At 59.7% G+C, this 57289-nt stretch carries 48 protein-coding genes and 4 pseudogenes (2 of these 52 cut by a window edge); 21 read left to right on the top strand and 31 right to left on the bottom strand.

Features of this window, described 5'->3' with window-relative positions; all coding sequences use genetic code 11:
• The 7 genes from ACZ9H3_RS03385 to ACZ9H3_RS03355 form a co-directional block, all read right to left on the bottom strand.
• A protein-coding gene (locus ACZ9H3_RS03385) for an OsmC domain/YcaO domain-containing protein (RefSeq protein WP_476219577.1) crosses the window boundary here: on the bottom strand, positions 1 to 1132 show its 5' portion. 1073 nt of this gene lie to the left of the window's left edge; the window shows 1132 of its 2205 coding nt (coding positions 1–1132); its start codon is at positions 1130 to 1132; the stop codon falls past the left edge of the window.
• Between the two features lie 366 nt (positions 1133 to 1498).
• Positions 1499 to 1843, bottom strand: coding sequence for a cupin domain-containing protein (locus ACZ9H3_RS03380; protein ID WP_065761607.1), 345 nt, complete (start codon positions 1841 to 1843; stop codon positions 1499 to 1501).
• Between the two features lie 99 nt (positions 1844 to 1942).
• Positions 1943 to 2770, bottom strand: a complete 828-nt coding sequence (locus tag ACZ9H3_RS03375; RefSeq protein WP_476219575.1) for an alpha/beta fold hydrolase — start codon at positions 2768 to 2770, stop codon at positions 1943 to 1945.
• 118 nt (positions 2771 to 2888) lie between these two features.
• A complete protein-coding gene (locus ACZ9H3_RS03370; RefSeq protein WP_476222681.1) occupies positions 2889 to 3776 on the bottom strand; it encodes a DUF2950 domain-containing protein in 888 nt (295 codons plus the stop codon).
• 26 nt (positions 3777 to 3802) lie between these two features.
• Positions 3803 to 5266, bottom strand: a complete 1464-nt coding sequence (locus ACZ9H3_RS03365) for a DUF3300 domain-containing protein (RefSeq protein ID WP_476219574.1) — start codon at positions 5264 to 5266, stop codon at positions 3803 to 3805.
• A gap of 165 nt (positions 5267 to 5431) precedes the next feature.
• Positions 5432 to 5590, bottom strand: a complete 159-nt coding sequence (locus tag ACZ9H3_RS03360) for a DUF2986 domain-containing protein (protein ID WP_099776657.1) — start codon at positions 5588 to 5590, stop codon at positions 5432 to 5434.
• A 143-nt stretch (positions 5591 to 5733) separates the two neighbouring features.
• Positions 5734 to 6414, bottom strand: a complete 681-nt coding sequence (locus ACZ9H3_RS03355; RefSeq protein WP_099774586.1) for a TetR/AcrR family transcriptional regulator — start codon at positions 6412 to 6414, stop codon at positions 5734 to 5736.
• Positions 6415 to 6627: 213 nt separating this feature from the next.
• Here ACZ9H3_RS03355 and ACZ9H3_RS03350 point away from each other — a divergent pair, with 213 nt between their 5' ends.
• Positions 6628 to 7467, top strand: a complete 840-nt coding sequence (locus tag ACZ9H3_RS03350) for a TauD/TfdA dioxygenase family protein (protein ID WP_099774584.1) — start codon at positions 6628 to 6630, stop codon at positions 7465 to 7467.
• Between the two features lie 17 nt (positions 7468 to 7484).
• Positions 7485 to 8255 carry a class II aldolase/adducin family protein gene (locus tag ACZ9H3_RS03345; RefSeq protein WP_102053117.1) on the top strand — a complete coding sequence of 257 codons (771 nt, stop codon included), beginning with the start codon at positions 7485 to 7487 and terminating at the stop codon, positions 8253 to 8255.
• 247 nt (positions 8256 to 8502) lie between these two features.
• Here the strand turns inward: ACZ9H3_RS03345 and ACZ9H3_RS03340 are convergent, their stop codons facing one another.
• Positions 8503 to 9210: a hypothetical protein gene (locus tag ACZ9H3_RS03340; protein ID WP_218195300.1), complete on the bottom strand. Its 708-nt coding sequence runs from the start codon at positions 9208 to 9210 to the stop codon at positions 8503 to 8505.
• A 125-nt stretch (positions 9211 to 9335) separates the two neighbouring features.
• On the opposite strand from ACZ9H3_RS03340, the gene ACZ9H3_RS03335 reads away from it, so the two are divergent.
• Entirely contained in the window at positions 9336 to 9653 is a 318-nt protein-coding gene (locus ACZ9H3_RS03335; protein WP_099774580.1) for a DUF3077 domain-containing protein, read from the top strand.
• A 56-nt stretch (positions 9654 to 9709) separates the two neighbouring features.
• Here the strand turns inward: ACZ9H3_RS03335 and ACZ9H3_RS03330 are convergent, their stop codons facing one another.
• From ACZ9H3_RS03330 to ACZ9H3_RS03320, 3 genes are read right to left on the bottom strand one after another with little or no spacing between them, the layout of a single operon-like run.
• Complete coding sequence (locus tag ACZ9H3_RS03330) at positions 9710 to 10195, bottom strand: MaoC family dehydratase (RefSeq protein WP_099774578.1); 486 nt, start codon at positions 10193 to 10195, stop codon at positions 9710 to 9712.
• A 31-nt stretch (positions 10196 to 10226) separates the two neighbouring features.
• Positions 10227 to 11069 (bottom strand): 3-methyl-2-oxobutanoate hydroxymethyltransferase, encoded by an 843-nt coding sequence (panB, locus tag ACZ9H3_RS03325; protein WP_099774576.1) that lies wholly within the window; start codon positions 11067 to 11069, stop codon positions 10227 to 10229.
• Between the two features lie 25 nt (positions 11070 to 11094).
• Entirely contained in the window at positions 11095 to 11712 is a 618-nt protein-coding gene (locus tag ACZ9H3_RS03320) for a LysE family translocator (protein WP_099774574.1), read from the bottom strand.
• A gap of 188 nt (positions 11713 to 11900) precedes the next feature.
• Here ACZ9H3_RS03320 and ACZ9H3_RS03315 point away from each other — a divergent pair, with 188 nt between their 5' ends.
• Together ACZ9H3_RS03315 and ACZ9H3_RS03310 are read left to right on the top strand one after the other, a co-directional pair.
• Positions 11901 to 12353, top strand: a complete 453-nt coding sequence (locus ACZ9H3_RS03315; protein ID WP_065761496.1) for an Lrp/AsnC family transcriptional regulator — start codon at positions 11901 to 11903, stop codon at positions 12351 to 12353.
• A 189-nt stretch (positions 12354 to 12542) separates the two neighbouring features.
• Complete coding sequence (locus tag ACZ9H3_RS03310) at positions 12543 to 13895, top strand: D-serine ammonia-lyase (RefSeq protein ID WP_476219567.1); 1353 nt, start codon at positions 12543 to 12545, stop codon at positions 13893 to 13895.
• Positions 13896 to 14020: 125 nt separating this feature from the next.
• On the opposite strand, the pseudogene ACZ9H3_RS03305 reads toward ACZ9H3_RS03310, so the two are convergent.
• Positions 14021 to 14300: pseudogene (locus ACZ9H3_RS03305) on the bottom strand (DUF7693 family protein).
• A 178-nt stretch (positions 14301 to 14478) separates the two neighbouring features.
• On the opposite strand from ACZ9H3_RS03305, the gene ACZ9H3_RS03300 reads away from it, so the two are divergent.
• On the top strand, positions 14479 to 15030 hold the full coding sequence (locus tag ACZ9H3_RS03300; protein WP_102053124.1) for a GNAT family N-acetyltransferase: 552 nt from the start codon (positions 14479 to 14481) through the stop codon (positions 15028 to 15030).
• A gap of 63 nt (positions 15031 to 15093) precedes the next feature.
• On the opposite strand, the gene ACZ9H3_RS03295 is transcribed toward ACZ9H3_RS03300, so the two are convergent.
• Positions 15094 to 15858 carry a methyl-accepting chemotaxis protein gene (locus ACZ9H3_RS03295; protein ID WP_371917239.1) on the bottom strand — a complete coding sequence of 255 codons (765 nt, stop codon included), beginning with the start codon at positions 15856 to 15858 and terminating at the stop codon, positions 15094 to 15096.
• A 90-nt stretch (positions 15859 to 15948) separates the two neighbouring features.
• A pseudogene (locus tag ACZ9H3_RS03290) lies at positions 15949 to 16911 on the bottom strand (HAMP domain-containing protein); the annotation flags it as partial.
• Between the two features lie 954 nt (positions 16912 to 17865).
• On the opposite strand from ACZ9H3_RS03290, the gene ACZ9H3_RS03285 reads away from it, so the two are divergent.
• Complete coding sequence (locus ACZ9H3_RS03285; RefSeq protein WP_476219564.1) at positions 17866 to 18546, top strand: cupin domain-containing protein; 681 nt, start codon at positions 17866 to 17868, stop codon at positions 18544 to 18546.
• Positions 18547 to 18560: 14 nt separating this feature from the next.
• On the opposite strand, the gene ACZ9H3_RS03280 is transcribed toward ACZ9H3_RS03285, so the two are convergent.
• Positions 18561 to 19805: an SfnB family sulfur acquisition oxidoreductase gene (locus ACZ9H3_RS03280; protein WP_476219562.1), complete on the bottom strand. Its 1245-nt coding sequence runs from the start codon at positions 19803 to 19805 to the stop codon at positions 18561 to 18563.
• 12 nt (positions 19806 to 19817) lie between these two features.
• Positions 19818 to 20423, bottom strand: a complete 606-nt coding sequence (locus ACZ9H3_RS03275; RefSeq protein ID WP_476219560.1) for an OmpW/AlkL family protein — start codon at positions 20421 to 20423, stop codon at positions 19818 to 19820.
• Between the two features lie 363 nt (positions 20424 to 20786).
• On the opposite strand from ACZ9H3_RS03275, the gene ACZ9H3_RS03270 reads away from it, so the two are divergent.
• Positions 20787 to 21818, top strand: a complete 1032-nt coding sequence (locus ACZ9H3_RS03270; RefSeq protein ID WP_476219558.1) for a hypothetical protein — start codon at positions 20787 to 20789, stop codon at positions 21816 to 21818.
• 60 nt (positions 21819 to 21878) lie between these two features.
• Here the strand turns inward: ACZ9H3_RS03270 and ACZ9H3_RS03265 are convergent, their stop codons facing one another.
• Positions 21879 to 22901, bottom strand: coding sequence for a zinc-dependent alcohol dehydrogenase family protein (locus ACZ9H3_RS03265; RefSeq protein ID WP_099774558.1), 1023 nt, complete (start codon positions 22899 to 22901; stop codon positions 21879 to 21881).
• Positions 22902 to 23094: 193 nt separating this feature from the next.
• Between ACZ9H3_RS03265 and ACZ9H3_RS03260 the strand changes: the two genes are divergently transcribed.
• Both ACZ9H3_RS03260 and ACZ9H3_RS03255 read left to right on the top strand, forming a co-directional pair.
• Entirely contained in the window at positions 23095 to 24009 is a 915-nt protein-coding gene (locus tag ACZ9H3_RS03260; protein WP_099774556.1) for a LysR family transcriptional regulator, read from the top strand.
• A gap of 245 nt (positions 24010 to 24254) precedes the next feature.
• Positions 24255 to 24446: a PNPOx family protein gene (locus ACZ9H3_RS03255; RefSeq protein WP_177442403.1), complete on the top strand. Its 192-nt coding sequence runs from the start codon at positions 24255 to 24257 to the stop codon at positions 24444 to 24446.
• 30 nt (positions 24447 to 24476) lie between these two features.
• Here ACZ9H3_RS03255 and ACZ9H3_RS03250 read toward each other — a convergent pair whose 3' ends face one another.
• The 6 genes from ACZ9H3_RS03250 to ACZ9H3_RS03225 all read right to left on the bottom strand — a co-directional run bounded on the left by ACZ9H3_RS03250 (position 24477) and on the right by ACZ9H3_RS03225 (position 31652).
• Positions 24477 to 24836, bottom strand: coding sequence for an ArsR/SmtB family transcription factor (locus tag ACZ9H3_RS03250; protein WP_065758978.1), 360 nt, complete (start codon positions 24834 to 24836; stop codon positions 24477 to 24479).
• Positions 24837 to 25221: 385 nt separating this feature from the next.
• Positions 25222 to 26661, bottom strand: a complete 1440-nt coding sequence (locus tag ACZ9H3_RS03245) for an efflux transporter outer membrane subunit (RefSeq protein ID WP_454241400.1) — start codon at positions 26659 to 26661, stop codon at positions 25222 to 25224.
• A 4-nt stretch (positions 26662 to 26665) separates the two neighbouring features.
• Positions 26666 to 29752: a MexW/MexI family multidrug efflux RND transporter permease subunit gene (locus tag ACZ9H3_RS03240; protein WP_476219554.1), complete on the bottom strand. Its 3087-nt coding sequence runs from the start codon at positions 29750 to 29752 to the stop codon at positions 26666 to 26668.
• 9 nt (positions 29753 to 29761) lie between these two features.
• A complete protein-coding gene (locus ACZ9H3_RS03235) occupies positions 29762 to 30847 on the bottom strand; it encodes an efflux RND transporter periplasmic adaptor subunit (protein WP_065758975.1) in 1086 nt (361 codons plus the stop codon).
• 3 nt (positions 30848 to 30850) lie between these two features.
• A complete protein-coding gene (locus tag ACZ9H3_RS03230; RefSeq protein WP_476219551.1) occupies positions 30851 to 31336 on the bottom strand; it encodes a hypothetical protein in 486 nt (161 codons plus the stop codon).
• Positions 31337 to 31469: 133 nt separating this feature from the next.
• The gene (locus ACZ9H3_RS03225) at positions 31470 to 31652 is read right to left on the bottom strand and encodes a tautomerase family protein (protein WP_476219549.1); all 183 of its coding nucleotides are present in this window, start codon (positions 31650 to 31652) and stop codon (positions 31470 to 31472) included.
• Between ACZ9H3_RS03225 and ACZ9H3_RS03220 the strand changes: the two genes are divergently transcribed.
• Both ACZ9H3_RS03220 and ACZ9H3_RS03215 read left to right on the top strand, forming a co-directional pair.
• Complete coding sequence (locus tag ACZ9H3_RS03220; RefSeq protein ID WP_476219547.1) at positions 31639 to 32247, top strand: LLM class flavin-dependent oxidoreductase; 609 nt, start codon at positions 31639 to 31641, stop codon at positions 32245 to 32247. The two genes, ACZ9H3_RS03225 and ACZ9H3_RS03220, sit on opposite strands and share 14 nt — an antisense overlap.
• Positions 32248 to 32532: 285 nt before the next feature.
• Positions 32533 to 33217 (top strand): annotated as a pseudogene (locus ACZ9H3_RS03215) (Fic family protein); the annotation flags it as partial.
• 62 nt (positions 33218 to 33279) lie between these two features.
• Here the strand turns inward: ACZ9H3_RS03215 and ACZ9H3_RS03210 are convergent.
• From ACZ9H3_RS03210 to feaR, 4 genes are all read right to left on the bottom strand, one after another.
• Positions 33280 to 35301 carry a TonB-dependent receptor family protein gene (locus tag ACZ9H3_RS03210; protein ID WP_476219545.1) on the bottom strand — a complete coding sequence of 674 codons (2022 nt, stop codon included), beginning with the start codon at positions 35299 to 35301 and terminating at the stop codon, positions 33280 to 33282.
• A gap of 204 nt (positions 35302 to 35505) precedes the next feature.
• On the bottom strand, positions 35506 to 36366 hold the full coding sequence (locus ACZ9H3_RS03205) for a transporter (RefSeq protein ID WP_065758969.1): 861 nt from the start codon (positions 36364 to 36366) through the stop codon (positions 35506 to 35508).
• Between the two features lie 94 nt (positions 36367 to 36460).
• A complete protein-coding gene (locus ACZ9H3_RS03200; protein WP_330522695.1) occupies positions 36461 to 38572 on the bottom strand; it encodes a PQQ-dependent dehydrogenase, methanol/ethanol family in 2112 nt (703 codons plus the stop codon).
• A 178-nt stretch (positions 38573 to 38750) separates the two neighbouring features.
• A complete protein-coding gene (gene feaR / locus ACZ9H3_RS03195) occupies positions 38751 to 39683 on the bottom strand; it encodes a transcriptional regulator FeaR (protein ID WP_330522696.1) in 933 nt (310 codons plus the stop codon).
• 436 nt (positions 39684 to 40119) lie between these two features.
• On the opposite strand from feaR, the gene ACZ9H3_RS03190 reads away from it, so the two are divergent.
• Positions 40120 to 42543 carry a glucose/quinate/shikimate family membrane-bound PQQ-dependent dehydrogenase gene (locus ACZ9H3_RS03190; RefSeq protein ID WP_330522697.1) on the top strand — a complete coding sequence of 808 codons (2424 nt, stop codon included), beginning with the start codon at positions 40120 to 40122 and terminating at the stop codon, positions 42541 to 42543.
• A 158-nt stretch (positions 42544 to 42701) separates the two neighbouring features.
• Here ACZ9H3_RS03190 and ACZ9H3_RS03185 read toward each other — a convergent pair whose 3' ends face one another.
• The gene (locus ACZ9H3_RS03185) at positions 42702 to 43517 is read right to left on the bottom strand and encodes a LysR family transcriptional regulator (RefSeq protein WP_476219541.1); all 816 of its coding nucleotides are present in this window, start codon (positions 43515 to 43517) and stop codon (positions 42702 to 42704) included.
• A gap of 123 nt (positions 43518 to 43640) precedes the next feature.
• Here ACZ9H3_RS03185 and ACZ9H3_RS03180 point away from each other — a divergent pair, with 123 nt between their 5' ends.
• From ACZ9H3_RS03180 to ACZ9H3_RS03160, 5 genes and pseudogenes are all read left to right on the top strand, one after another.
• Positions 43641 to 44375: an SDR family oxidoreductase gene (locus ACZ9H3_RS03180; RefSeq protein ID WP_476219539.1), complete on the top strand. Its 735-nt coding sequence runs from the start codon at positions 43641 to 43643 to the stop codon at positions 44373 to 44375.
• 174 nt (positions 44376 to 44549) lie between these two features.
• Positions 44550 to 45791, top strand: a complete 1242-nt coding sequence (mexE, locus tag ACZ9H3_RS03175; RefSeq protein WP_330522710.1) for a multidrug efflux RND transporter periplasmic adaptor subunit MexE — start codon at positions 44550 to 44552, stop codon at positions 45789 to 45791.
• A gap of 12 nt (positions 45792 to 45803) precedes the next feature.
• Positions 45804 to 48984, top strand: a pseudogene (locus ACZ9H3_RS03170) (efflux RND transporter permease subunit).
• Positions 48981 to 50405 (top strand): efflux transporter outer membrane subunit, encoded by a 1425-nt coding sequence (locus tag ACZ9H3_RS03165; RefSeq protein ID WP_476219536.1) that lies wholly within the window; start codon positions 48981 to 48983, stop codon positions 50403 to 50405. The pseudogene ACZ9H3_RS03170 and the gene ACZ9H3_RS03165 overlap by 4 nt, the downstream one beginning before the upstream one ends.
• A gap of 181 nt (positions 50406 to 50586) precedes the next feature.
• Positions 50587 to 51639, top strand: coding sequence for a tetratricopeptide repeat protein (locus tag ACZ9H3_RS03160; RefSeq protein ID WP_330522713.1), 1053 nt, complete (start codon positions 50587 to 50589; stop codon positions 51637 to 51639).
• Between the two features lie 23 nt (positions 51640 to 51662).
• Here the strand turns inward: ACZ9H3_RS03160 and ACZ9H3_RS03155 are convergent, their stop codons facing one another.
• Together ACZ9H3_RS03155 and ACZ9H3_RS03150 are read right to left on the bottom strand one after the other, a co-directional pair.
• Positions 51663 to 52913: an ATP-binding protein gene (locus tag ACZ9H3_RS03155; protein WP_476219534.1), complete on the bottom strand. Its 1251-nt coding sequence runs from the start codon at positions 52911 to 52913 to the stop codon at positions 51663 to 51665.
• 36 nt (positions 52914 to 52949) lie between these two features.
• Entirely contained in the window at positions 52950 to 53399 is a 450-nt protein-coding gene (locus ACZ9H3_RS03150) for a nucleoside deaminase (RefSeq protein ID WP_065758957.1), read from the bottom strand.
• Positions 53400 to 53555: 156 nt separating this feature from the next.
• On the opposite strand from ACZ9H3_RS03150, the gene ACZ9H3_RS03145 reads away from it, so the two are divergent.
• Positions 53556 to 54251: a type 1 glutamine amidotransferase domain-containing protein gene (locus ACZ9H3_RS03145; RefSeq protein WP_102053858.1), complete on the top strand. Its 696-nt coding sequence runs from the start codon at positions 53556 to 53558 to the stop codon at positions 54249 to 54251.
• A gap of 168 nt (positions 54252 to 54419) precedes the next feature.
• Positions 54420 to 55211, top strand: a complete 792-nt coding sequence (locus tag ACZ9H3_RS03140; RefSeq protein WP_065758955.1) for a CSS-motif domain-containing protein — start codon at positions 54420 to 54422, stop codon at positions 55209 to 55211.
• Positions 55212 to 55295: 84 nt separating this feature from the next.
• Here ACZ9H3_RS03140 and hppD read toward each other — a convergent pair whose 3' ends face one another.
• Positions 55296 to 56372, bottom strand: a complete 1077-nt coding sequence (hppD, locus tag ACZ9H3_RS03135; protein WP_065758954.1) for a 4-hydroxyphenylpyruvate dioxygenase — start codon at positions 56370 to 56372, stop codon at positions 55296 to 55298.
• 427 nt (positions 56373 to 56799) lie between these two features.
• Between hppD and ACZ9H3_RS03130 the strand changes: the two genes are divergently transcribed.
• Positions 56800 to 57289, top strand: partial view of an EAL domain-containing protein gene (locus ACZ9H3_RS03130; RefSeq protein WP_476219531.1) — the beginning only. 1082 nt of this gene lie beyond the right edge of the window; the window shows 490 of its 1572 coding nt (coding positions 1–490); it begins with the start codon at positions 56800 to 56802; its stop codon lies off the right edge, out of view.

Here is a 57289-nt window from a genome sequence, read left to right as displayed (position 1 = left end):
CGAGAATAGCGGGGTATTTCGCCAGCACGTCGTGCGGGACATCAGGCAGTGCGATTTCACCTTCCAGAATTTCGCGCTTTACCGCACGCTCGAAAATTTCCGACAGGCATTGCACCTGCGCTTCAGCCAGCGTATTACCGGCACTCATGCCATTGCTGAGGAACAGGTTTTCGATCAGGTTGGACGGGAAATACACCACCTCGCCGTCCGACTGACGCACATACGGCAGAGAACAGATGCCGCGCTCTACGTTGCCAGAGTTGGTGTCGTACAGGTGCGAGCCGCGTAGCTCGCCGTCAGGGTTGTAAATTTCCAGGCAATACTCGTCGAGAATCTCAGCCGGCAGTGCATCTCTACGGCCTGGCTTGAACCAGCGCTCGTTCGGGTAATGCACGAACGCCGCATTGGCGATGTCTTCACCCCAAAACTGGTCGTTGTAGAAGAAGTTGCAGTTCAGTCGCTCGATAAACTCGCCCAACGCCGACGCCAGTGCGCTTTCCTTGGTCGCACCCTTGCCGTTGGTGAAGCACAGTGGCGAGTGCGCATCGCGAATGTGCAGCGACCATACGTTGGGGACGATATTGCGCCACGAAGCGATTTCAATCTTCATGCCCAGGCCCGCCAAAATGCCAGACATATTGGCGATGGTCTGTTCCAGTGGCAGGTCCTTGCCGGGGATGTACGTGCTCGCGTCTGACGCTGAGTTCAGCATCAGCAATGCCTGGGCATCGGCATCCAGGCTTTCCACCTCTTCAATCACAAACTCAGGCCCGGTTTGCACGACCTTCTTTACCGTACAACGGTCGATGGAGCGCAAAATGCCCTGGCGGTCTTTCTCGGAAATATCCGCTGGCAACTCGACCTGAATCTTGAAGATCTGGTTGTAGCGGTTTTCCGGATCAACAATATTGTTTTGCGACAGGCGAATGTTGTCGGTGGGAATATTGCGCGTTTGGCAATACAACTTCACAAAGTAAGCCGCACACAAAGCCGATGAAGCCAGAAAGTAATCGAACGGACCCGGTGCGGAGCCATCACCCTTGTAGCGGATAGGTTGATCAGCCACCACCGTAAAGTCATCGAACTTGGCTTCAAGCCGAAGGTTGTCGAGAAAGTTAACCTTGATTTCCATGCGGGATTACCTGAATACGAGCCAAACGATTTGGCCGCCATTATCCGGCTTTTCGGCTGGAAGTCTTGTGCTTTTGAGCAATGGCCGCTGGCCGGTCCCGCCACGTCAGGCCAGGCTGCAGAGCAGCAACCCGCGTTGCTGCTGACGGCCTCACGCCGCACCCGGCGTTCTGGCAGGCTCAGGTATTCAAGATTCAACGCACGGTGCAGGTGAGCCTTACACCCAGCGGATACGATTGATATGAATACGGCAATGAATGCGTTTGTACTTTTAAGACACGCTGTATTTAGTTGTGGCCGCAATAACACAATTCAAAGCAGATGAGGATATTGACAGGCCCGATCGCATTAACGGTCGGGCCTGTATTTACGCTTGCCTGACGATATCGACCGAGATCTCCACCGCCGGAATCGCGCCTCTGTTCTCAAGCCAGTGGGTGGTGTTCCTGTCCTCGGGCCACCCTACTCCCGGCCCGTAGTCCGTGGCGACACCATTACGATGGTCCGTAATCGTGCCTTGCAAGATGTAAACGGTACCTGGTCTGTCTTTATGGCTGTGCATCGGGCCGAAGACGCCTCCGGGTTCGATAGTCACCAGGCGCATTCTGAGTTGGCGCCCTGCCATGCCGGCGATCTCAGGGCCAAGGTCAAGCGTTGCAAGTAACTTCACCGTCACACCGTGTGTCTCAGGTGCTTCCTGTTCGTTGCTCATCGCGCGGTCCTCTCTGTGATCCCCCACTGCCCAACAATAGGATGTTTCGGTACCTCAGGCCACGGCATGCTCACTTGGCGAGGTAACCGGTCATATGGACTACGTGCAGGCTGTGCGGACGGTCGCCGAGGAAACACCGAGAAAATGACCGACCGCCTCAAGCACGGCTTCAGGTGCCTCCCGATGGGGGACATGGTGGCAATCATCCACGATCAAATACTGCCCCGTGGCTGTCGTCAGTTTTGCGATACGCATCGGATGCAGCGTCGACCCGTACTCATCGTACTGCCCATGGATGGCAAGCAGTGGGCAATGGATTGCGTCAATCGTGCGTTCAATAGTCCACGCCCTGAAGGCCTGGGAGAGCCATGTACGGGTCCAGGCGGACAACACCCACGCTGCTTTGTCGCCGTGATACTTTTCAAGCCGCGCCATCTGCTCCGGCTGTTCGAATTGCACCTCGGCCGTTCGAATGCCTTGCAACGTCAGGTCCTCGACGAACGCCTGCGCCGACAGGGTAATCAACCCCGTGCAGCCCTGCGCATACAAGGACGCACAACTCGCCGCCATGGCGCCGCCAACGCTGTGGCCCAGGGCAATAAAACGATCGATCTTCAACGCGGCCCGGAGGTGCGCAAAAAAACACTCGGCTTCGTCTCGGATAAAGTGCAGCGGTAATCGCCCGGGGTAAGCGTCCGACTGCCCGAAGCCGAGCCGGTCATAGGCAATGACCTCATGCCCGGTTGCCTGGCACAGCCGCTGGGGGAAATCCCGCCACAGCGCGACGCAACCAAGGGAGTCATGGAAAAGAATGATCGGTGGCTTTTGCGTGTTGCTTGATACGCTCAGAGGAAACCAGCGACGACAAAACAGTCGCCCGTATGGCGTATCGATCCAGCAGGTTTCAGTACGGATAGACAGTGGCATGCAAGGCCTCGGTAGGCAGTTCAGCGCGCAGGCAGACGACAGAGAGTACCAGCCGCGAGTACAACGATCAGCACGACAGGTAAAAGTCAGGCGCTTCTACTGACCACCGCCCCACGTGTTAGTCGTTATCTACAGTGACCTCCTTCCAACTGTCATCTGGATCAAAGCGCTTCATCGACTGTGCCAATTTGTCACCAGCAGGCCCCAGGTCTTTCTCGAACACCTGCCCTTCATGGCTGATCATGAAACTCATGACCCCAGTGTCAGCATATTTCGCCGGCCAGGCGATCAGTGCGAAGCCACGGCTCATCTTGTCACCGATGAGGTAGCTGTAGGCGCCGCCAGGTGCCGAAGGACCTTGGCCATCCAGAATCCTAAAGCGGTAACCATGCCAGTCTTCGCCGGCAATGGTTTTGCCGAACAACGGCCCTAACGGGCTGATCTGACCGCTGTCGTCGTCCGCCCAGTAGAGGCCGTCATGCTTGCCGGGGGTGCTGAAGATTTTCTGCGCATATTCGAGTGCGCCGTCACCATCACGGTCGACTGATGCATAGTCCGTCTGGGCGTCGTGATAGGTCAGCACCGATTGCAGCGTAGCGAGTTCGTTTCGGCCAATTCGACGTGCACGGATTTCGGCACTACCGGCCTTGATGTCGAAACGCCAACCGTTCTCGCCTTTTATCAGGGGTATGGGCAGTGTCCAGTGGTCACTGCCAACAGAAAGAAGCGCCTTGTTATCGCCAGTTTTTTCAATGCGGTGTTGCTCATGGTATTGCTGCAAAAACGCATCCACATCGCTGCGCTGCACGCCTTCGCGCGGAATGAAACTGCGCCATTCCTCACCGAGCAACTCGGTTAAACGTGCCTGATCGGCATGCTCCGTCCCCACGGCTTCAACGAACGCTTCAGCGGCCTTTTCAGGCGTTGGAAATGCCAGCTGTGCGGCAGCAATGCACGACCATGCCACACTGGCAGCTATCACCAAGGCATGAGGGCACAGGCCCATGAGGGCCGTTACTCGAGGAATGTTTTTCAACGTCGCCCTCCCCTTTGACGTGCAGGTGGATTGGACGGCCGACTGATCGGGTTGCCGGCTGATCGCGAGGCACTGGGGCGCTGGGCGGATACCTGGCTGGTACGACCACGACTGGCTTGTGCGTCAGCCTGGGACGGCGAGCGAGCGCCGGCAAATACATTGTTGCGGGCACTGCCAGTGCTGGCGGATGGCCGTTTTTGCGCAGCCTGGCGTGCCTGCAACTCGCCCTGGCCACGTTCCTGGGTGGCATTCCTGGGTGGCTGACTCTCCCGAGTGTTTCTGGCTGTACCTTGGCCCCTGTCAGACGACTTCAGCCTGTCGTTACCTGCTTGCAACCGATTGTTGTCCGGGGCGCCGGGCTGAGCTGCATTCGCGCGATCACGGGCTTCGCGGTTGCTGGTGGCCGGTCGTTCCATACCGTACTTGTCCATGGAACCCCGGGCCTTCTCACGAGCCTGGGCTCGCTGTGCATTGTCCCCGCGATAAGCCTCACGCTGATTGGCACCGTTCAGTTGCCGGCCATACTGTTCGCGGCTCCTGCTGTCTCGATAGGGAACGCCATCGCGGTGAACGGCGTTGTGCTGCCACTTGTTCTGATTGTTGGTGATTTGGTTGTTTCGATTGATGGTGTTGTAGCGATTGACGTCGATATCAATGTCGTTATTACCCCAGTCACAATCGCCCCACAGCGAGCCGATGATCGCCACACCGGTACCGAATGCCAGCCCAGCCAGCAATGCCGAGCCGGGGTAATAGGCAGGCGGCGGTGGGTAGTACACCGGAGGTGACGCGGGATAGGCCCAGGCACCATAGGTGGTTGTCGGGTTATAACTGGGTACGTACACCACCTGCGGATCGGAAGGCTGGATGATGATGATGGTCGAGGTACTGCTAGCGGGGGCGGAGGTCGCATTCGTGGGGGCCGGGGCCGTAGCAGCCTGAACCGTCACATTCTGATATTGGTTGCTCTGAAGGTTGCCTGCTGCTTGCGCCTGATGACGCAAGCGTTGCACGCCGCCCATGACATCGTCGGGTTGCGCCAGGAAGGCATCGCCCAGGCGCTGTACCCAGACGGGATCTTGGCCCAGCGTTGCCAGAACCTGCGGGAACGCGACCAGAGCCTGCACGCTAGGGTCCCACGGCTGGTTCGCCACTTGCTTGACCGCATCATCACCCTTGGCGTCCGGGTGTGCTTTGGACCAGGTTACCGCTTCGGCGACCTCCCCGGGGTACGTGGTGGCCATCAGCACCTGTGCCAGCAGCGGGTCCGGGTAAAGCGCAATGGGCGCGAGCATTTGATCCAGCTGTTCCTGGGTAAACACGGCATCTTTGGCCGCCGCCGTGACAGCCGCTGTATCGGCAGTGTTTGCGCTCTCGGTCGCATCCAGTGGTTGCGCCAAGCAGGAAAACCCGGTCAAGAAGAGTGCAGCGGACACCGCGTAAAACAATGGAATGCGCATTGCACCTCCAATGTGGTCAGGCAGGCTTGCAACAAGTGGGTCAATGCCAGGGAGGCGAAGGCCGACTCTGCACGCTGCAGACCTCCATCTCGATGCCGTTCGTTAATGGTAGCAAACGTATAGCGTTGGCCACTCATTCACTGCAACGCATGGGGGGGCAGACGCTTACGGTCTAATTGAGTCTTGGTCGGACTCAGCAGCCAGCTCCAGCTTCAATCGATCAGCCTTGCTCACATATTTAGGCTTGTTCTTCGGTGCCAGTTTGGCACTCGCCTTTTTGGCATGAGCCTTTAACAACTGGTTTATTTTTTTACGACGGTTCATTTGTGTCTGCTCAGCATTCAATTTGGCGAATGATATCAGCTTGGAATATTCAACCCGAAGCCCTGATAACATCCCTTGTTCATGCGTAACGACTCGATCAGCCTGAGTGCCGCGTTAGCCAACACTGACTGCGTGACGGCGTATTAGTCGAATGTTGAGGGGCGCAGGCAACCGAGCGCCATGGCCACCAGGCTATCGAGTAACGCCGGGGATTCGAGCTGGTTCGGCATGTCCTCCAGTACGGACCGGATGACGCTGCGCAGTCCCTGCCCGAGCAAGTAAGCCGCCAAAGCAGGGTGCTCGGTAGCGATCTCATCCTGGTAAAGGTGCAGGAGCGGCAGCCATGTCGCTTCGATGAACTCTCCCGCCGTGTGATAAGGGCCGCGCCACATTCCCAGGTGCAAGGCCGAGTGATAACGCAAGTGAAACGCCTGGTTCAATTTGAACAGACGTGTTTCGACCCGAATGATATTGGCCAGAATTACCCGCAGCGCCGACTTCAAGGGCACGCCAACCAACCTTTCGCGCAGCCTCAATAATGCCTCGGATTCCTCATCGAGTACTCGCTCGTACAGCAAGGCGACGATCGCGTCCTTGTTGGGGAAATACTGGTAGATCGACCCAACTGCGACCCCTGATATTTCCGCGATGCGCGCGACGGTCAGCGCTGCCTCGCCTGCTTCATCCAGAATCTGCAGGCACGCCTGCTCCACAGCATCGACCAGTGCGCGAGAGCGTGATTGAGTCGGACGCTTGCGTAACGCAGGAAGCTGCTCCGGCTTAGACGTTGGGGCCATCGTGGTTTCATCGCCTCTCTTGCTCATGAAAACCCGAGTGCTGCGTTTATCGCCGCACCACGATTTATATATTTATCCATTTAAATCAATCACTTAACTTCAAATTCCAGGGCTTCCGGAATGCGAATATCTCAACGTTGGCGACGTGAGTATGATCATTTTCGTCGATCAGACAACGTCTAAACGCAGCGTGATACGGCCCATAAGATCGGATATTCCAACCCTACCGGGAGATTGCCTATGTCTTCATCGTTCAGCGTCCAGCCTCTTGGCCCAAACCTGGGTGCCGAGGTGCTTGATCTAGATCCCGCTTCAATCGTTTTGCCGGAAACGCTGGCGGCGCTTGAGGCGCTACTTGTAAAACATGAAGCCATAGTGCTGCACGTCCCTGGGCTAAGGCCCGAGCAACATTTGGCAATGGCACGGTACTTCGGTGAGCCTGAAGTTCACACCTTCTATCCCAACCTGGGCGAAGGTTTTGAACAGATCACCGTGATCGACTCCAAGCTGGGCGACCGCGCCGATATGTGGCACCACGATGAGAGCTTTCTGCCAAGCCCACCTATCGTCACCATGACACACGCTCAGATCTTGCCGCCGTGTGGCGGCGACACCTGCTGGATCAGCATGACCACGGCTTACGACGAGTTGTCCGAGCGCATGAAGCGTTACCTTGAAGGCCTTGGCGCCTGGCACGACATGAACGGGCCAATGACGGCCGCATTGCGCCAGAACGTTGTCACGCATGATCGCTATGTCGAGGTCATCAACATGAACCGTCGACACCTGCATCCGCTGGTTATTCAGCACCCGGTATCAGGTCGCAAGGCGTTGTATCTGAGCCCGACCTACACCACCCATATCGACGGCCTGGCCACCCAGGAAAGCGATGCGATCCTTGCCTACCTGAATGCACATTGCCAACACGTTAAGTTCGGCTTCCGCCATCGCTGGCGAGTGGGTGACATGGTGCTCTGGGACAACCGCAGCGTGCTCCACAACGCCATCCTGGACTATCAACCGCATCAACGGCGCATGCAGCGTACCTCGGTATTCGCTCGCGGGCCTTTCCACGCGTAACTCTCAAGGAAACAGCCATGCTGAAGGATGAACTGAACTACGATTTGCTGACCCGTTACATACCCAGGCCAGGTCGCTATGCGCTGCTGCCTGAATTGACTCCGCGCCAGAGCGTGGCGCTACTTTGCCGGGTGTTATCTCGCGAAGGCTATAACGACCACATCGCCGGTCACATCACCGTTCGCCAGGACGATGGCACTTACCTGGCCAACCCTTGGGAACTCACCTGGGGAGAAGTGACCGCCTCGGATATCGTGCGCCTCGATCAGGAAGGCAAGGTGATCGAGGGGGAATGGAACATCACGCCGGCCATCAATCTGCATATGGATGTGCACGTAGCCCGTCATGATGTGGGCGTGGTGATCCATAACCATCCGCGATGGGGATCGGTGTGGTCGGCGGCCGGACGAATTCCGCCGATTTACGACCAGACATCCGCGTTGGTTGACACTGACCCGGTACTCTATGACGAGTATCGAGGCACGGTGGAAGACACTGCATTGGGCCGAGCTGTCGTAGATGCACTGGGCACGCATAAATGGGCGCTGCTCGCAAACCACGGCGTACTGGTGGTGGCCAATGGCATTCGCCAGGCGCACTTGCGCGCTATCACATTGGAGTGGCGCAGCCGTCTGGCCTGGCATGTCGAAACGCTAGGTGGCGGCTCACCATTGCCCGCTAGCGTCGCTCTCGCAACCGGAACGCGCACCGATACGAATGGCTTCCCGTTCCTGTGGGAAGCCATGGCACGCGAGGAAATCCGCCGCGACCCTGGCGTTCTTGAGTAAGCCTCTCTCAGCCAGGTCGGAACGGCTGTCAGAGCGTACGACTGACCGAAACCTCCAGACGCATCACGCCCCGAACGCGCGGAGCAGCGTTGTTGTGTCTGGACCACCAACAAACCCGCCTGAGTGGTGAGCCCCCTACTGAAACGTCTTTCTTTCAGATTTACGCGAGTAAAAGCTCGACCTCCACCATTGCTTGAGGCGCTGGCTGAGTGGCTGGTTGTCTTGCTTTAACTGGCCACTCAGCTTTTCAAGCCCGCTCTCGTTGCCTTGTCCAGGCCAGCTTTATGTTCTCAACGCTTGGTACAAACCTGGACATATGCCGTATTCCCACAACCGGTACCCTCCGCCCTGCGATGGTAGCGGTGAACCCGTACGTCGCACGGTAGGAAGACGAATCGACATGGTCCAATGCCTCACCGTTGCCGAATGCCTCCCACATGATCCTCGCTGCGGACGGGCTCCCCAACCCATTGCTGTACGCGATGATCAGTTCTGGTTCAGCGAGCGACATCGTCACCCGTTGGAAAAACTGCATTGATTTGCGTGTCAGTGACTCCAGGCTCGCAGCAGAGGATCCTAGCGCAACTTTTTGTATCGATGCGGCATCTTTGGAGCACATCAACAGTGCATTGGTGTAAATGGTATCGCGCCACTCAAAACCCAGTGCGGTGGGTAACTCTGTCAGGCGCCGAGCCAGGGTTTTCGGCCCCCAACCGCCATCAAGGCCATAGGCAACATTGGAAAATTCAGGCTGATCGTAACCTGCACCTATTGAACCGGCGTTGGTGTGGACGGCATCGGCAAGAGAGCCGTTAAAGCCGACCATGATCAGACGCTTGCGGCTTGGTGGTGCCGCGAGCAACTCGAAAGCGCAGTCGAAGGGGCGTGCGTTGTAATCTCCAATGGCCAGGTCGCCAAGTGCTTCAAGAATAAAATTGCGGGTTTGCAGAAGCATGACCTCGTCCTTTTGGCATAGCGGCCCATTGACATTATTGAGCCTTAACATGATTGAACAGGGTCTCAGCGAGACCGTCCACCTAGCGCAAGAGGTCAGCGGTCAGATTTTCCAGGAGCATCACCATGACCAAGATAGTCCCCGATCCCCCGCACACCAACATCCTGAAAACCACCGCCTGCGCCACGTTCGGTTCCTGCGAAGACAGTCACGATCCGCTGTTCAGTGTTCGCGCCGGGCTCAACGTCGAAGACGTGCTGATCCACCTCACCATCCTGCTACGCTCCGCCTACGCCACCAACGAACAGGCCTGTCAGGTGGTCGACAGCGAAACCCGTCATCTGCTCTGGTCCACGCGCACGGCCGTTGATATGGCTCAAGGGCTGGCGCAGGCGTTACTCGGAGGCATGGAGGCCGACCGGTCAAGGCCGGAAGCACGCTAGCGGTGTATGCGGGTAGTGGCATAGCGCCCTGCCCGCTTGGTGTTCATGGCCGCCAATCAACTCACAGACGTGGCGGCACCGTTGGTGGGGTCCCCCTCACAAAGCATCTGTTTGAGGCGTTCACGCTCCTGTACGCCCGGCAGCACACCCGAGGTCAAAGCCTCCAGCACCGTGACGCCTTCTGCGTTGAGTATTATCACCTCGGCCTTTGCCTGCCCCCGCTCGTTGATGTCAGTGATGCGCCAATGGCACGTGATCTGTTCGCCTGGGTAAACCGGGCGTTTGAACTCGAATTGCATCCCTGTCGCCAGCCAACCAATCTGCCCGCCGATTTCAGTGAGCAGGCTGGCCGTCAGAAGACCGTGGGAAATGGGCGCCTTGAACCTGCGCAGTTCGGCATAGCAGGCATCGCAGTGAACCGGATTGTAGTCCCGAGATATCTGTGCGAACTGACGAACATCGTCCTCTGAGAAACAGCGGGATACTGTAAAGCAGTCGCCGACCTGAAGACCTTCAGCAGCACGTTCTCTCGGGCTTTTCATGTGGGGTTCCTTGGCTACTGATAGTCGGCGGTTAAAACGTATGCTCGGGGCCGGGAAATGTTCCTGCCTCTACCTCACCTGCAAAGTCCCTTGCCGCGGTGTGAAGGATCGAACGTAGATCGGCGTACTGCTTGACGAACCGCGGCAGCCGCCCCGTGCGCAGCCCGGCCATGTCTTGCCAGACCAGCACTTGGGCATCGCATTGGTTACCCGCGCCGATCCCGACAGTAGGAATCGAAACAGCTGCAGTGATCGCGCCACCCACGTCCCCCGGCACCATCTCGATCAAGATAGCGAACGCGCCCACGGCTTCAAAGGCTTTGGCACTGTCGATCAGTCGCTGTGCATCTTCGCCACGACCCTGTACGCGGTATCCACCTAATTGATGTTCCAGTTGTGGAGTAAAACCGATATGCGCCATGACGGGGATACCCGAGCTGGCAAGCTTCTCAACCTGCGGCAGCACCTCGATACCGCCCTCGAGTTTGACAGCGTGCGCACCGGCTTCCTTCATGAACCTGACCGCAGTGTTAAAGCACTGCTCCACCGAAGCCTGGTAAGCACCAAAAGGCAGATCCGCAATCACTAGTGCTCGCTGTGTCGAGCGAGTTACCGCGCGTACCAGCGGGATAAGTTCATCAACGGTTACCGATAGGGTGTTCTCATTGCCATAGACATTGTTCCCGGCAGAATCCCCCACCAGAAGGACAGGTATCCCGGCCTCTTCAAAGATAGCGGCGCTGTACATGTCATACGCAGTGAGCATCGCCCACTTCTGGCCGTCAACTTTCATCTGTTTCAGGTGTGAAATTCTGACGCGGGTCGCCTGTTGGGCACGAGGGGCACTGCCATAAGGTGAAGGCTGGTCGCTCATCGGGTGTCGCCTCGCTGAAATAGAATTAACCGGACAGCTGCCCGGCGAGCAGCACTACCGCGATGATGATCATGGTTGCACCAGAGAGCCGGCTGATGAGGTGCGCTGCAGCCGGGCGCGCCCGAAGAACGGCTTGTGAACCAAACCCGACCAGCAGATAGATCACACCGCAACTCAAGGCGTGTATGAGCCCCAGCGCAATGATCTGCATGGGAACGGGCCATGGCGCGGTGACATCCGTGAATTGAGGCAAGAGTGCCAGGAACAGCAGGAACACTTTCGGGTTCAGCCCGCTCACGCAAAGCCCCTTGATTGCCCAGCGCGACCAGGAGCCCGATGCCTGACGGGCATCAGCGTGCGGTGTAGCCGGATGGGCAAGCATATTGATGCCCAACCAAAGCAGATAAGCGCTCCCGGCAACGGTCAGTGCCGACAGGGCTACCGGGTGGCTGGCAACCAGCGTGCCGACACCGCCTGCCACAATCACGGTTGCAATCAAGTGGCCAGACAGCAGCCCGGCCACCGCAGGTATGACGACACGCCCCTTCAGGCCCGCCGAAATCGCATACGCCCAATCCGCGCCGGGCGTGATAATGAACAGAATCGACACCGCCCAGAATGCAACGACCACACTGAACGTCATCGGGCCACCCGCCCCTGCTGCTTACTCATCGCCATCTGCATCGTCTCGCTCCGTGAATCAAACGCCGCCCTCCTCTGGTCGCCAGAAAAGTACAGCCGTTAAGGGTGCGAGGAAGATTAGTGAAATCTTGCTAGAATTTTCTTTCGAATATCATCATGCATACGCTGCTAACGGGGAGACTCTTCTGCATGGACCGGACTGATCGGAAGATTCTTGCTGAGCTTCAAAAAGATGGTCGTCTGTCGGTCACCGAACTGGCCGAGCGCGTGGGCCTGAGCCTTTCTCCGTGCCATCGGCGAGTACGGGCACTGGAAGAGTCTGGCGTGTTGCTGGGTTATCGCGCACAGCTGAATCCCGGCGCACTGGGCCTGAATTTTTCTGCCATGGTGTTTGTAACGCTCCGAGAGGGCGACAGGCGCGCCGTCGAGGCGTTCGAGACGGCGCTGATTGACATTCCCCAGGTGGTCGACGCTCAGCGACTGTTTGGCGAGCCGGACTACCTGCTTCAGGTCATCACTCAGGACCTGCCGGCCTTCCAGCGGCTCTACGATGAAAGCCTTTCGACACTGCCCAATGTGCAGCGGCTGACCTCCACCCTGGTAATGAAGCAAGTCATCCAGAACAGGCTTCTTCCTTTGTGATGGCGCAAGCCTGGCAGACAGGCACCGGCTCGAAGCCATGCCCGACGTGCTCTGCCGAACATGCACAGGTGACCACAGATCAGCCATCCGTTGAACATCCATCCGTTGTAAAGCCCCAGCGTCCGAGGCTTAATCGCTGCAACTGCGATCTACACAACCTCATGCACTGACGAGAACAAAGGGCAGAACATGACCGTCAATGAAATGATCGACAACGGGTGCGAAAACCATCCTTTGCTCGCCGAATTGATCCGTCTTGAACCAACCACCTGGTTCAATCCGGCGCTGGCACCGACAGCACAGGCGCTGGGTGATGTGCCCCTGAACGTCGCCGATGTCGACGACGCCGCCTCCCGGCTTGAACGCTTTGCGGCATTTATCCAATCAGCCTTCCCCGAGACACAGGCCAGTGACGGTATCATCGAGTCACCGCTGCTGCCGCTGGCCCAGCTCCAGGCTGCCTTGTGCGCGGAGCAACAGCTGCCGATGCAAGGCCGGCTATGGCTGAAGGCCGATAACCTGCTGCCGATTTCTGGCTCGATCAAGGCCCGGGGCGGTATCTATGAAGTACTCAAGCACGCTGAGGACCTGGCCCTGGCCGGCGGCTTGCTTCAGCCCGGCGACAGCTACAGCACACTGGACAGCGATGAAGCCCGGGCCTTTTTTGCCCAGTACAGTATCGCGGTCGGCTCCACCGGCAACCTCGGCTTGTCGATTGGCATCATGAGCGCCCGCCTGGGGTTCAAGGCCACCGTGCACATGTCCGCCGATGCCCGGCAATGGAAGAAAGACCGGCTGCGCGCCTGCGGGGTCGAGGTGATCGAATACGCCTCCGACTACAGTGTAGCGGTGGAGCAAGGCCGCAAGCAGGCCGAGATGGACGCGAAATGCCATTTTGTCGACGACGAAAATTCTCTGAACCTGTTCCTTGGCTACGCCGTGGCCGCACGCCGGCTGGAACGCCAGCTTGACGCCGCAGGCATCACGGTAGATCAGGCACACCCACTGTTTGTCTACCTGCCTTGCGGTGTCGGTGGTGGCCCTGGCGGAGTGGCGTTCGGTCTCAAGCAGGTTTTCGGTGATGCGGTGCACTGCGTGTTTGCTGAACCGACGCACTCGCCCTGCATGCTGCTGGGGGTTTACACCGGGTTGCACGATGCGGTCAGCGTCTACGACGTCGGCATCGACAACCGCACCGCCGCCGATGGCCTGGCAGTGGCCAGGCCATCAGGCTTTGTCGGGCGCGCCATGCAGCGCTTGATCGACGGTTACTACACCGTCACCGATGACGAACTCTACCGCCTGCTGGCCCTGATGGAGGCTACCGAAGGCCTGAAGCTGGAGCCCTCGGCACTGGCCGGGCTGCCCGGTTTCCTGCGGGTGTTGCAGGAGCAACAAGGCTACAGGGCACGCCTGGGGCTGGATGACCCACGTATGGCCAAGGCGACGCACATCATGTGGGGCACCGGCGGCAGCATGGTCCCGGACGAAGAAATGGACGCCTACCTGAGCCGGGGCCGTACACTACTGGCTGGACACTAGCCCTTGATCGCAGCGCCGTGGCCACAGGTTATTCGTCTACCCCAACCGCGAAGCCATGCCCCAGCGTGTACAGGTGCTGATTGACTGGCTCAAGCAGTGTGCCGACGAACCCGTGCAGCCTTGACTCAGGCGCCCTTCAGCAACCGCTCAACCTGGGCCAGTTCCCAGGTACTGAGGGTCGGTACGTTGCCAACTGTCGCAGGCCCCTACACGACCATCCGGGCTCTGACCACGCAGGCAGTGGTGCAGGCTGTTGCCGCTGAAGTCGAGCGTCAGTTGCCACCCTTCAATGGCAACCTCCAACAGGCCATGCCCAGACGGCTGGCCAAGGCGCTGCAAGGGTCGAATGCCCAAGGCGGCGTCTCGCAGGCATTGGTACACCTCGCGGGCAGTCAAGGCGGTCATCAGTTCACACTCGGCAGGTGCATGGGCGCTACTCGCTATTTTCCAGAGAGGTAAACGGTTGTTGCTTGATCTACCTAGCGGCGGCCAGGATGTTACCGTATTGACGACTGACGCTGCATGCAAGGACGACGCGCACCCGCGCGCCGGTCAACTTAAGGGCAGGCACAAGGAGAGATGAGTGCATGTATTTGAAACGCCGAGGCTGATTGGGCGGCATCTATCACAGCACGATCTACCCGCGCTGGCAGCAATGCTGAGCGACCCTGAGGTGATGAGGTATTCGGTGCGCGGGGTATGTAACGAGCAGGCCACCCGGCGTTTTATTGAATGGTGCCAGGCCTGCTACGCCTCGCTCGGCATAGGCCCATGGGCCTTGGTCGAAAAAGCCACGAATGACCTCGTCGGATTTTGTGGCGTTGGGCCAGAAGTGATTGATGGCGCAGAAGAGGCCAATCTGGGGTATCGCCTGGCCAGAAGGTACTGGAACCAAGGGCTTGCCTGCGAAGCGAGCAACGCTGTTGTTGATGACGTTTTTGCTCGAAAACAACTGGCGTCTGTCGTTGTAGTCATCGAACCGGAGCACATCGCCTCGTTGAGGGTGGCTGAAAAAACCGGCTTTACGACATTCGAGTTACGCGAGTTTCATGGCCGGCCAGTGCGCATGTACCGCTTGAGTCGTGAGAACTGGATGAGTTTGCGGCACGGCGCACGCCAGCACCAGGACGGGTAAGGGCAAGCCCCTACCCGTCCAACACTGCGCCTTGGCCCACTTGGCGCAGCGGCTGCGCCGCAATCAGATGCGGAAGGTTCCGACCAGATGCTTGAGGCGGTTGGCTTCGCGCTCCAGATCGTTGCAGGCGCGCAAGGTCGCTTGCAGGTTCTCGACACCGTCCTGGTTGAGGGTATTGATCTCGTTGATGTCCAGGTTGAGCGCCTCGATCACCGATGTCTGCTCTTCTGTCGCCGTGGCCACGGACTGGTTCATATTGTCGATTTCACCAATACGCTCGGTGACAACCCCAAGGCTGGAGCCGGCCTGATTGGCGATCAAGACGCTACTTTCGCTGTCGCGTTGGCTTTCTACCATCGTTTCTACCGACTGCTTGGAACCAACCTGCAACTCCTCGATCATGTGCTGGATTTCCTGCGCCGAGCTTCGTGTGCGATGGGCAAGGTTGCGCACTTCATCGGCGACCACAGCGAAGCCGCGCCCGGCTTCACCGGCACGCGCTGCCTCAATGGCGGCGTTGAGTGCCAGCAGGTTGGTCTGGTCGGAAATACTCTGGATGACCTCAAGAATCTGCCCGATGTCGACCGTCTTGCCGTTCAGCGCCTCGATGTTGCCACACGAGTCACTGATCCTGGCGGACAGCTGGTTCATCGTCTTGATGGTGGCGTCCACAATGCTCTGGCCTTCTTCCGCCCGCGCCCGCGCATCGCTGGCCTGGTGTGCAGCCTCTGCCGCATTGCGTGCAATTTCCTGGGCAGCAGCACCCAGTTCATTGATGGCCGCAGCCACGCTATTGGTACGGCTGGCTTGTTCGTCGGAGTTGAGCATCGACGAATTGGAAGCCGTGACCACTTGGGTCGCCACATCGCTCAGATGGAAAGCCGACGACGACACTTCGCGGATAGAGGCATGAATGCGCTCGACAAACTGGTTAAAGGCCGTGGCCAGCTCACCAAATTCGTCCTGAGTATGTACCGTCAGGCGCTTGGTCAGGTCCCCTTCGCCCTTGGCAATGTCACGCATGGCAACACCCATGGCGTTCAGCGGGCGCATCAGCACGTGGATCAGGACGCCGAGCAACAGCATGATCACAGCGACCGCGACCAGCGTGGTGATGATCGCTGACGTGCGGTACTCGCTGAGCAGCGAGTAGGCCTTGGCTTTATCAACGGACAGTACGATGTACCAGTCAGCGGAAGGCAGGCCGTCGATATGGGCAAAACTGAGAATGCGCGTACCGTTCTGGTTGCTCGCCTCGCTGAAGTTGTCGCCGATACGTGGCGTATTGTGAGGGTACACATCCTTCAGGTTCTTCATGACCAGGCTCTTGTCTGGGTGAACCAGAATCCGGCCATCACTGCTCACGAGGAACGCGTAACCCAAGCCATTGAAGTTCAGCGAATTGATGGTGTCATTCAGCACGTTGAGGTTCAGATCGCTGCTCAGCACGCCCGCGCTGCCTGCAGGCGTTGCGATGGCTACGGTCAGCCCGCCGGTGACCACGTCGACATAGGGCTCGGTCAGGATGGTGCCTCCAGCCGCCTTGGCGGCCAGGTACCAAGGTCGTGTGCGCGGGTCATAGCCATCAGGCATCTTGCTGTCCGGGCGCATGGTAAAACGGCCGTCAACACTACCCAGGTAGGTGAACACAAAGTTCGACAGCAGCGTTTTTTGTTCCAGCAGGCCAACGACCTCCTCAGGTGCCGGGTTACGGACAATCGACTGGGCGGTGTTTTCCACCAGCAAAATGCGCCCTGCCAGCCAGCTCTGGATGCCCTTGGCAGTGGCGCCGCCAACATCGTTGAGATAGTTCTCCAGGCTCTTGCTGACCGCATCGCGCTGCAACGAGTAACTATAGAGGCTGGATAAAGAGAAAATCATCACCACTACCACAGCGGCAGCGAGCAGAATTTTCTGGCTGAATTTTAGCTGATTGAACATGCACATAATCCTTGGCGGCCACGACGTGTTAAACGCGCTGGCAAAAACTTTATATCCGATGATTTTCAGGCGAGTGGTACTGCGTCGCAGCGTTCATGACGTTAAATCGCAAGGCACACGGCAAACCCTGAATAAGTTGAGCGGTTATGAATGCGGTATGTGAAAGTTACAAACCCGATGGTTCTTTTTACGATGCCATCCGTGAATACGCTTATAAATAATCTGCTCCTGGGCCGATACGCACACCCTCACAGCTCAGACCTGCACATCGCCAGCGCAGGATAATATCACTTTAATATCGCCACGTAAGCATTTTGACGTCATTTTGCCGACGCCATGTTTAAGCCTTGTGACAGGCCGGGGAAAACCTCTGACAGCACCGCGCACAGATTGATAGCCCACTATCCATTCGTCGTATACCGCACGATTTTTTGCTCCCAGAGGGTTAACATTAACCACACTAAATCAATGGATTACCGGGTTTTTTAATGTTGTCACGGAAACACTCTGCGCAAGCACTGCCTGTAGACGCACACTTCCTAGCCTTGCTGAATGCCACCGACTGCGCCAAAGCTACTTGGCAAAACACCGTGGAACATCTAAGTACTGTATCCGACGAGGTTTGGCTTTCTAGAATGCAAGAGCTTGATGAACTAGAACGCCAATACCGGACGTGCCAGGACACGCTGTTTCAGCACATCAAGAACACCCTCGAAACTGTCGAAGAATAACCACCCTCAGACGTGGAAAAGCCCTTGCCAGAACGCAAGGGTTTTTTATTTAAAGAGCCTGCTACCCAACGGCAAGTACTAACGCCTTGCGCGGCCGCTGCGTTGGCACAACACTAACGGGTGACAGGTAACCCGAACCGCCGCCAAAGAGAGCACCCCCTGCATGGAAATCAACGCCGACTTCGACCAGCGTATCGTGCTGCACGCAGCACACATGCCTTGGGTAGACTCCCCTATGCAGGGCGTGCAGCGACGAATGCTCGACCGCATCGGTAACGAAGTTGCACGCGCCACCTCCATCGTGCGCTATGCGCCTGGCAGTCAGTTCAGCCCTCACACCCACGACGGCGGCGAGGAGTTCATCGTACTGGAGGGTGTGTTCCAGGATGAACATGGCGACTACCCTGCCGGCACTTATGTGCGCAATCCTCCAACCTCGCGGCACACACCCGGCTCCAGCGATGGTTGCATCATCTTCGTCAAACTCTGGCAGTTCGATCCGGCAGACCGTCATCACTGCGTGATCGACATGAACCACGCAACGCTGATACCGGATGCCCAACGCCCGGGTGTAGGCGTTATCCCATTGTTCCAGGACGGTCACGAAACGGTACGTCTGGAGGTATTGGTGCCAGGCACGCACATCGAGATGGCATGCCCGGATGGCGCCGAATTGCTGGTGCTGGCCGGTGAGGTGGAGGTTGATGGCGACCTGCTCTCAACCCTGTCGTGGATGCGCCTGCCCAAAGGCGACCATTTGGTCGCCACAGCGGGCACTGATGGCGCAAGCGTTTGGATAAAAACAGGACACTTAGGTCGCATTACAACACCACACAGTGCCTAGCCAGCACACGCCGATCAGCTCCAGGGGTGGCGAGGTGGCTTGACGCCATTGAGCGCATAGTTGCCAACGATGTGGTACTTCCAGCGCACCGGGTCGTGCAGCGTATGCACGCGGGCGTTGCGCCAATGACGGTCAAGCCCGTATTCCTCAAGGGTCGACCGGGTACCCGCCAATTCAAACAGGCGGTTGCTGGCCAGGATTGCTACTTCGGTGGTCAGCACCTTGGCTTCGGCGGTGAGCAGCGAGGCCTGCGCCACGTTGTCTTCTGTTGGCTCGTGCAGTGCATGGTCAATCGCATCAGCCGCCAGGTCCAGTACCGCATCAGCGGCACGCAAGCGAATCTGCAAATCACCCACCTGCTGAATGATGTACGGATCATCCGTGGCTTTCTCCAACCCCGAGTCGATCCATGGACGGGTATGCCGGCGCACATAGTCCAGGGTATCGTTGAACGCGCCGCGGGCAAGGCCCGCATCGATGGCAGCCTGGATGAACTGAGAAATGGCACCGCCTGCGGTCGGACGGTCGAACGCCTTCCAGATCGGCACCACCTGCGCGGCAGGTACCCTTACCTGATCGATCAGCACCGTACCGCTGGCGGTGGTGCGCTGACCGAAACTGGACCAGTCGTTCACCACCTTCAGCCCCGGTGCATTGCGTGGCACCACGGCCAGGTGCGGCAAGCCTTCCTCGGTAACCGCGACAATCGGCACCCAGTGCGCCAACAGCGCCCCCGTGGAAAAGAACTTCTGGCCGCTCACTACAAAATCGTCGCCTTCAGCGCTGATACGGGTCTGGAAGTCTGCTACGTGCTTGCTGCCACGCTCGGAGAAGGCATTGCCAAAGCGTGCGCCTGACAGTGCCAGGTCGAAGAAAAAGCGCTTCTGCTGCTCACTGGCGTCAAAGGCGATGTGGGCCAGGATAACGAAGTGGTTCTGCGCCAGTTGGCCAAGTGAGCCGTCCGCCGACGAGATCTGCTTGAAGACTTCACCGACCGTTCGGTAACCGGCGCCCAGCCCACCGTACGCCTTGGGTACCACGATGCTCCATAGCCCGCTCTGGGAGTATGCGTCGAGTTCGGCAACCGGCAGACGCCGCTCGCGATCACGCGCAACGGCCTCACGGGCAAACTCGCTGGCCAGGCGCCGGGCCGTTTCAATGGCCTGCGCTTCACTGGTCAGGCGCTGTGCCGGCGTGCTTGATTGAGTTTGGATAAAGGCGTCGGCCTGCTCGGCCAATGGGGTGTTCAAGTCAGTCATGGCGAGTTTCCTTCAAAAACGATAGGCAAGGTTGAGGCTGTACACCGTCGGGTCGACATCGACGCTGCCGACCTTCTGGCCGTCGATCTTCACGGTGCTGTCGATTTTCGCGTAGCGCACATCGCCGCCGAGGCTCCAGTGGTCATCAATGGCAATATCGAGCCCCGCCTGGAAGGCGGCTCCCCAAGAGTCGGAAAGCTCCAGCTTGGCGCCGTTATCCAGATGCTCGTCGTAGAAATAGGTGTAATTCAGGCCGACACCGACAAAGGGCCGCACACGGGCGTCGGGAGCGAAGTGCCACTGCAGCGAGACAATCGGCGGCAATTGCTTGGTGCTGCCAACCTTGCTGCCGTTCAGTTTGATGTCGTGTTTGAACGGCAAGCCGCCCAGTACGTCGATGGCAAGGTTTGGTGTCAGGAAGTACGCCAGGTTGAAGGTCGGGCCGGCATCACTGTCGATATCGACCGTGCCAGGCTGAATGCTGCCAGAGTCGGAGGTTGGGACGATATTGCTGACGCCCAGGCGCACTTGCCAAGGGCTGTCTGCCGCCAGAGCGAGGCCATTCGCCGCCAGCAGCAGCCCCCCCAGGGCGGCATGGCGAAGCCAGTGTATTGACATGCGGTTCTTCCTTGTCGATTTCGATTGGACCTGGGTGCGGGCTAAACACCGCACCGGCTAAGGCACTGTTTCGGTATGTCCGGCGGACAGGCTGCAGGACTATCAGCAGCTTTTGTGCCAATCGTATCCAATTGTTTTTATTGAATATTTTTTCAGGAAGAACACCGCCACTGTTGTTCGCGCAACAGCCGTCATACAACGCTGTTAGCCACTGGACAGCGGCTTGAGCAGAACAGAAGGCGCCGTACCGCAAGGGCGCTGAACGAACGGTTCGCCACCTATACTTAACAAGTAGCGTACGGGCGGGGGTTCAGGCATAGCAGAACCCACCCATTCTCGAACCTCTTCTGGGGGACCGCGGTCTTGAATCGACGCGCCCTGACCGTGACCCTGATCATTGCACTGCTGGCGGGAATCCCTGGCTGCGCCTCAAAAGCGCCGGCACCCGAGACGCAAGCGCCCGTGGTGATACCTGAATCCACCTGGCAGCAGGTGGACTGGGAAATTGTCAGTGCTTCGCAGGCAGTCACAGAGTCGGTCAAAGACTACGCACGCCGCTCGATGAAAGCCTGGCGGGACCGCGTCTACCAGCAGACCGAAGCCGACTTCATTCCCTGGTTCACCAGCTACTGGACCCAGCAATGGCTGACCATCAAGGTTGCCTGGTACAAAATGAACGCCGGCAATGACACTGAACCCGGCGAAAAGCGCCTGGCCGCATACCTTCAAGAGCAATACCACGAACGGGTGTTGGAGCCGGTCGCCAAGGAGATTGATCCCGATGCGGTCATGCAACAAGCCATCGCGCTGTACGCCCAACTGCTCGGTCCGCAACTTCAGGGTATCGTGCAGCGCTACCGTTTACCGCCCGACCAATTCAACCTGCGGCTCAGCCGTATCCCTGCGATCAGCCTGGGGCCACCCCCTACCCTCAACGCATCGCTTTACCAGTTGGTCTACACCAACCCAGTCAGCAAACTGCCGGCGTATGCGGCACTGGTAACGCAGGTGCGCACCGCGACGGGCGCAGGTGGCGCAGACCAGGCAGATGCGGTGTTGTCCTCGGTTGCACAACGCACCAGCGAAAAACTGGAGTCCACCCTGCCCGTGCGCGGTGCGGCGAGCGCAACGGCGGCCGCCGTAGGCCGGGTTGCCGGAATGATGATTTCACTGGTAGTGACGGGCGTTGGTGCGCTGATGCATGACAGTGAGCGGCCTGAAATGGTCGAGCAGCTCAGGGTCATATTGAACGTCGCCCTGGACGAAGAATGGGCAACACTGCTGGAAAACCGAGCCTCGGGAGTCATGGCCGGGGTGTATTACCTGGCAGAGCAGATCGAAAGCAGCGTTCGCGCTACCGATGCCCCGCCACAGCAGTACGAACCGGAGCCGTAAGACCTGACCTGTCGCTAAATCAAACGATGCGGACGCCGCGGTTCAACCAGGCCCAAGCCGTCAGTGCGGAGCAAGCTCCAGCACAATCCGCCCGCCACACGGGCACTCATCCATATGCCGATGCGCGGCGACAAACGCCTCGAACGGATAGACCTTGCTGATCTGGGGTGTCAGCAAGTGGTCGGCGGTGAACTGGTTGATGTCACGCAGTGCACGCTGCAATGCCACATGGTCCTGCACAATGCCCAGTTCCGGCTTGCCGGTGAAGTTGCCAATGCAGTGAACGAAAAACTGAATGTTCTTCTGGAAGGCCGCACACGCCGGGAACGGCGTCTGGTTACCGCCCTGCAAGCCGTACAGCACCAGGCTGCCACGCGGTGCGAGGACATCGCCCAGCAACGACATCTGCGGCCCGCCGAGCCCATCGAGCACCATGTCAACGCCACGGTTTTCGGTGTACTTGTTGATCTGCATGAGCAGGTCCTGCTCTTCAGTGACGATCACCTTCTCGGCACCCAAACCAAGCAGGTAGTCACGCTCACTCGCTTGCTTGGTGGCAGCGATGACCCGAATGCCCAGCGCCTTGCCCAGTTGCACGAAGGCAGGCCCGGCACAGTGGCTGGCATCGGTCACCAGCGCCGTCTGCCCGGCCTTGGCCCTGGCCAGGTCGACATAGGCAAAATAGGCAATCAGCAAGGGCGTGTAATGAACACTGGCCTCGACAGGGCTGAGGACATCGGGGTAGCGCGTCAAGGCATCTCGCGGCAACACAATGACTTCACCGTACACCGGGTGCGTATTGGCGCTGCTGGCCGGAAAGCTGGCGACCTTGTCACCAACGGCGAGGTCATCGACACCCTCACCCACGGCCATGACCACGCCCGCCATCTCATGCCCGATGCCGGCCGGCAGGCGAACCTGAGACGAGGCGAGGTTCTGCCGCCAGAGCACGTCGTACCAACTGACGCCGATCGCCTGGACGCGAATCTGCACCTCGCCGGCAGCCGGGGTCGGCGCTGCCTGCTCTTCGCATTTGAGCACCTCGGCCGGACCGAACTTGTGGAAACGGATCATGCGGGACATCGCAAACCTCGCCAAGTGAATCGCTAATACCCTGAACTCTATCGGGGCTTTCCTGGTTAGGCCATCCGTGGCTATTAATAGTCGACATGCCTGTCATTGATTGAAGGTACTGGCATACGTTCAATTTATTCGGTGCAGGGTAGCAGCCTTTCCCCTTAAGATTCACCCCTGCCCCATCCAGTGAAGCAAAGCGATGAACCGTAACGACCTGCGCCGCGTCGACCTGAACCTGCTGATCGTCTTCGAAACCCTGATGCATGAACGCAGCGTGACCCGTGCAGCGGAGAAACTGTTCCTCGGCCAGCCGGCCATCAGTGCCGCACTGTCGCGCCTGCGCACGCTGTTCGACGATCCGCTGTTCGTCCGCACCGGTCGTAGCATGGAGCCATCGGCGCGTGCGGTAGAGATCTTCGCCCTGCTCTCCCCCGCGCTGGACTCCATCTCCACTGCCGTCAGCCGTGCGGCCGACTTTGACCCCGCCACCAGCACCGCGGTCTTTCGCATCGGCCTCTCCGACGACGCCGAGTTTGCCCTGCTGCCGCAACTGCTCAAACGCATTCGCGCCGAAGCCCCGGGTATCGTACTGGTCGTGCGGCGGGTGAACTACATTCTGATGCCGGCCTTGCTCGCCTCGGGCGAGATCTCGGTGGGTGTGAGTTACACCAGTGACCTACCAGCAAATGCCAAGCGCAAGGTACTGCGGCGCAGCAAGCCCAAGCTGCTGCGGGCCGACAGCATGCCGGGCAGCCTCAGCCTGGACGACTTCTGCTGCCGGCCCCATGCACTGGTGTCGTTCGCCGGTGACCTGAGTGGCTTTATCGACGAAGAACTCGCCAAACTCGACCGCAAGCGCCATGTCGTACTGGCCGTGCCACAGTTCAATGGCCTGGGTAGCCTGCTGACCGGCACCGACATCCTGGCCATCGTGCCCGACTACACCGCCGAAGTGCTGACCGCTGCAGGCGGCTTGCGCGCCGAAGAACTGCCGATCGACGTCCGCAGCTTTGAGCTGCACATGGCCTGGCGCGGCGCTCAGGACAACGACCCGGGTGAACGCTGGCTGCGTTCGCGGATTCAGATGTTCTTTGGGGATCCGGATAGCCTTTGACGCTTGCGACAAACCTGTGGGGCCTTATTCATAGGTCGGCCCTGCATCCGCCCGTTCAAGTTCACCATGCTGGCTCTTCTGCCGCGCCATCAGACCAGCCAGTATCGGCTGCTCCAGCAACCACTGCACGATCGCCTGGCTGCCTTCGCTGGTTGATGAAACGCCATGAATGCCATGGCCCGACTCGGCAGCGCCGTCTCGACCATCAGCACCTGTCGGGAATTTTCGCCAATAAACACCTAGATATGAAACAGCGTTTCCTCGCCACCAAGTGGTCCACCGGCCGCAGTGACGCACCAACGATGGACGAGGCAATGGTGGGCTTCGACTGCCGGATCAACGAAATCCGCGGCGCGGGCAGCCACAGCATCCTCTACCCAGTCACTAGGCCAGTCTTGCATGGGCCTGCTGGCACACCGCTCAAGCTGGCGATCTGAGCCAGGGGCGCCCCCAGGAAGGAAGGCGACTCAGCCTTCCTCCAAACGTGCTTCGTTGTCGCGAATGACCTGCACGGTCTGCGGGTCATTCGCAACGGCTTCGAGCAGAGAGCTCAACAGCCCGGGGAAACGGCTCTCCAGGTCTTCGCGGCGAATCGACAGCAGGTTCTCGCGACCATAAGGGCGTTGCCAGATCACACCGCTGTCACGCAGGACACGCCAATGGTGGGTCATGGTCGATTTCGATGCCCCCTTGAGAATGCGCCCACAAGGGTGTTCCTCACCATCGGAAAGTACCTTCAGCACGGTCAGGCGCAACGGATTGCCAAGTGCTGTCAGGACGTTTTCCAGGCGGATCTGTTCAATGCTGGGGTGGTTGGCAGTGTACATGCGATACCTCAATAACCTTACAAGGATCACCGCGTACTGAAGCATGGAAGCGCGTCGGCACAGCGGTTTCCTCGTATTGAACAGGTACGATTCCATGTCGCGCCCTTGGGGGAAAGCAATCTCCCATTGACCTCGGGCCGTCAGCCTATGGCTGTCTGCATCTGGAATCGCGACTGTTTGTTAGTACGAGCAATGTAGGACTATACACCAGTTTTGCAGCGCTCCGTGAGCCAGACACGGCAAACGTGCTACCGGATGCCCTTGAGGCGCAACCCATTGGGCCTTGCAAAACAAAGGGTTGAAAACCATGTGGGGCGGATAAAGGGATTGTTTCAAGGTGTAAAGCCGGCGCCAGAATGCAACCCTGGCGCCGGAAGACGGGCATCTACTGAACGTTCACTGACTCGGGCTGGTAACCACCGCCCAGTGCCGTCACCAGGCCCACTGCCGAGTCAATCTGCTTGCTGCTCAACAGGGCAAGACGCAGTTCGTCCTCAATCAATTGCTCCTCGATATTGAGCGAATCGAGGAAGTTGTTTTCCCCGACTTCAAACCGCTCTACAGCCAGGTCGAAGGACGACTGGGCCGTATCGCGCGCAGTACGCTGCAGGCCGATCTGCCGGTTGACGGCCTGCAATTCGGTCACCGACGTCGCGACCTGGTGCAACGCCGTGTTCAACGTGGCGTTGTAGCGGGCGATCGCCAGGTCCAGGTCGGCGTTGCTCTGTTTGAGGTCGGCACGCAGGCGACCGGCATCGAACAACGGCACGGTCACGGTTGGCGTGATGTTCCAGAACCGGCTGACGGTGTCGTTGAAACTGTCGCCAGACATGGCATGGATACCGCCTGCGGCACGCAGGTTGATGTTGGGATAGAAACGGGTCTTCACCGAGGCCACCGTGCGAGACTCGGCCTCAACCCGCCAGCGGGCCGCGACGATGTCTGGACGCCGCCCAAGCAGTTCGGCAGGCAGGCTCTCCGGCAGCGCCGCCTCGGTGCTTTTCAGCGGCTTGGGCCGGACGATGTCGCGGGCACCGTCAACGCCCGCGCCGAGCAGGGCCGATAGCTGCAGGCGGGCAATTTCCACATCGCTGCGCGCCCCCAGCAGGCTCGCCTCGGCGCGCGCCACCAGGCCATCGACCCGCTGCAGCTGGGACTTGTTGTCCAAACCGTTATGGAAGCGGTCACCGGTCAGGCTCTGCAGGTTGCGCAAACGCTTGAGATCACGCTCGCTCAGGTCGACCACGTCCCAGGCATAGGTCAGCTGGTTGTAGGCCTTGACCACGTTGGCGGCCAGCAGCAAGCGCGCCGACTGCAGCTCGACCTCCGCGGCCCGGGCCTGGTTGACCGAAGCCTCCCAGGCACTGCGCTTACCGCCCCACAAGTCAAGGTCGTAGTCGAAGGTCACGCCCAGGCTGCGCACACTGACATAGCGATTGCCCTGTCCGGCGAAGTCCTCGCTGCGCGACAGCCGCGAGCGGGACACACCACCTGCGGCATCGACCTGTGGAGCACGGTCGGCGTCGTAGTATTCCTGGTAGGCGTTGGCCTTGTCGGCCCTCGCCCGCACTTCCTGCAATCCGGGGTTGCTCGCCCAGGCCTTGGCCACCAGACGGTCGAGCTGGGCATCGGCATACTGCTGCCACCAATTGTCGGTCGGCCAGGGCGCGGCTGGCAGCCGCGCGTCGGCCAGGGACGCCGAAGGCGCTCCCTCGGGGGTCAGCAGGGTCTGACGATGGTCGATGCCGGCGTAGTTCACGCAACCACCCATTACCACCAGGGCCGCCAGCGACAGCGGCCGTGCACATCGTGTCATTTTCAACATTGGATTATCCCCGCGCCGCGGCATCGATGACCTGGCCGTCGTGCTCCGCGACGGGCAGCACCTTTGGCTGCCTGCCAGTGCTCAACAGGCTGTAGACCGTCGGCAGGATGAAAAGCGTGAACAAGGTGCCGATCAACATGCCGACGACAATCACAAGGCCCAAGCCGAAGCGGCTGTTGGCACCCGCGCCGGTGGCGAAGATCAACGGTGCGAGCCCCACCACCATGGCCGCAGTGGTCATCAGGATTGGCCGCAGGCGCACCTCGGCCGCATGCCGGATCGCCTCCAGCTTGCCCATGCCGTGCTGCATCTGCAGTTCGTTGGCGAACGCTACCATCAGGATGCCGTGCTTGCTGATCAGCCCTATGAGCGTGATCAGGCCGATCTGCGTGTAGATGTTCAGCGAGGTGTAGCCCAGCGCCAGCGGCAGCAGCGCCCCGCAGATCGACAATGGCACACTGATCAGGATGATGAACGGGTCGATGAAGCTTTCGTACTGGACTGCCAGCACCAGGTAGATGATGACCAGGGCGAAGGCGAAGGTCAGCACCAAGGTGTTGCCCTCCTGCACATATTGCCGGGTATCGGACTGCCAGTCGTAGGTGTAGCCAGCCGGGAACTGCCTGGCCTGCTCGCTCAGGAAGGCCACGGCGTCGCCCAGGGTCACGCCTGGCATCGGGATGGCCTGGAAGGTCGCGGCATTCTGCTGGTTGAACTGCGGACGCAGGTTCGGCTCGACTTTGACCTGGATGGTAGCCAGGGTCGACAGCGGCACCAGATTGCCATGCTGGTCCTTGACGTAGTAGCGATTGAGCGCCTCGGGGGTCAGGCGGTCCTGGGGCACCGACTGGGGAATCACATCGTAGGAACGGCCATGGTAGGCGAACCGGTTGACGTACTTCTCGCCGATCAGGCTGTTGAGCGTCCTGCCGATGTCGCTCATGCGGATACCCATGGCATTGGCCTTGGCCCTGTCGACCTGAACCTCGACCACCGGGTTGTTGAAGTCAAGGTCGCTGTCGACCACAGCGAACAGGCCGCTACTGCGAGCACTGGCCTTGAGCTTGTCCATTACGTCGAACAGTAATTGGTAGTCCTGGTCGCTGCGCACCACCATCTGTACCGGCAGGCCACCTGTGGAACCTGGCAGCGGCGGCATCTGGAAGACGAAGATGCTGGTGCCTTCGATCTGGCTCACCCGTTGCTGTAGCAGTGGCTGGATCTGATTGGCACTGCGCTCGCGCTTGTCCCAATCCACCAGGTTGATGCCGCCGACACTATTGGACAAGCCGTCGGTACCGTTGGCCACCCAGTCGCTGTAGCCTTCGGGGAATTCCTGGAACACCTCGTGGAGCTTCTGGGAAAACGCCTCGACATAATTGATGTTGGCATGCTGCGGCGCCTTGATCGCGGTCAGCAGGATGTTCTGATCTTCCAGCGGGGCCAGTTCGCTCTGCGCCGACTTGTACAGCACTGGCAGGCTGAAGAAGATCACCAGGGCGATGGCCAGGCTGATCCAGCGCATGGACAACGACATGCCCAGAAACTTGCCATAACGCTCGGCCAGCCAACTGAAGAAAGCCTCGGCCCTGCGCGCCATGTAGCCTTCGCTCGACTTGGCATCGAGCAGGCGGGTGCTCATGATCGGCGACAGCGTGAGGGCGACGATGCCTGATACCACCACCGAGCCGGCCAGGGTCAGCGCGAACTCCTTGAACAGCGTCCCGGTCAGCCCCCCCATCAGACCGATAGGCGCATACACCGCCGCCAAGGTGAAGGTCATCGCCACCACCGGGCCGGCCACCTCACGGGCGCCGAGCAAGGCCGCCTCGAACGGTGTCTTGCCTTCTTCGATGTGACGGTGAACGTTCTCCACCACCACGATGGCGTCATCCACCACCAGGCCGATCGCCAACACCATCGCCAGCAAGGTCAGCAGATTCAGGCTGAAACCGAACATCTGCATCAGCACCGCTGCACCCAGCATCGACAGCGGAATGGTCACCAGGGGAATCAGCACGGTGCGGAAGGTGCCCAGGCACAGGTAGATGACCAGGACCACGATCACCAGTGCCTCGACCAGGGTATGGGTCACCTCGTCGATGGACGACTGGATGAAATGCGCCACCTCGAACGGGATCTGCACCCTGACGCCTGGCGGCAGGGTCTTCTCGATTTCGGGGATCAGTGCCTTGACCGCGTTGACGATGGTCAGTGGGTTGCCGGTGGGAGCCGCGTCGAGGCCCAGGAACATCGCCGGGACCGCGCTCATCGCACCGCTGGTGTCGAACGACGCGGCGTTCAGCTCCACGGTACCGACATCGCGCACCCGTATGATGTTGCCGTTGTCGTTGCGCAGGACCATGTCCTTGAAGTCGTCGACGCTGCTCAGGTCGGTGTTGACCCGCAGGTTGCTGACCACATACAGGCCCTTGACCTGGCCGGGCGCGGCCTGGAAGTTGTTTTCCTTGATCGCATCCGCCACGTCCTGGCCCGTGATGCCGTAGCCGGCCAGCAAGTCCGGGTCAAGCCACAGGCGCATGGACAGGGTCTGCCCGCCCAGCACGTTGATCTTGGCGACACCATCGATCCCCGAGAACATCGGCTCGACCACTCGCGAGATGTAGTCGGCCACTTCGGGCATCGACAGCTGCTCGCTGGAAAACGCCACGTAGGCGACACTGGTGAAGCCGCCCGAGGTGCGCTCGATCACCGGGTCATAAGCTTCTTCGGGCAGCTTGTAACGGATCTGGTTGACCTTGGCCATCACCTCAGTCAGAGCATTGATCGAGTTGCTGTTGAGCTGCATGCGCACGGTCACCAGGCTCTTTCCCTGGGTAGAGGTGGACGACAGGTAGTCGATGCCTTCGACCGAGGCCACGGCCTGGCTGATCGGTTGCGTCACGAAGCCTTGCATCAGCTCCGACGAGGCGCCGGGGTACTGGGTAGTGATAGTGATGGTAGAGGTTTCCAGCATCGGGTACTGACGCACCGGAAGCTTGCTGAAAGCCATGATCCCGAACAGCAGGATCAACGTGCTGACCACCAGCGCCAGCACAGGGCGGCGCAGGAAAATATCAGTGAAATGCATGATCGCTCCTCAGCGCTGGACGTTCAGTCGCACCGTGTCGGTCACGGGCTCAATGGCAACGCCGTCCTGCAGTTTGATCTGCCCGGACGTCACCACCTCTTCACCGGCCTGCAACCCCTTGAGCACCACCGCCAAGCCATCGCGACGCTCGCCGATGCTGATGTTCTTGCGCCGCACCTTCTTCTGGCCATTTTCCTCGTAGGTGACGAAGACGCTCTCGCCATAGGCGTTGTAGGTGATCGCGGTCTCCGGCACGACCAGCTCGTCCTTGCCCGGCAGTTGCACCTTCACCTTGGCATACATGCCCGGGCGCAGCTTGTCCTGATGGTCCTTGAGCAGCGCCTGGACACGAATCACATGGGAATTGTTGACCTGCGGATCGATGGCGCTGACCACGCCTTCGAACGTCATGCCGCCCCAGGCATCGACCGCCACTTCCACGGCCTGCCCCTTGACGATGCTGGCACTGTCACGCTCGGACACGGTGAAGTTGACCCGCAGCCCGTTGAGGTCGGTGAGCGTGGCCAACGGTCGGCCAGCCTGGACGTAGTCGCCCAGGTGAACCTGGCGGATGCCCAGCTCGCCGGAGAATGGTGCCCGGATGGTCTTCTGCGCGATCTGCGCCTGGATGTTCTCCAGGTTGCCCTTGGCCGCATCGAACTGCGCCCGTGCGCTGTCCAGCGCCCGCTGGCTCTCGGCACCATTGCGCGCCAGCGCCTGCAGCCGTGCGTAATGGGTCTTGGCGGCCTCGAACTCGCCACGCAGGCGGGTGAGCTCACCCTCCTCCGGCGAAGTGTTGAGCCTGACCACCACATTGCCCGCCTTGACCCGGTCGCCCGAGTCGAAGGCCAGCGCCACCACCTGCCCACTGACCTCGGCCGACAGCAGCACCTGCTGGCGAGCCTCGATCTGGCCGATGGCGACCTGGTAATAGGTGTACGGCACTTGTCTGACCAGAGCCAGTGCCGCGGGTACCAGTGCAGGGGCGGGCGCCGGTTCCTCTCCGTGAGCCATGTAACGCAGCGTCAAGCCGCCCAGCACAGCAAGCGTGACCACCGACGCCGTTACCTTCCCTAGATAGTGTTTCGCCCGCATGACTTACTCCCTGTCGCCTCTGGTGGCGACCGCCTGGAAATTCAACATTTGAAAAACTCCAACCTGCATCTGCACTGGCCCGACCGTGTTAACGGCATGCTCGCTGAGCATCGACCCGGCTAGCCCGACCCGCACGTTCAGGCCATCGCCATCGGCCTGCTGGACGTAGGTGTTGGTGATGCGGCACTCGCTGCGCGGCATGAAAAACATCCGTACCTGAGGCCACGAGACCGAGGTATCCAGCGCGGCCAGGCGCTGTACGATCTGCGAAATGACGCGGATATCCCGTTGCTGGCCACCAAAGTCCTTGCTCACGCACAGACGGGAAAAGCCCAGCTTGCACAGCTCGGCAATGACTTTGGGATGGGCTTCACCTTGTTCTTCGGCGTAATCGCGATACAGCCGAATCAGCGGCCGAACCGCCTCGATACGCGCTACCCATTCCTCGGCCTCAGCAGGCAGGTCACGCCACTGCATCACTGTCCTCATGTTCAGCTCCCTGCTGGGGTGAGATGAATCCTGGAGGTCCGTATCGACATCGAACGATACGACTGTACGCACATTAACGTACTATTTCAATGTAGTCGTACAATCTTTCTGTAATAAGCCGCATGTATGGCCTTCAGCGCTCGTCGAAAGGGATCCCGCCCCTGGCCTTGTCGCCAGGCTGCGCCTTGACGATCTGCACCATGTGCTCGCGGGCAGTTTCGAATCTGCTGGCAACGTAGTCAGTGCCCGAACGCAGCAATTTATTCTTCTGCTGCTGGGAACGGGCAGCGGCTGCATAGGCGATGACTTCTGGCATCAAGGATCTCCTTGTCTGCTTACCCATGCTCTGGCGGGAGGAAAACATCGACCGGCATGGCTCGATCCGCACCCCAGAGATCGCCGAACAGGCGGCGCGCTACGGGGACGGTTTCTTTGCCAGCCATATCCTCTGGCCCAAGAGTCACTTCCAGCGCCTGGTCACCTTCTATCGCTCTCGCTACGCCTACTACGGCCATGGCACCCCTCAGGAGGCCATCGTCGGCCTTGGCGGGCACATCTACGTCAACCGCCAGTCGCAAGTTGCCCGCGAGCGTTTCCGCCCGTTCTTCGACAACGCGCCGGTGTACGGCCACGGCCCTTCGCTGGAAGAGTTCATGCGCGATACCCCTTTGTCAGTCGGCAGCCCTCAGGAAATCATCGACAAGACACTGACCTTCCGCGAGCAGTTCGGCGATTACCAGCGCCAGCTGTTCCTCTTCGACCATGCCGGTATCCCACTGCCTGAGGTACTGGAAATGCTCGAGCTATTCGGTAGCGAGGAGGGCGGCTTGCCGCTATGGATCAAAGGCCCGTTTCACCGGCTGAACGCCTGGTTGCAAGGCACACAGCCTCGGCATTTCAAGACTGGGTGAGTGCGTACCTACAGGCTTAAGCCCAACCTTGAGCACATGCTGGCATGTTGTGGCCCCAACACACCAAGTGCCACTAGGGCCTGGGCCTGACTTGAGGGCAAGTGTAGAGCGGGGCCTCTAGCGCGTTATCGTTTTCGGAAAAACTAGCAGATTCGTCATCAAATTTGAGTGATCGTTAGCGTTTTCGCGCCCAACAAATTACTGTTTTCACGTACCACCTTCTTCTGGCTATCATTTTCCAGCTCCCATTAAGGGATTCGACACTGCAGGTGGGTTTCAAGCCACTCGCCGGTCTTCGTCGCGCAAGCGACCATGCGCGAGCACATCGTGCACTACATTGCGCCGAAATTTGAGGTGCTGCCGCAACTGCTCGAAGGCCTGAAAGCGTTCGAGCTGGCAACGCGGGGCGCCGAGCCGCTGGCTCGAGCAGCGGCTATCGCTTTCGCTTTTGCATACATCCACCCCATGCGGGACGGCAATGGCCGGATCCAGCGCTTCCTGATCAATGACACCCTGATCCGCGATAACATGGTGCCGGATGGCGTGATTCTGCCAGTGTCGGCCACCATCACGAGCTCGATCGATTTCCGGACACGCTACGACCGTACGCTGGAGGTGTTTTCGCGGCCACTCATGCAACGATACGCAGCATCCTATCGATTTGACCGAACGCGTTCTTTACGCGGCACAGGTCTTTGCGCATACGGTCCGTACCGAAATGGCAGACGAGGCCCGTGTGCTGGTTATTTTCCAGCGTGCTCAGGAACGGCTCAAAGAGGTGCTGGAAATGCCGGATCAGGATGCGAGCCGGATCATTCGTTCTATCAAGGAGAACGGCTGGCAGGTATCTGGCAAGCTGAAAAAAGCGTATCCGCAACTGGACGACGCTCACCGGGCAGAACGTGTTGTGGAAGCCGTGCGCTCAGCATTCGAAGAACCGGACTCGGTTAAGGACCCGGACAGTCTTTGAGATCGGTTTCTAAATCAGCGGTACGCGTTCATGTACCGCAAGCTGAGCACTGCCCTCCCCACTCAGAACTGTACCTTCAGCCCTGCATAGAACGTCCGCCCTGGAGCAGGTTCGTAGTAACGACCAGCATTGTCATTGATCCGCAAGTTGTCGTAGTAACGCCGGTCCGTGAGGTTATCCAGCCCCACATAAGGCTCCAGATTTTTCGCCTTGCCCTTTAGTGACATACCGGCACGCAGGTTAACCACCGCATAGCCACCCACCCGTGCGGTGTTGGCGCTGTCCGCGTACTGGCGGTCGTAGGCCGAGGTGTTGATGCGTGCATACCAGTTGTCCCGGCTATAGCTCAGCTCACCAAACAGGCTCGTCACGGGGATGCCCGGCAGGTGCTTGCCATCGTAATTCTCGAAACTGCGGTAGCTGTAGTCATTGAGGCTGTAGGCGGTGGTCAGTTGCCAGTGCTCGTCGGGCTGCCAGCGCGCGCTCAGTTCCAGGCCGTCGCGGCGGGTGGAGCCGGCATTGCGGTAGAAGGTACGGCCATCGACATAAGGCACCAGCTCATCGCGTGTGTCGATGCGGTAGACCACCGCTTCGTAACGCCAGTGCGCGGTTTCGCTCTTCAGGCCGATTTCCTGGTTGAGGGCGTGGGCCGGCTCCAGGCTACTGTTGAAACCGCCTCCCGTGGGGTTCGCCAGTTCGCTGACAGTCGGGGTTTCGAAGGAGGTCGCAACGCGCGTGTAAAGGGTGTGGTGCTCGTCCAGACGGTAGCTGAGGCCAGCGCTGTAGTTAAGGTCGCGCAAGACCCGATCACCGGAGTCATCGCGGCCATCACTGAGGAAGTGATCGTCGATGCTCAGACGCACTTCGTCATGGCGCAGGCCGAGGCTGAGCATCCAGTTTTCGCCTAGCGCAGTCTGGTTTTCAATGAACAGTCCAAGGCTCTGGGCCTCTTCACGCTGACGTTGGGTCAGGGCACCTTTTTCGCCTCCGATGAGGTTGTTGTTGCGATCACGGTCGTCGCGCAGGGACTCCAGGTCCGCACCGAACGTCAGCGTATGGCTCAGGCCGAACCAGTCTGCGACATGGCTGTAGTGCGCGCCGACACCATCGAACAGTCGCTCGTAGCTCGTCTGCCCGTTGGCCGCCAACGGTAGGTGGTTGGTGAAGTCGCGCTGACCAACGTAGCTGCGTACCTGATACGTATCCTCGCCCACCGACTGGCCGTCCCAAACCAGCGACAGACGCTGCTGGGTGATGCGCTCGTCAGCGTCGAAGCTCAGGCTTTGCGGACGCGCCTGATGACGATCAGTACGAACCTGATCGAGCGTCAGACCACCGGGGTCTTCGGATCGATTGTCGAGGGCGTGCAAGGTCAGCGCCAAACGGCCGGTCTCACCCCACCAGCGCAGTTTGCCAGTGAGATTGTTGGCTTCGCTGGTAGCGTGATCACGATAGCCATCCACCTGGGTCGAGCTGACCGCCACCAAAGTGCCGAAGTTGCCTTCGGTGCCGCTGGCTTCGACGCTCCGCCAGCGATAGCCGGAGCTGCCAAAACCGAAGTTGCCGGATACGCTCGGATGGTCGCCCGGCTCGCGGGTGTTGATCGCCAGTACGCCACCGGCGCCGTTGCCATAGAGCACCGCGGCCGGGCCGCGGATGACTTCCATACGCTCCACCAGGCCGATATCGACGCCGTCGAGTTCAGTCTGGCCGTCGGGCATGGTCAGGGGAACGCCGTCCACCAGCACGCGGATGCCGCGCACGCCGAAACTGGAGCGCGAGCCGAAACCGCGGATCGCCGGCCGCAGGCCCTGGGCGGCGTTGTAGCGGCTCTGCACGACGACACCGGGCACGCTGGAAAGCATATTGCCGAGAGTCAACGCCTGCTCGCCACGGCTGTCAGCGGCATCTACGACGCTGGCCGACAGCGCGGTCTGCGCCCACTGGTCACCGGTGCGGGTAGCCGTGACGACTACCGGTTCGACTTCGACGGATGAGTCCGCCAGAGCGCCGGTGGTGGTCAGTAAAAGTGCGCCGAATGCATTACGGCGATGTGCGGCACGGTGCCGCTGGTTATTTTTCATGGGTTGTTCCACTTGGCAGCGCTGGACATTTTCCAACGTACCGGGGCGCCCTCTCTTGGGTTGGACGCTGTTTAAGGCAGACCATGCGCAAGCTCACAGGCACATGGCTATTAAGCAGGACTTAGAAGCGCAGGGTACGAAGGTTGGTCACTCGAAGGCAGGAAGTTGGGGCCGCCGTGCGGCCCGTTACCCCAGCGAGTCGGATCAATAGAAATACGCCAACCGAAACTGCAGCGAATTATCGATCTTCACCCCCTCACGCACCGAGGTGTCGTGCATCACCTGCCCCATCAACTGCAATTGCTTGTTGACCATGGTCGCCATGGTGAAACCGACAGTGCCATTGTTGTGGCTGGTGGCCAGGGTCTCGCCGTCGAGGGTTTCCCGTGCGCCCCAGTTGTGCCTGTAGCTGATGGCGGCATAGGTGTCAGGCGTGAAGTTGTAGCGCAGGTGATTGTGCAGCTGCAGCAGCGTGTCCTTTTTCGCGTCGGTAGAGCGCTGATCGTCATAGAACTCAGCTTCGGCGATCACATCCCAACTGATTTTGTCAGTCAGGCCCTTGATGTAGCCCACCTGGAAGTCCACGGCCCAGCGGTTGTTGCTGAGGGCAAAACCTTCGTTCTTGTCACTGCCGGTAGGCGCCGTGAAGAACACCGACCAGCCAAGGTGCTCGTTGTGTTCCAGATCGCCGATGGTCCACAAGGTGCCGCCGAAGGTGATGTCGCCCAGCCCTGACGTCTTGCTATGGCTAGCGCCGATATCCTGCTGGCCGAAGGGGATAACGATCTGTGGGTCCCAGGTATACCCGGTGCCGAAAAAGTCGGTGAAGTGGATCAGACGCAGAACGCCGACGGTCATGTCCAGGTCGAGGTCGTCGGCGACCTTCTTGCCGCCGGAGTAGACCTTGTCGCCGCGCGGGTTCTGCTGGTAAAGCACGACCACGTCGGTGCCCTTGGGCAGCGCCGTATAGTCACCCGGATCGGGCTTTACGTCGGCCAGCGCGGACAGGGAAATACCAAACACAGCCAGGCCGGTCGCCAGGGTCGAGGGACTGATGATCTTCATGGTGAACTCTCGTTGTTGTTTTTGTTGGCGTGAAGCGCCCCGGGCAGCCCCTTTTCAGGGGCCACCAAGGCTTTGGTTGGGTCGGCGGTGAGACTTAGTGCGCGGCAGTGGCCTTCAGGTCGGCCTGGAGGTCATGGGTGCGCTTGATCAGGTACTGACGGATCAGCTCCATGTCCTCGCGCTTGAGGATGTCGGAGAAGTTCGGCATGCCGCGATAGATCAGCGCGCCGCTGACGAACGCCGGGAAAGCCGCATGTTTGTCCTTGGTCAGGTAGCGCAGGTCCGGGACCACACCACCGCTGATGGCGTTGAGGCCATGGCAGCCGGCGCACAGGCCGTTGAACATACCGCGGGCCTGGACCAATTGCTCCGGCGTGGCGGTCAGTTTCAGGTCGACGTTGGGGAACACAGGTGCCTGACGCGGCGGCGGCAGTTCACCCTTGGCGCCCAGCTTGAAGGCGATGATCCGCGACTCTGGCTGCACCTTGCCCTTGTTAGTCAGCGGCCCAGTCAGCAACGGCAAAATACCGCCCCAGCCCACGGAGAACGCCACGTACTGGTCGTTGCCAACGGTGTAGGTAATGGGGCCAGCCATCACGCCGGAGTTGGCGCGGTGCTCCCAGAGTTTCTCGCCCTTGTCGGCGCTGTAAGCCACAACCCTTCCATCGGCGGTGCCTTGGAACACCAGGTTGCCGCCGGTGCTCAGGGTGCCGCCGTTGCCTGCACTGATGTACGCCTGCTTCCAGGCCGGCGCCTGCTTGACCGGGTCCCACGCGATCAACTCGCCGGTCCAGGCGTCGCGGATCTGGTTGAGGATCTTCGGGTCTTCCGGCAGGTCGGGCACGTCCAGACCGAAGTTCACTACCGACTTGTTCGGGACGAACACCGGCTCCTTGGCCGCCTTCAGCTCGGCCAGGGTGTGCTGGGCTGGAATGTACACATAACCGGTGTTGGGGTTATAGGACATTGGGTGCCAGTTGTGTCCACCGAGGAAGCTCGGTTGTACGACTTTCGGCTCCTTGGAGTAGTCCGCGGCGCCGGTCAGCACCGGACGACCCGTCTTCAGGTCAATCTCACTGGCCCAGTTCACCGGCACGTAGTTCTTCGCCGAGATCAGCTTGCCGTTGGTGCGGTCTAGCACATAGAAGAAGCCGTTCTTCGGCGCCTGCATCAACACCTTACGCACCTGGCCGTCAACCTTGATGTCGGCGAGAATCATGTGCTGGGTTGCGGTGTAGTCCCAACGGTCCTGCGGCGTGACCTGATAGTGCCAGACGTACTCGCCGGTGTCCGGGCGCAGGGCCAGGATCGACGAGACGAACAGGTTGTCGCCCTTGCCCTCGCTGCGGAACTGGTAGTTCCACGGCGAGCCGTTGCCGGTGCCAATGTACAGAAGGTCCAGCTCCGGGTCATAGGCCATGGAGTCCCAAGCCGTGCCGCCGCCGCCCCACTTTACCCAACTGTCGCCGGTCCAGGTTTTGAGGGCCATGGCCATCGCCGGGTTTTCCGGCGGCAGCTTCGGATCGCCCGGTACGGTGTAGAAGCGCCAGGCTTCCTTGCCAGTCTCGGCGTCGTAGGCGGTGACATATCCCCGCACGCCAAACTCGGCACCGCCGTTGCCAATCAACACCTTGCCTTTGACGATGCGCGGGGCGCCGGTGATGGAGTAGCTCTTGGAGCGATCGAGAATGGTGTCCACCGACCAGACTTCCTGACCCGTAGCCGCGTCGAGGGCGATCAGACGGCCGTCGAAGCTGCCGACGTAGACTTTACCGTTCCACACCGCGACACCGCGGTTGACCGGGCCGCAGCAGCCCTGGCTGAGGTTGGCTGGCGGCACTTTCGGATCGTACTTCCACAGAAGCTCACCGGTGGCCGCATTCATCGCATAGACGATGCTGAAGGCACCGGTGGTATACATCACCCCGTCAACCACCAAGGGCGTCGCTTCAGTACCGCTGTCGATATCCAGGCGAGTGGTCCAGGCCACGCCGAGCTGGCTGACGTTCTTGTCATTGACACCACTGAGCGGACTGTAGCGCTGTTCATCATAGGTACGACCGTGGCTCATCCAGTTGCCGGGTTCGAGATTGGCGTTGACAAGGCGTTTCGTATCGACCTGGGCAGGATGCGTGCTTTCCACAGCCGAGGCATGCAGGGAGGAAAGCAGCAATGGGAGACCCGCCAGCAGAAAGAGGGTTTTCATGTGTTTCTGACTCCAACGACACATTTATTGTTTTTATGAATCCACAGGGCAGACCGCCCCCGCGGGTCACGCAATAGCAGGGCTTGCGCTACGTAGAGGTATTAGAAGTTTTGCGGGAGGGCTGCGCTTGACTGTGGCCGCCAATTCAGTTGGCATTTTCTGCCAGTACCGACTGGGCTTACTTCTGGAACGCATGCGCCCGGTAATCACGGGGCGAGACTTCGAACTGACGCTTGAACGCCCGGCTGAAATGGGCAACATCGACAAAGCCCCACTTGAAGGCAATCTGGGTGATTGACTGACTGCGCAATGGCGGGCTGCACAGGTCATGGGCCACTTTACTCAGGCGGGTTCGGAGTATGTAGCGCGACACGCTTTCACCGTGCTCTTCAAACAGGCGATAAAGGCTGCGCACAGACGTGTGCAACTGATCGGCGAGATAGGCCGGGCCCAGATCTACATCATGCAAAGACTCATCCACCAGGCGCAGCGCAGTCAAATACAGATTACTGCTTTCCAGCGGATGCTCCTGCCTTTGCGCCTGGCCGGACATCGCCGGCAGCACCAGGCTGACCAGCGCACTCTGGATCGCCTGTCCATCGTCACCACTGGCGGCACCGTCGCCAAGCATGCCGATCGACTGCACCAGCGAACGCACCATGCGACTGGAAACGTTATTGCGCGACAGTTTGCCGAACAGGTTATCGCCCTTGAATTTGCAGGTGACGATGTCCCGGGGCAGATGCACCGAGACGTTCTCCACCAACCCCAGCGGCTCAATTTCGAACAGCCTCGCCGAGTCCACCAGTGCAATGTCCTCCGGCCCCAACTCCACCTCCATCCCGGCCTGACGGATCCGCTGGCGGCCGCTGCGCTGATAGATGAGGAAGCAGTGACTGTCATCACTGTCGATACCGATACGCTCACGACTGATCAAACTGGCATTAGTACGGATATGCGCCGTATCCAGCGCCCCAATCGCCTGGCTGTGGATTTCTCCGATGAAATGCCGGGTAAGGCTAGAAGGCAGCGTGCTGAAATTGCCGCAGATGCTGCGTAGGGACTGGCACCAGCGTTCGAATCCGATCTGCTCGCTTGATGACAGGAACATGGCGCCTCCAGGATCTATTTTTATTAACATATTATCTAAATTACTGAAGGGCAAGGTCTGGGGTGGTCGAATGGGTGCTTCGCACCCATGCTGAATGCTGCTCACGAGCCTGGAAGGCTCGCCTCAGAAAGAGACACGCAAGATTCGTGAGTACGTGGCGCTGGTGACCAAGTTCGGCTTTGACATCGACCTTTCTGGCAAATGACAACGTGTCGCAGCCACCCTCATTTTTTGATATCGTCACAAGACTAACTATTTAGTTCATAATTTTCGGGCTTTCATCGAACACATCGCCTTGAGCGGTTGTGTCAGCGGCGATGCGCAGGCGTTGGGACTCCCCAGCGACCGGCGCCCTGAAAACCAGGCCAAGCACTCTGGCCTCCACTACTCTAAAACTACTCCCACAAACGCTCATGCGTCAGAAGGATCATGCAACATGACTACGTCTCGACCTCCGGCATCCGCCGGTCGCTGGCTCATAGGGTTCGGCGCCTTTGGTGTGCTGGTATTCGGGTTACTCTTCGCAGCAGGTGGTGGATACCTCGCTACGCTTGGCGGCAGTTGGTACTTTCTGCTCGCTGGTCTCGGTTTGATCGTGTCCTCCATTCTGCTCTTCAAACAGCGCCTGTCGGGCGTCTGGCTGTTCGCGGCGGTGATGGTAATCACCGTGGTCTGGGCACTCGCCGATGCCGGTCTGAATTTCTGGCCACTGGTCTCTCGTTTGTTCGCTCTGGGCGTGCTGAGCCTACTGGTGGCGTTGGTCTACCCTACCCTGCGCAAGGCCAATGGCCTGGCCAGCGGCAGCGCTAGCTACGCCCCGAGCGGTGTTCTGGCGATCGCCTTGCTAGCCGGTTTCGCTGGCATGTTCGTCCCACACGCGCCTGTGGCGCCAACCGGTGACGGCCCTGGGCTGACCAAGGTCGACCCTGCCAAGGCCCAGAAAAACTGGGAACACTACGGTAACGACGAAGGGGGTGGCCGCTTCGCCGCGCTGGACCAGATCAACCGTGACAACGTTTCGAAGCTGGCGCCGGCCTGGACCTACCACACTGGAGACATGGCCATCAGTGATGGCAATGGCGCCGAAGACCAGATGACGCCGTTGCAGGTTGGCGACAAGGTGTTCATCTGCACCCCGCACAACAACGTCATTGCACTGGATGCCGACACCGGCAAACAACTGTGGAAAAACGAGATCAACGCCAAATCTGCTGTTTGGCAGCGCTGCCGCGGTCTCGCCTACTTCGATGCTACCGCTGCGGTCGCCCAGCCCACCGATGGCAGCACGCCGGTCAAGCCTGTATCGGTGCCGGCCGGTGCCGCTTGCCAACGCCGCCTGCTGACCAACACCATCGATGCGCGCCTGATCGCCGTGGACGCCGACACCGGCGAGTACTGCCAAGGCTTCGGCAAGAATGGCCAGGTTGACCTGAAAGTTGGTCTGGGCAATGTGCCTGACGCCTATTACCAGTTGTCCTCGGCGCCGCTGATGGCCGGGACCACGGTGGTAGTGGGCGGCCGTGTGGCCGACAACGTCCAGACCGACATGCCAGGCGGCGTGATCCGTGGCTTCGACGTGATCACCGGCGAAATGCGCTGGGCGTTCGACCCGGGCAACCCGCAAGACAAGCGAGCGCCGGCTGCCGGTAGCACCTACGTGCGCAGTACGCCTAACAGCTGGGCCCCGATGTCCTATGACCCGGCGATGAACACCGTCTTCCTGCCGATGGGCAGCTCCTCCACCGACATCTACGGTGTGGAGCGTACCGAGCTGAACCACAAGTACGGTGCTTCCGTTCTGGCGCTGAACGCGACCACTGGCGAAGAGAAGTGGGTCTACCAGACCGTCCACAATGACCTGTGGGACTTCGACCTGCCGATGCAGCCAAGCCTGATCGATTTCACCAAGGCTGACGGCAGTAAGGTCCCCGCCGTTGTGATCGGTACCAAAGCCGGCCAGATCTATGTACTGGACCGCCACACTGGCCAGCCGTTAACCAAGGTTGAAGAAGTTCCGGTCAAGGCGGCCAACATCCCGAACGAGCCTTACTCGCTGACCCAGCCGAAATCGGTAGGGATGCCGCAGATCGGCGCCCAGCACCTTTCGGAGTCGGACATGTGGGGAGCCACTCCATTTGACCAACTGCTGTGCCGTATCTCGTTCAAGAAAATGCGTTACGAGGGGCTGTACACCGCGCCTGGCACCGATGTGTCGCTGAGCTTCCCGGGCTCGCTGGGCGGGATGAACTGGGGCAGTATTTCGACCGATCCGGTACACGGTTTCATCTTCGTCAACGACATGCGTCTGGGCCTGTGGATCCAGATGATTCCACAACAGAAAGATGCCAAGGCCTCTTCCGGTGGTGAAGCCTTGAACACCGGCATGGGCGCGGTACCGCTCAAAGGCACGCCGTATGCGGTGAACAAGAACCGCTTCCTGTCGGTTGCCGGCATCCCTTGCCAGGCACCCCCCTTTGGGACCTTGACCGCCATCGACATGAAGAGCCAGAAAATCGCCTGGCAAGTACCGGTTGGCACCGTCCAGGACACAGGCCCATTGGGTATCAAGATGCACCTGCCTCTGCCGATCGGCATGCCGACGCTAGGTGGTACGCTGTCCACCCAGGGCGGACTGGTGTTCATTGCCGGCACTCAGGATTACTACCTGCGCGCCTTCAACTCGGCCACCGGTGAAGAAGCCTGGAAAGCCCGCCTGCCTGTAGGCAGTCAGGGTGGCCCAATGACCTACGTGTCGCCGAAGACGGGCAAGCAGTACATCGTCATCACCGCGGGTGGTGCGCGTCAGTCACCTGATCGCGGCGATTATGTGATGGCTTACGCGCTGCCTGACAGCAAGTAAACCTGTAATACGCGGAACCCGCTGTCGTCATATGCGGGTTTCAGCGTGTGTTTGTTGCCTGCACGCGCCTCTCTGGCCGCTGCCGAAGATTGCCTCTTCCTTGATGTTGCAAGCTCAAGGTCGACAGCACGGTCGAATTACTGGCTAACGCCCGGCGGTCAACGCATGGCATCACGCAGTTGCACCAACGCCGGGTTGTCCAGTGCCTGGGCCGAATAGCACAGGCCAATGCGGCGTTTGAGATCAAGCATGGGCAATGACCGTACGAGAACTTCAGGCTGCTCTTCGGCCAAGGACTTTGGTACCACCGCGATGCCCTGACCGGCAGCGACCAAGGCCAGTGCCAGCCTGAAGGAGCCGGCTTGGGCTTCAGGCGTGATGGCGCCTGCGCCATACAAGGGCAGCAAGCGCTGATGACTGGCATGGCCTGGGCATGTGATCCAGGCTGCCTGCTCCAGTGCAGGGTCGACGGTCGACTCACCTTCCGCCAGGCTGAAGTCCATAGGCAGCGCCAGCACATAAGGCTCGCTCCACAACGGCAAGAACAGTTCGTCTTCACAACGCAGTTCCTCGCTCGCCAGCCGAGCATCTCCTTCACAGCCCTCCAATAGCCCCAGTAACACGCCGGGAACGAGTTGACTCGCGCCGCGAATCAGCGCCTGAACGTAACACTGGGCTATGTCCTGCTCCACGCCGACCTGCAGCAGCACACGGTGACGCTTTTCTCGAAATTGTCGGGCCAGACTGTCGACATCCGCCACCATGCGTCTGGCCTGCGGGTAAAGCGCGCGAGCATCTTCGGTGACCTCCACCCCACGCGCCTGGCGCACAAACAATGGGGTACCCAAGGCTTCTTCCAACAGCTTGATGCTCGCGGAAAGTGCCGGCTGGCTGAGGTGAATACGCTGCGCAGCAACCGTGATGTTGCGCGCCTCAAAAACGGCGATAAAAGCGCGAAGCTGGCGGTAGTCCATTGCTTACCCATAACAAAAACCGATGGCAGGAAGAAGAATAATCCATTTTTCAGGCTTCCAAGAGACCCCTATAGTTTTGCTCACCTCAAGCCATCAAATATTTCGATCCCAGGAGCACCTTTCATGACGACTACCGGCAAGCCCCTCATTGTCATCACCGGCGCCAGTTCCGGTATTGGCCAAGCCACCGCCAGACTGCTCTCCCGTCGTGGACACCCGTTGTTACTGCTGGCTCGTCGCCTGGAACCCATGCTGGCACTGAACCTGCCTGACACCCTGGCGGTATCAGTGGATGTAACCCACCGCGCCGCGTTGCTCGACGCGGTCGCCCAGGCCGAGCAACAGTTCGGCCCGGTGGATGCCATCATCAACAATGCCGGAGTCATGCTGCTGGGCGATATCACCCGACAGGACCCATCGGAATGGGACCAGATGCTGGACATCAACGTACGTGGCCTGCTCAACGGTATCCTCGCCGTAGCCCGTGGCATGGTAGAGCGTAAACACGGCACCATCATCAACGTCAGCTCCGTCGCCGGGCGCAAAACCTTCTCCAACCACGTGGCCTACGTCGGCACCAAGTTCGCCGTCACAGGCCTTTCGGAAAACCTGCGTGAAGAGTTGGCCCCCCACAACGTCCGGGTCATCACCATTGAGCCAGGCGCGGTGGAAACCGAACTGCTCAGCCACACCACCGACGAAACCATAAAGACCGGTTACCACGCTTGGAAACAGGACATGGGTGGCGTGGTGCTCTCGGCCGACGACGTCGCCAATGCCATCGACTACGCCTATGGCCAGCCCCAAGGCGTGTGCATCCGCGAGATCGTTCTGGCAGCGACCCGCCAGCAGGCCTGATGCCCAACCACGCGCCCCTGGACGGGCCAGGCGACGCCTATCGCTGATACTGATGATAGGGATCCAACACCATCCATCATTCCCAGTGATAGTTACCTTCGCCTCGTTCGATTCGTTGTTGACCGCTCTAGCACGCAGAATTCGCCCACTTTCAATAATTGGCGGATTCTCTCCATGGAGCAGTCACTCAAACCCTTGCGTTATCCCCTCGCCGCTTTGGCACTTCTGGTCATGAGTGCCTGCGGCCGTACCCCTGAAGCCGTACAGGCACCCAGCGCGCCCACGGTCAGTGTGGCCAAGGTGCTGGAGCAGCCTGTCAATGAATGGGACGAATTCACCGGCCGGCTGGAAGCGCCGGAAACCGTAGAGGTTCGGCCTCGTGTCTCCGGGCAGATCGATCAGGTGGCCTTTACCGAAGGCGCTCAGGTGAAGAAAGGCGACCTGCTGTTCCAGATCGACCCGCGCCCGTTCCAGGCAGAAGTCCGCCGCCTTGAGGCACAACTGCAGCAAGCCCGTGCCACCGCTACCCGCAGCGCCAACGAAGCCGAACGTGGCGAGCGCCTGCGCAGCAGCAATGCGATTTCCGCCGAGCTGGCCGAGTCGCGCACCAGCGCCGCTGCCGAAGCACGCGCCGGCGTCGCGGCAATTCAGGCGCAACTGGACCTGGCCCGGTTGAACCTGAGCTTCACCCGCGTCACCGCGCCCATCAGCGGTCGCGTCAGCCGCGCCCAGTACACCGCAGGCAACATTGTCAGCGCCGATGTCACGCCGCTGACCAGTGTGGTCTCCACCGACAAGGTGTATGCCTACTTCGATGCCGACGAGCGGGTCTACCTCAAGTACAGCCAATTGGCCCGCGATGGTCAGCGTGGCCAGAGCACCCCGGTGTACCTCGGCCTGTCCAACGAACAGGGCAACCCACACCTGGGGCAGATGAACTTCGTCGACAACCAGGTCAACCCCAAGACCGGCACCATCCGCGGCCGTGCCGTGTTCGACAACCGCGACGGGCAATTCACCCCTGGGCTGTATGCACGCCTGAAGCTGGTCGGCAGTGCCACTTACTCCGCGGTATTGATCAACGACGAAGCCGTCGGTACCGACCTGGGCAAGAAGTTCGTGCTGGTGATGGACAAGGACAACAAGGCCGATTATCGCGCGGTCGAACTGGGACCGAAGCTGGAAGGCCTGCGCATCGTTCGTAGCGGCCTGAACAAGGACGAGCGCATCGTGGTCAAGGGCCTGCAGCGGGTTCGCCCTGGCTCGCCAGTCACCCCGCAGGACACACCGATGGCCAGCGAAGCGACCTTGGCCGCCCTCGCCCGGCAACGTCAGGCACTTGAAGCCAGCACCCAGGGCAAACCGATGGGCAACACCACGGTCAAGCTCGCCAGTAACCAGGCACCACGCGGTTAAGGGACACCACCGATGAATTTTTCCAAGTTTTTTATCACTCGGCCGATCTTCGCCGCAGTGCTGTCACTGCTGATCTTGATCGCTGGCAGCATTTCGCTGTTCCAACTGCCGATCAGCGAGTACCCGGAAGTGGTACCACCGACGGTGGTAGTGCGCGCCAACTTCCCGGGCGCCAACCCCAAGGTCATTGGTGAAACCGTCGCCGCGCCACTGGAGCAGGCCATCACCGGTGTGGAGAACATGCTGTACATGTCCTCGCAGTCCACCGCCGACGGCAAGCTGACCCTGACCATCACTTTCGCCCTGGGCACCGACCTGGACAACGCGCAAGTGCAGGTGCAGAACCGCGTGACCCGAACCCAGCCGAAACTGCCCGAAGAAGTGACGCGGATCGGCATCACCGTCGACAAGGCCTCGCCCGACCTGACCATGGTCGTGCACTTGACCTCGCCGGATAACCGCTATGACATGCTCTACCTGTCCAACTACGCGATCCTCAACATCAAGGACGAGCTGGCACGCCTGGGCGGTGTCGGCGACGTACAGTTGTTCGGTATGGGCGACTATTCGCTGCGGGTCTGGCTCGACCCGAACAAGACCGCATCGCGCAACCTGACCGCCAGCGATGTGGTGGCAGCAATCCGTGAGCAAAACCGTCAGGTTGCCGCAGGGCAACTGGGTGCGCCACCCGCACCGGGCGCCACCAGCTTCCAGCTGTCGGTCAACACCCAAGGCCGTCTGGTCAGCGAAGAAGAGTTCGAGAACATCATCATCCGTTCCGGTGCCGACGGCGAAATCACTCGCCTGAAAGACATCGCCCGGGTCGAGCTCGGTTCAAGCCAGTACGCGCTACGCTCGCTGTTGAACAACCAACCCGCCGTCGCCATCCCGATCTTCCAGCGTCCAGGTTCGAACGCCATCGAGATCTCCGATGAAGTGCGGGCCAAGATGAACGAGCTGAAGCAGAACTTCCCTGAAGGCATGGACTACAGCATCGTCTATGACCCGACCGTGTTCGTCCGTGGCTCCATCGAAGCGGTCGTCCATACCTTGTTTGAAGCGCTGATCCTGGTGGTACTGGTAGTCATCCTGTTCCTGCAGACCTGGCGCGCCTCGATCATTCCGCTGGTGGCAGTGCCGGTTTCGCTGATCGGTACCTTTGCGGTCATGCACCTGTTCGGCTTCTCGCTCAACGCGCTGTCGCTGTTCGGCCTGGTGCTGGCCATCGGGATCGTGGTCGACGACGCCATCGTCGTGGTGGAGAACGTCGAACGCAACATTGGCCTTGGCCTCACCCCGCTGGAAGCCACCAAGCGCGCCATGGGCGAAGTGACCGGGCCCATCATCGCCACGGCACTGGTGCTGTGCGCGGTGTTCGTACCGGCGGCGTTCATTTCCGGCCTCACCGGGCAGTTCTACAAGCAGTTTGCCCTGACCATCGCCATTTCCACCGTGATCTCGGCCTTCAACTCGCTGACCTTGTCGCCAGCCTTGGCAGCGGTGCTGCTCAAAGACCACCATGCGCCCAAGGACCGTTTCTCCAAGGCCCTTGAGCGCCTGCTGGGCGGCTGGTTGTTCGCCCCGTTCAACCGTTTCTTCGAACGCGCCAGCCACAGCTACGTGGGCACCGTGGGACGGGTTATCCGCAGCAGCGGCATTGCCCTGTTCGTCTACGGCGGGCTGATGGTCATGACCTGGCTGGGCTTTACCTCGACGCCGACTGGTTTCGTCCCGGCTCAGGACAAGCAGTACCTGGTGGCCTTCGCCCAGTTGCCCGATGCGGCCAGCCTTGACCGTACGGAAGCGGTGATCAAGAAGATGAGCGAGATTGCCCTCAAGCAGCCTGGCGTTGCCGATTCGGTCGCCTTCCCGGGCCTGTCGATCAACGGTTTCACCAACAGCCCGAACAGCGGCATCGTGTTCACTCCGCTCAAGCCCTTCGATGAGCGCAAGGACCCCAGCCAGTCGGCCGGCGCCATCGCTGCCGCATTGAATGCCCAGTTCGCGGACATCCAGGACGCCTACATCGCGATCTTCCCCCCACCGCCAGTACAGGGCCTGGGTACCATCGGCGGCTTCCGCCTGCAGATCGAGGACCGTGGCAACCTGGGGTATGAAGCGCTGTACAAGGAAACCCAGAACATTATCGCCAAGAGCCGTGGCGTGCCGGAGCTAGCTGGGCTGTTCACCAGCTACCAGGTCAACGTGCCACAGGTCGATGCTGCTATTGACCGCGAAAAAGCCAAGACCCATGGCGTTGCGATCAACGACATCTTCGACACCCTGCAGATTTACCTGGGTTCGCTGTACACCAACGACTTCAACCGTTTTGGCCGCACCTATCAGGTTAACGTCCAGGCTGAACAGCAGTTCCGCCTTGATGCCGAGCAGATCGGCCAGTTGAAGGTGCGCAACAACCAAGGCGAGATGATCCCGCTGGCGACCTTCATCAAGGTCAGCGACACCGCCGGCCCCGACCGGGTGATGCACTACAACGGCTTTATCACGGCCGAAATCAACGGTGCCGCAGCGCCAGGCTATAGCTCCGGGCAAGCCGAGAAAGCCATGGAGAAGCTGCTCAAGGAAGAACTGCCCAACGGCATGACCTTCGAATGGACCGAACTGACCTACCAGCAGATCCTTGCCGGCAATACCGCGCTGTTCGTGTTCCCGCTCTGTGTGCTGCTGGCCTTTCTGGTGCTGGCAGCCCAGTACGAAAGCTGGAGCTTGCCACTGGCCGTGATCCTGATCGTGCCCATGACGCTGCTGTCGGCCATTACCGGGGTGATCCTGTCCGGTGGCGACAACAACATCTTCACCCAGATCGGCCTGATCGTGTTGGTGGGCCTAGCCTGCAAGAACGCGATTCTGATCGTCGAGTTCGCCAAGGATAAACAGGCAGTAAGGCCTCGACCCGCTGGCAGCGGTACTGGAAGCCTGCCGCCTGCGTCTGCGGCCCATCCTGATGACCTCAATCGCCTTCATCATGGGTGTCGTACCACTGGTGTTCTCTTCCGGTGCCGGTGCTGAAATGCGTCATGCCATGGGTGTCGCGGTGTTCTCCGGGATGATCGGGGTAACGTTCTTCGGCCTGTTGCTGACCCCGGTGTTCTTTGTCTTGATCCGTCGTTATGTCGAACGCAGCCAGGCCCGCAAGGCGGCCCGGGTTGCCCAGCGGGAGCAGCACGCATGAGCCACGTTAAACTGTTGATGCCCAGCCTGCTGGTGTTGGCCCTTGCCGCCTGTGCGGTCGGGCCAGACTACCGCGCACCCGATACCGCAGCGGCACACCTGAGTGCAGCGGACCAGCCGGGGGCGCCTAAAGCCTTCGACCGCAACCGTTTTGAGGCAGCCTGGTGGCGCCAGTTCGATGACCCGGTGCTGAACCAGTTGGTGGCTCAGTCGCTGGCCGATAACCGTGAGCTGCGCGTGGCGTTCGCCCGTCTGAAGTCCGCGCGGGCGATCCGCGATGACGTCAGCAACGATGCCCTGCCAACCGTGACCAGCCGCGCCAGCAGTGATCTGGGTAAAGGCCAGATTCCAGGCCAGAGCGACCATCGGGTCAACAGCGAGCGCTATGACCTGGGCCTGGATATGGCCTGGGAGCTCGATCTGTTTGGCCGCATCCAGCGGCAACTGGAAGCCAGTGAGGCGCAGCAGGATGCTGCCGAAGCCGACTTGCAGCAGCTGCAGGTCAGCCTGATCGCCGAGCTGGTCGATGCCTACGGCAAGCTGCGCGGCGCCCAGCTGCGTGAAAAGATCGCCGTGGCCAACCTGAAAACCCAGCAGGACTCCAGGGCCATTACGCAGACCCTGAACGAGGCCGGCGTCGGCAATGAGCTGGATGTGGTGCGTGCCGATGCGCGTCTGGCCGCAGTAGAAGCTACGGTGCCGCAATTGCAGGCAGAACAGGTACGGGCACGTAACCGTATCGCCACCCTGCTGGGTCAGCGTCCGGACACCTTGAGCGTCGACCTGTCCCCGGCGCAACTGCCCGCCATCGCCAAGGCGCTGCCGATCGGTGATCCTGCCGAGCTGCTCAAGCGCCGCCCAGACGTACGCAGTGCCGAACGCCAGTTGGCGGCGGCGACCGCGAATGTCGGGGTGGCAACCGCAGACCTGTTCCCACGGGTCAGCCTGAGCGGTTTTCTCGGTTTCACCGCCGCACGCGGCTCGCAACTGGGCTCCTCGGCAGCACAGGCATGGGCCTTGGGCCCGAGCATTACCTGGGCAGCCTTCGACCTGGGCAGCGTCAAAGCCCGCTTGCGCGGGGCCAATGCTGAAGCCGAAGGCGCCTTGGCCAGCTACGAGCAGCAGGTGTTGCTCGCCCTGGAAGAGTCGGAAAATGCCTTCAGCGACTACAGCAAGCGCCAGCAACGCCTGCTTGCGCTGCTGCGCCAAAGTGAGGCCAGTCGCAAGGCGGCCGAGCTGGCATCCATTCGCTACCGCGAAGGTACGGTGGACTACCTGGTGCTACTGGATGCCGAGCGTGAACGGCTCAGCGCCGAAGATGCCCAGGCCCAAGCGGAAGTTGAACTCTATAGCGGTGTCGTCGCCATCTACAAGGCACTGGGTGGAGGCTGGCAAGCCGAAACCGTCGCCTCGGCGCACTGACGCAACGGCTCCTTTGGTTGGTTGCAAACCAACCCTTTGCCCCGCAGCTCATGGCTTGCGGGGCTTTTTTATCAGGCCTGGAATTGCCCGCCCCCAGGCGTCACGCCGACAACCGATTTGACTCCAACAGCGCACTGCCACAAGCTGCCCTTTTGGCTCCAGCCGTACACGCGGATTCAGCATGCCCAAGCGTCAAACTTACACGCTGATCAGTCTGGCCCTGCTCATTGTTCTCGGGCTGGGCAATTACTTTTGGCGCGACGACAGCCCTGAGCCTTCCCCAGCGCTCACAAACAGCTACGCTAACGCCTTGGCCCAGGCCCATGACGGCCTGCCAGGCGCCGCACGCGTGCTCTACCAGCAACTGGCCCGCAACGACTTGTCGCCCATCCGCCGAGCCAGCTTGCATGCCGAATTGCCAAACTACCCTTCTCCCTTGGCGTTGAAGCTGGCCAGCAAAGACCTGCAGCATGAAGACCCGCAGGTACGCCGCGCCGCAATCACCAGCATTGCCGCCTTGGTTCCGGCAGCGCAGCGCAGCCTGTTGCTGGGGCCGTTGCTCGATGAAAAGGATCAAAGCGTACGTTTTGCCGCTGCCGACGCCCTGCTGGGGCTCAGCCCTGATGAAATCGGCCTGTACTTTGGCCCGTTGCAGGATGTACTGGAACAGTACCAACACGTACTGCAAAGTGTCGACGACCCCTCCGCTCAAGTGCATCTGGCACGGCTGTACATCCACGAACAACGCTTCGACCAGGCAGGCATCGCACTGGAGCGCGCATTGAGCCTGGCACCCGATGACTTGCAGGCACTGGCAACCCAGGTGCGCCTGCTTGAGCGCCAAGGCCATACTGACGCTTCTCGCGAGGTGCTGGCCAAGGCCCTGCAGCGCCACCCCGAGTCTGCCTTCCTGCAACATGAGCTGGGCCTCTGGCTGCTGCGTCATCATCAGGATGAATATGCACTGCTGGCGTTTGCCCGAGCGCTTGAGCTTGAACCGGCCAACAACGATTACCGCTATACCCTGGCCACCAGCCTGCACGACCTCGACCAGACCGATGCAGCACAGAAACAGCTGGAAACCATCCTTGCCCGACAACCGGCCAACCGCAAGGCCAGGGTCTTGCTGATCAACTACTGGAAGGAAACCGGCCAGTTGCAGAATGTACAGATTCTGTTGGCCCAACTGGAACAGCAGAACCCAGACGATCCGCTGGTACAACAAGGCCTCTGAGCGCTGCGGCGATTGCGCAACGCTCAATCCTGAGCCAAGTGTCGAGGCAACAGCAGTCTTACCCGAGTGCCCTTGCCAGGTTCGGACTCGATCAAGGCTCGTCCCCCCGACTGCCGGACAAAACCGTAGATCATCGCCAACCCCAGTCCATACCCCTGACCAGCAGGCTTGCCCGTAAAAAATGGCTCGAAGGCCCGCACCACAGCCTCAGGCTCCATGCCACAACCGTTATCCTCTACCTGCACGTAGGTGTAATCGCCAGGCAGCAGGCCGTCATGGCCCTGCTCGCACGCGTCACAGCGCACATTGCCGGTGCTGACGATCACCCTGCCGCCGTTCGGCAAGGCATCACAGGCATTCAAGCAGAGGCTCTGCAACGCGCTCTGCAGTTGCTCGACATCCACCAGCACCGTCCAGGGCAACAGCTCCAGGTGCATCTGCAGGGTGATCTGCGAGCCGAGGGATCGTCTTAACACCGCTGCCATGCCATCAATCAGTTGAGTGACATTGACAGGTTGAGGGTCAAGCGCCTGGAAACAAGAAAAGGCAAGTAACCGATCTGCCAGTGCAATGGCCTGGTTTGCCGCCCCCCTGGCGCTTTCAATACAGGTGTCCAGACGTTCCAGATGCCCCTGCGCCAAACGTTGTTCGAGCAATGCCAGGCTGGAGCAAATACCGCCCAGCAGGTTTTTCACATCCTGCGCCATGCCACCCGACAACTGCCAGAGATGCTCAAGGTCGGCGGTGCGCGCCCGCACTTGCTGTTCATGGGCAAACGCCAGCATGCGCCATTGCTGCTCGGACTGAACATGGGCCGTTGTTTCGATCACCTTGTCGAGCACCCCGACAATAGCGCCACTCTCATCCCGTACAGGCGTACAACTGAAGGTGAAGTAACTGGGTTCTGACGCCCCATTACGGTTGATGATCAACGGAAGGTTTTCGATCAGCGTCGCTTCACCCGAAAGCGCCTTGAACAGGATCGGGCCGACCTTCTCCCAACTCTCACCCAGCACGTCATCAAAACTGCAGCCCAATACCTGGCGCTTGCCCAGCATCTCGTTGAAGGCGTCGTTGTAGATCGTGGAAAGTTGCGCCCCCCATACCAGGCACGTCGGCACCTTTGACACCAGCAGCATGTCCACCGCAATGCGCAAGGTCGCGGGCCAGCTCAAGATAGGCCCCAGCGGCGTGCCTTCCCAAGGGAACTGCCTGACTTTTTCACCCATTTCGCTCGGTGGCATGAGCGGCGAAGCAAGATGCTTCATGCGCATTGTCGACTCCATGTCCTGAAATGCTGCAACTGAAACTTATAGACCGATATCTTCGTTCCACAACTTGGGGTTATCGGCGATAAAATCGTTCATCAGCTTGATGCAGTCGGGATCCTGCAACACTTGCAAATGCACGCCCCGCGACTTGAGCAGGGCCTCCTCCCCCATGAACGTACTGTTCTCACCGATGATCACCTCCTTGATACCGTAGAGCAGAATCGCCCCACTACACATCGAGCAGGGTGACAATGTGGTGTAAAGGGTGGCTTGCCTATACACGCTGGCAGGCTGGCGACCGGCATTCTCGAAGGCGTCCATTTCGCCATGCAGGATTGCACTGCCCGACTGCACCCGACGATTGTGGCCGCGTCCGATAATCCGGCCCTCATAGACAATCACCGAGCCAATCGGAATACCGCCCTCGGCGAGACCGGCGCGGGCCTCATCGATAGCCGCCTGCATGAATGACGAGTGGTTAGTGCTCATAAGGCTGACTCAATGGCATTTGGATAAATGAACACTAGCACAAGGCCATTAACGCGGCAGTCACCATGGCACCTTTCAAGCCGACAGCTATGCTCAAAAGTCCGAGATTGAGCTGCCGGTGTACGCCAAGACACCGATCGTCTAAGGAGGACCGTAATGAGCAAGAAAATCCTGGTGGTGTTGACCAATACTGCCAAATACCCCTCACTCAAACGCGCCACAGGGTTGTGGTTGGGCGAAGCGGTACATTTTGTCGATACGGTTCAACAGGCGGGCCTGGCAGTTGACTATGTCAGCCCTGCGGGTGGCTATGTCCCCGTCGACCCGCATAGCCTGAGCATGGCTGCCGATATCGATTGGGCCTGGTATGAAGACAAGGCCTTCATGAACAGGCTGGGCACGACCCTGAACCCAAAGCAGGTCAAGGTGCAGGACTACAATGCCATCTATTACACCGGTGGTCATGGCGTGATATGGGACTTCCCGGAAAACACGGCACTGCAAGGCATTGCTGGAACGATTTTTGACAACGGCGGTATTGTTTCGGCCGTGTGCCATGGCGCCGTTGGCTTGCTGAACATCAAGCTCAGCGATCACACCTTGTTGGTCAAGGACCGTGAGGTCACGGGTTTCTCCAATATCGAAGAACAACTGGCAGAGTTGGACAAAACCGTTCCGTTTTTAACGGAAACCGAGTTGATCGCACGCGGCGGGCTTTATCAGAAAGCTGAAGAGCCCTGGGCGTCCTTTGTAGCCGTTGACTCAAAGGACGGCAGGCTGATTACCGGGCAAAATCCGGCATCTGCTGCGGCAGTAGCGCAGCGGGTACTGGCAACACTGCCGCGTGCCTGACCGATACGCCTGACCTTCGCTGTTGACCGATACCACGGCGGATCGTTTTCAGGGACTACAGGAGCGCCCCACAACACCCTTTATGCTGACGACACAGTCGAAAAGCTCGCAACGCCCCTCTGCGGGGCATACGAGCCCTGGCTTTCACTCAGCGTCCAGAGGTGAACCGTGGCTATCCATAAAAAACGCGCAGGCCGTGTCCTGCTCGAATTCCTGACGATCATGTTGATCGGTTTGACCCCTGTGGCCAGCGGCCTGCTGATCATTGCCCTGCAAGTAGACCGAAAGCATTTGGAGGCGGCTGAAAAAGCCGCTCATGAAGCGCTTGATCGAATCGAGACCGTTATCGAAACGCTGCACACTACCAGCAGTAAAGTGCTCAGTCTTGCAGAGCTGGCCTGTGATAAAGCAATGCCCAAACTGCGCGTGGAAGTCGTCTCCGAGCCGAATCTGCGCTCATTGGTGCTGCTGAGAGAAAACCGCGCCTACTGCAGCACTCAACATGGAGAGAGTGAAATCATCGTCGACCCAGGCACTTTCCATAACCAGAAACTGTTGCTGGCCGCCGGTAACCAGGTAACACCCGACTCCCCAGTTCTGTACTACCGCCTTCAGGAATACCCGTTCGGGGTACTGGCGCTGACCAACGGCTTGCTTTTGCAGCAAATGATCAGTGCCATCAAGGAGCCCGCGACCGTGGTCGTTCAATTCGGTACGGAATACTTGTCAGCGACGGACATTGTCGAAGATATAAGCCACACCAACATCAACGAACAGTACCTTCACGTCGTGTCCCACAAACACGGCTTTATCGTACACAGCGGCTTTGCGGACGGTAGCACCTGGCAGGAAGTGCGCAGCAACATGCTTGCCAGTGCGCCCTCGCTACTACTGGTCGGCATCATTACCTCCGCCTTTGTGTACTGGAGCCTGTTTTCCCGACGCAACCGCAAGCTTTAGGGCGGCACGAGCAGGCGTCATCACCTGAAAAACAAAGAGGCCAGCGTACGAACGCTGGCCTCTTGTGTATCACGCTATCGGTAATCAGTCGGTAGCCAATACACCACGGCGTACCTGATCACGTTCAATCGACTCGAACAGTGCCTTGAAGTTACCTTCACCGAAACCGTCGTCACCCTTGCGCTGAATGAATTCGAAGAACACCGGCCCCATCAGGGTCTCCGAGAAAATCTGCAGCAGCAGGCGTTTGTCGTCAGGCTGCGAGGAGCCGTCGAGCAGAATGCCCCGCGCCTTCAGCTCTTCTACCGGCTCGCCATGGCCAGGCAAGCGGCCTTCCAGCATTTCGTAGTAGGTCTCCGGCGGTGCGGTCATGAAGCGCATGCCCAGTTTCTTCAGGGCATCCCAGCTCTTGAGCAGATCGTCGGTAAGGAAGGCCACATGCTGAATGCCTTCACCGTTGAACTGCATCAGGAATTCTTCGATCTGCCCGGCACCTTTGGACGATTCTTCGTTCAACGGAATGCGGATCATGCCATCCGGTGCGGTCATGGCCTTGGAGGTCAGGCCGGTGTACTCGCCCTTGATATCGAAGTAGCGGATCTCGCGGAAATTGAACAGCTTCTCGTAGAACGCCGCCCAATAGGCCATACGACCACGATAAACGTTGTGCGTCAGGTGATCGATGATCTTGAGGCCCGCACCCTCTGGATGACGGTCGACACCTTCAATGAAGTTGAAGTCGATGTCGTAGATCGAACTACCTTCCTCGAAGCGGTCGATCAGGTAGAGTGGCGCGCCGCCAATCCCCTTGATCGCTGGCAGGCGCAGCTCCATTGGCCCGGTTTCGATTTCCACCGGCTGCGCACCCAGTTCCAGTGCACGGGCATACGCCTCGTGGGCATTACGCACGCGAAACGCCATACCGCACACCGACGGACCGTGCTCGGCAGCAAAGTACGAGGCAATGCTCTTGGGTTCGTTGTTGAGGATCAGGTTGATACCGCCCTGGCGGTACAGATGGACGTCCTTGGAGCGGTGGGTCGCCACTTTGGTGAAGCCCATGATCTGAAAGATCGGCTCCAGAACCCCGGGGGTCGGTGCAGCAAACTCGATGAATTCGAAGCCCATCAGGCCCATCGGGTTGTCAAAGATATCAGCCATGCTCGTGTCCTCATCAATACGGTAAAAACAGGTTCAATTGCTATCGATGTCGAGCAGACGGGGTGGCGCGCAGGAGATGCCCCTCACACTGCGTGCGAGGTAGTCACCAAAGATCAGTTTGAACCCATGACACTTCATATGGACCCATTCTCGGCGGGTTTGATTCCCCGGAGGCGGAGAACCTTATTATTGTATGCGTAACCTGATTCTACATGGCGTAAAAACATTTGTCCGCACTTTAGTTCACGCCACTGCTTGCACGGCCATGGGGGTTGCAGGGCACACTCTCGGACAACGCCGGTGCCCTATCAGGATGGTGAGTACACTGTAGCCATAATAGACTACTGCCACACCCGCTATCACAGGCGGGCGGGGCAAGCGCTATGCTTGCCAACGAAGGACCCTTTGCCATGACAGGTAGTCAACCATGCCCCTTTCGCGAAAACGCCGCAGCCGCTCCACTGGATGCGTCCTGCTGCCCTGGCTGGTGGGTTTCATTCCGGTAATTTGCGGTGTGCTCCTGCTGAACTGGCAGGCACAGCGAGAGCTGCACGCCAGGGCACAGCTCAACGCAGAGCACGCCATCGAACAGTTCGACCGGGTGCTGGACAACATCGCCCAGGCCGCACGCAACCTGCTGCCGCTGGCGGGCCAACCTTGCGAGCAGGTCAAGCTGCCCTTGCGTGAACAGGTCACGCGAGGCACCTTCGTTCGTTCGACCAACCTGTTCTACGACGATGCCCTTTACTGCAGCTCACTGTTCGGCAGCTACCGCGAAGCAGTCAACCCTGGCGACTATACCGACGGCAGCCTCTGGCTGATGGATGGCAACTCCGTCTCCCCGGGGCACCCGCTGCTGGTCTACCGCCTCAGTGAAGGCAGCAAGGGAGCAATCACAACCGTCGATGGCGATCACT

Source organism: Pseudomonas sp. TE3910 (assembly GCF_056279025.1).
Note: the sequence above shows the minus strand (reverse complement) of the source record. Positions and strands in the feature narration are given on the sequence as shown.

Coding starts and splice junctions, on each gene's coding strand:
- ACZ9H3_RS03245 (WP_454241400.1), bottom strand. CDS start 26,661: ATGTTGAAAATGACACGATGTGCACGGCCGCTGTCGCTGGCGGCCCTG.
- ACZ9H3_RS03360 (WP_099776657.1), bottom strand. CDS start 5,590: ATGAACCGTCGTAAAAAAATAAACCAGTTGTTAAAGGCTCATGCCAAA.
- ACZ9H3_RS03310 (WP_476219567.1), top strand. CDS start 12,543: ATGACCGTCAATGAAATGATCGACAACGGGTGCGAAAACCATCCTTTG.
- ACZ9H3_RS03190 (WP_330522697.1), top strand. CDS start 40,120: ATGACTACGTCTCGACCTCCGGCATCCGCCGGTCGCTGGCTCATAGGG.
- ACZ9H3_RS03260 (WP_099774556.1), top strand. CDS start 23,095: ATGAACCGTAACGACCTGCGCCGCGTCGACCTGAACCTGCTGATCGTC.
- hppD (WP_065758954.1), bottom strand. CDS start 56,372: ATGGCTGATATCTTTGACAACCCGATGGGCCTGATGGGCTTCGAATTC.
- ACZ9H3_RS03320 (WP_099774574.1), bottom strand. CDS start 11,712: ATGACGTTCAGTGTGGTCGTTGCATTCTGGGCGGTGTCGATTCTGTTC.
- ACZ9H3_RS03225 (WP_476219549.1), bottom strand. CDS start 31,652: ATGCCAGAAGTCATCGCCTATGCAGCCGCTGCCCGTTCCCAGCAGCAG.
- ACZ9H3_RS03365 (WP_476219574.1), bottom strand. CDS start 5,266: ATGCGCATTCCATTGTTTTACGCGGTGTCCGCTGCACTCTTCTTGACC.
- ACZ9H3_RS03165 (WP_476219536.1), top strand. CDS start 48,981: ATGAGCCACGTTAAACTGTTGATGCCCAGCCTGCTGGTGTTGGCCCTT.
- ACZ9H3_RS03265 (WP_099774558.1), bottom strand. CDS start 22,901: ATGTCCCGCATGATCCGTTTCCACAAGTTCGGTCCGGCCGAGGTGCTC.
- ACZ9H3_RS03150 (WP_065758957.1), bottom strand. CDS start 53,399: ATGAGCACTAACCACTCGTCATTCATGCAGGCGGCTATCGATGAGGCC.
- ACZ9H3_RS03180 (WP_476219539.1), top strand. CDS start 43,641: ATGACGACTACCGGCAAGCCCCTCATTGTCATCACCGGCGCCAGTTCC.
- ACZ9H3_RS03275 (WP_476219560.1), bottom strand. CDS start 20,423: ATGTCAATACACTGGCTTCGCCATGCCGCCCTGGGGGGGCTGCTGCTG.
- ACZ9H3_RS03240 (WP_476219554.1), bottom strand. CDS start 29,752: ATGCATTTCACTGATATTTTCCTGCGCCGCCCTGTGCTGGCGCTGGTG.
- ACZ9H3_RS03335 (WP_099774580.1), top strand. CDS start 9,336: ATGACCAAGATAGTCCCCGATCCCCCGCACACCAACATCCTGAAAACC.
- ACZ9H3_RS03220 (WP_476219547.1), top strand. CDS start 31,639: ATGACTTCTGGCATCAAGGATCTCCTTGTCTGCTTACCCATGCTCTGG.
- ACZ9H3_RS03255 (WP_177442403.1), top strand. CDS start 24,255: ATGAAACAGCGTTTCCTCGCCACCAAGTGGTCCACCGGCCGCAGTGAC.
- feaR (WP_330522696.1), bottom strand. CDS start 39,683: ATGTTCCTGTCATCAAGCGAGCAGATCGGATTCGAACGCTGGTGCCAG.
- ACZ9H3_RS03375 (WP_476219575.1), bottom strand. CDS start 2,770: ATGCCACTGTCTATCCGTACTGAAACCTGCTGGATCGATACGCCATAC.
- ACZ9H3_RS03330 (WP_099774578.1), bottom strand. CDS start 10,195: ATGAAAAGCCCGAGAGAACGTGCTGCTGAAGGTCTTCAGGTCGGCGAC.
- ACZ9H3_RS03155 (WP_476219534.1), bottom strand. CDS start 52,913: ATGCGCATGAAGCATCTTGCTTCGCCGCTCATGCCACCGAGCGAAATG.
- ACZ9H3_RS03205 (WP_065758969.1), bottom strand. CDS start 36,366: ATGAAGATCATCAGTCCCTCGACCCTGGCGACCGGCCTGGCTGTGTTT.
- ACZ9H3_RS03160 (WP_330522713.1), top strand. CDS start 50,587: ATGCCCAAGCGTCAAACTTACACGCTGATCAGTCTGGCCCTGCTCATT.
- ACZ9H3_RS03145 (WP_102053858.1), top strand. CDS start 53,556: ATGAGCAAGAAAATCCTGGTGGTGTTGACCAATACTGCCAAATACCCC.
- ACZ9H3_RS03355 (WP_099774586.1), bottom strand. CDS start 6,414: ATGAGCAAGAGAGGCGATGAAACCACGATGGCCCCAACGTCTAAGCCG.
- ACZ9H3_RS03200 (WP_330522695.1), bottom strand. CDS start 38,572: ATGAAAACCCTCTTTCTGCTGGCGGGTCTCCCATTGCTGCTTTCCTCC.
- ACZ9H3_RS03250 (WP_065758978.1), bottom strand. CDS start 24,836: ATGTACACTGCCAACCACCCCAGCATTGAACAGATCCGCCTGGAAAAC.
- ACZ9H3_RS03315 (WP_065761496.1), top strand. CDS start 11,901: ATGGACCGGACTGATCGGAAGATTCTTGCTGAGCTTCAAAAAGATGGT.
- ACZ9H3_RS03370 (WP_476222681.1), bottom strand. CDS start 3,776: ATGGGCCTGTGCCCTCATGCCTTGGTGATAGCTGCCAGTGTGGCATGG.
- ACZ9H3_RS03295 (WP_371917239.1), bottom strand. CDS start 15,858: ATGCTCAACTCCGACGAACAAGCCAGCCGTACCAATAGCGTGGCTGCG.
- ACZ9H3_RS03350 (WP_099774584.1), top strand. CDS start 6,628: ATGTCTTCATCGTTCAGCGTCCAGCCTCTTGGCCCAAACCTGGGTGCC.
- ACZ9H3_RS03230 (WP_476219551.1), bottom strand. CDS start 31,336: ATGAGGACAGTGATGCAGTGGCGTGACCTGCCTGCTGAGGCCGAGGAA.
- mexE (WP_330522710.1), top strand. CDS start 44,550: ATGGAGCAGTCACTCAAACCCTTGCGTTATCCCCTCGCCGCTTTGGCA.
- ACZ9H3_RS03380 (WP_065761607.1), bottom strand. CDS start 1,843: ATGAGCAACGAACAGGAAGCACCTGAGACACACGGTGTGACGGTGAAG.
- ACZ9H3_RS03235 (WP_065758975.1), bottom strand. CDS start 30,847: ATGCGGGCGAAACACTATCTAGGGAAGGTAACGGCGTCGGTGGTCACG.
- ACZ9H3_RS03280 (WP_476219562.1), bottom strand. CDS start 19,805: ATGACTGACTTGAACACCCCATTGGCCGAGCAGGCCGACGCCTTTATC.
- ACZ9H3_RS03285 (WP_476219564.1), top strand. CDS start 17,866: ATGGAAATCAACGCCGACTTCGACCAGCGTATCGTGCTGCACGCAGCA.
- ACZ9H3_RS03345 (WP_102053117.1), top strand. CDS start 7,485: ATGCTGAAGGATGAACTGAACTACGATTTGCTGACCCGTTACATACCC.
- panB (WP_099774576.1), bottom strand. CDS start 11,069: ATGAGCGACCAGCCTTCACCTTATGGCAGTGCCCCTCGTGCCCAACAG.
- ACZ9H3_RS03210 (WP_476219545.1), bottom strand. CDS start 35,301: ATGAAAAATAACCAGCGGCACCGTGCCGCACATCGCCGTAATGCATTC.
- ACZ9H3_RS03340 (WP_218195300.1), bottom strand. CDS start 9,210: ATGCTTCTGCAAACCCGCAATTTTATTCTTGAAGCACTTGGCGACCTG.
- ACZ9H3_RS03185 (WP_476219541.1), bottom strand. CDS start 43,517: ATGGACTACCGCCAGCTTCGCGCTTTTATCGCCGTTTTTGAGGCGCGC.